The sequence below is a fragment of the Legionella busanensis genome (assembly GCF_900461525.1).
Classification (GTDB): Bacteria; Pseudomonadota; Gammaproteobacteria; order Legionellales; family Legionellaceae; genus Legionella_C; species Legionella_C busanensis.
Window position 1 is genome coordinate 2,714,186 of the sequence record NZ_UGOD01000001.1, and the last position, 57,671, is coordinate 2,771,856.

Below are 57,671 nucleotides of genomic sequence, written 5' to 3' on the forward strand. Positions count from 1 at the left end.
AATTACAGCCGCTCTTAATCTATTTACGCCTATCTATCATAAATATCTTCTGCCCCCTGAGCCAGTACGACTTAAATTAGACGCCAAAGTTAATTCAGCTAAAGCACAATTTGCTAAAATCACAGCCAAACTTGCTGAATTAGATTCATATAGTCAAAACTTGAATTTACAAAGTAAACCTAAGGAGGCTATTAAATTAAATAATTTAAGCCAACAAATTAAATTAAAACTAACTAAGTTACAAAAAAGTGATTACGATACTTTTGCTGATAAATTAGATAATTATTTAAAAGAAATTTTACATAAAATAACCCACTTGCAGATTCACTACGCTAATTATAAAGATATTGTTCAATCATTATCTAATCTTTTTACCATGCTAAACGAGGTACATGCTTATTTTGGCAAGCCTGTTCATACCAACCCTATGGCAAATAATAAAGCTTTGTTTTTTAATAGGCCACATGTAACTTCTAGCCGACTTAATGAAAAATATTCGCTTCCTGCGCAAATAAAAGTTACTAACTGTAAAGTACTTCATCAAATTGAACAGGTAGCTAATCCTAGTACTGAAGCATCAATACAGTTACCTGTTTGTTAAGAACCTGGTTTTAGAGTTAGCTAGTTTTTTTACTATCTGGCGCAAAATGAAATAAAGGATCGCCCTCATTAACTAAAGGCGCGGTTGATTTAGCAACAATAGTACCTGCACAAGGTGCTTTTACTTGCTGAGCTGAATCGAGATCGAAAGGATCTAATATCTCAGCAAGTACTTGATTTTTCTTAATATGACCATTAATTGGTTTATAATTTAATAATAAGCCGCCAGCAGGTGCTCTAATCCAAATTAACTCACGGTAATAAGTAGGCTTACTTCGCTTTTTAGACCACTTGCCGTTAATCATGTCAAGGCCAGCCAATACATTTAGAACACTTTGTAAACCTATTTCAATGCATTCATCATTTATTTTTTCTGCTTCACCTGCCTCAAACACTAATAAGGGAATACTAAGTTTCATAGTAAATCCCCGTAACGATTTCTTTCTAACAGGACTATCAATAATGCTAACACCAAACGCTTCTGCTAAATCGCATAACTTTTCCATAGAAGTATCAATACGGACTTGCGGCATGTTAAATAAATTTTTTCCTCCTGAATGTAGATCAAGCCCATAATCACATTTTTTAATAATGTCCTCACTAAGGAAATAAGCAAGTCGTGATGCTAATTGACCTTTTTTACTTCCGGGGAAAGCTCGGTTAATATCTTGGCCTGCGGCTTGGCGTGTTTTTAAAATTAAGCCAAAAGGATTTGCAACAGGCACCGTAATTAATGTTCCTTTTAATTTTTTTAATGCCTGATGCTTATGAAGACGGTTAATAATTTCTATACCATTAAGTTCATTGCCATGTAAGGTACTTAATATAAAAAACCTAGGCCCTGCCTCTTTACCATGGAAAATATGAATAGGCACTTTCATACGCCGGCTGGTATAAAAATTGGAAAAATCACAAAGAATTGTATGCATTTTCCCAGGAGCAATGATTTCACTGCAAAGAGTAAAAGGCTTATTTATCTTCCTGTTTGCCATGGGTTATCCCTAGAAATGCTCTTTATTAGGCTTCTTTAAGTATAGTGAAAAATTTGCATCAATATTACTTACATTGTTTATGTAACAGCCCATAAACTTCATCAAAGGGCAGAGGTTTACTAAACAGATAACCCTGATAATAATTACAGCCAAATTTTTTCAAAATTTTTAATTGCTCTTTGGTTTCAACACCTTCTGCTATAACTTTTACATTTAATGAATTAGCCATGGCAATAATTGCTTTCACAATTGCCTGACAATTCTCATCATTAGCTAATTGAGAAATAAAAAACTGATCAATTTTAATGACATCTATCATAAGATCTTTTAAATGAACAAAAGAGGAATAACCTATACCAAAATCATCAATTGATAGCTTAACCCCTAATTCCTTAAGTTTTTTAATAGTGGCAATATTTGAATCTTTAAGCCCCATTAGCGCTGTTTCAGTAATTTCAATTTCTAAATACGTAGGTTTGATATGTGTTGATTTTAAGATAGTTTTTAAACGTTCAATAAATTGGAAATCCAGTTGTTGAACTGAAATATTTACTGCAATATTAATATCTTTACACAATCCTTCATTTTTCCAACTTTTAATTTGATAGCATGCAGTGTGTAAAACCCATTCACCTATTGGAATCATCAAACTACTCTCTTCAGCTAACGAAATAAATTGCTTAGGATAAATCAATTGATTACTGCCATTATTCCAACGAATCAAGGCTTCTAAGCCACTTATTCTGCCGGTTTTAACTTCAACCTGTGGTTGATAATAAAGAATAAATTCTTGTTTTTTTAATGCCTTATGTAAGTTACTTTCTAAGGTTAACTTTTGCTGAGTAAAGGCTTCAATTGCATGTGCATAAAATTGATAGCGATTACGGCCATGTATTTTTGCATAATACATGGCCATATCTGCATTTTTAATAAGGGTAGTAAAATTTTCCCCGTCAGTTGGGCAAATTGCTATGCCAATACTAGCTGTTACATGAAATTTTTTCTTGCGTAAATTAAAAGGTTTTTCTAACACATTTAATAGATTTTGGGCAATAAGACCAATATCATTCTTCTGTTTTACTTCAGGTAAAATAATGACAAACTCATCACCACCGACGCGCGAAATAATATCTAAACTACGAACATTATGACGAATTCTATTTGCTACTTCTTTTAATAGCAAATCACCATAATCATGCCCCATCATGTCGTTTATTTTCTTAAAGTTATCTAAATCTATGTAGCATACTCCTAGCATATTCTGTTGAACTTTAGTATTTAAAATAGCTCGATTTAAGTCATTTTCTAATGAAGCACGATTTCTAAAACCTGTTAATACATCATGCTCTGCTAAATAAAGAAGCTCACTTTCAGCCCGTTTTCTTTTAATAAACATGCCTATATGACTACCAATATTAGTAAAAACGGATATTAAATTAATATTAGGAATATCTAAAAATTTACTAAAAAAAACAATGACTCCGATAACTTCACGGTTATAAATAATTGGTAGACCAAAAAAACTCCTTAACCCCTTTTTAATAAAGGGTTTAGCTTCTTCTGCAATAGCATGATTTTTTAAGTTAATAATCCAGTGTGGCTTCTTTAATTGCCAAATAAGACCAGGTAATCTTTTGCCTATAGTACATTTTTTACCATGATTTATTTTACTTAACTCATGGTAATTCTCATTGGCATACCAAAATGAAACGGAATAAAGCTCATCTTTTTGTTGATCAAGCGCCCATAGCTCCCCTACTTGCCAGTCAAATATCTCACAAATTGTTTTTAAAATATTATGAGCTGCATAATCTAAGTTAGGTGCTTCAGATAAGGCAGAAGTTACGCGATATTGGATCGCCAACTGCTGTTCATGCAGCTTTGCTTTAGTGATATTATGAATAATAATGGCTGCACTTGTTACTTTATTAAATTTTGCTTCTAACGGTGAAATAGTCAGAGTAACATTTAACAAATTACCCTTTTTACTTTTTAAAATAGTTTCATAATTGATAATCTTGGCTCCTGCCTCAATTTGCTGAACTATTTTTTTAAACTCGCTATAGCGCTCTTCTGGGAAAAGGAGTTGAAATGATTGGCCAATTATTTCTTCAGCAGAATAGTGGTATATTTGTTCTGCAGCGCTATTCCAATTAAGAATAATTCCTTGCGTGGTAACGCTTAAAATCGCATCAAATGTGTTCTCAACGATTGCTGCCAATTCGCAGGTAGATTGTTTAACCTTCTCACGCTCAATAGCATAATGAATAGCACGCGCTAATGAATTAGGCGTGACCTCAGTTTTAAGTAAGTAATCTTGTATACCTTCTTTAAAAGCACTTAAAGCAAGTTGCTCATTTTCTAAATCGCTGATGATAATAATAGGAATATCTGCTACTAACGGCGTTAACTTTTTAGAAGCTGCAATAATAGTCTTCTTATTAACACCTAAATCCATAATAATGATATCAAATTCATCCAAATTTTTTATTATTTGCTTAAGCTTAGAAAGAGTAATCACCCTAAATTCAAACTTTTTAATTGACGATAAAAATCCTTGAATTAAAGTTGAGTTCCCTTTTTTATCTTCAATAATTAATAATTTGATCTTCTTAATTATGGTCATTTATTTACTCATAAATTCATTACTCAATACGTGGTGGCAACGTTACAGTTTTAAACCAAAAATTTTCTATTGTTTTGATAGCCTCAATATATTGCTCGATGTCTAATGGCTTGGTAATGTAACAATTTGCATACATCTTATAGGCTTGCAAAATATCTTCTTCAGCGCTCAAGAGAGATAAAACAGCTATGGGAATTGCAGCAAGGGTAGGATCTTCTTTAATTTCTTTTAATACCTGTCTTCCGTCTTTTTTAGGTAAATTTAGGTCAAGAAGAATAAAATCGGGTCGCAGTGCATTAGTATATTCCCCTTCTTGCCTTAAAAAAGCCATTGCTTCTACACCATCCATGACGATACTTAAATTAATTTTTAAGTTACTTTCTTTAAATACTTCCTCAGTTAACCGAATATCGCCAATACTGTCTTCAATTAACAAAATCTGTATGGGTTGTAGTCTTTCTCTCATAAGCGCCTCGTTTAACAAGAAAAAAGAGGTAAACTTCTTATTAACCTTAAATTTATGTAAATTTTACATTTAACCTTCTAAGTAATTCCCAATATCCTTAATTGACTAAATTAATAATTTTATGCATAGTTCCATTTACTTAGTTTCATTCACCTTTAATTTAGTATAGACAGTTACTCAGGTGAATTTGTTATAAAAGAGGCTAAGTTTTTTGGTAATGCTAAACAAATCTTATGTTATAAACGGGAAATAACTTGAGCGGGACTCGCTCAACATGAGTTAAACCTATAGACAAATAACTAACAATTTTGGATTAAAAATGTCTTTTATTCTCAATGATCAAATTCGTTTGACTTGCTTTGAATTAGGTGATGGTCCTGTTTCTAAGATTTTACTTAAAAATAACGCAGATTATCCATGGTTGATTCTGGTTCCTAAAGTTGAAAATATTCAGGAAATTGATCAATTACCTACTAAATTAAGATATTTATTAACTGACGAAATTTGTCATCTTTCTCAGTTGGTACGTACTTATTTTAACATAGATAAAGTCAATATTGGCGCTTTAGGCAATATTGTTTCACAATTACATATTCATATCATTGGTCGCAAAAAAGGTGATAAATTGTGGCCCCATTCAGTTTGGCAGGAAACTGAAAGCACTTTCTATGAAGCCTCTACTTTACAAGTATTAAAAGATGATTTATGTAAAAAAATTAAGGTTATTTTTCAAGAAGATAAAGCATTTGAGTTAATTTAAAGTTACTTTATTTTAAAAATTTAACATGAATAATACCACCGCGTTTAAATAAATCAAAAAATAACATCCTTAAACGAATATAAAATGGAAAGGAGGATTTAAATTTTATTGGTTGAAAATAAGTCTTTTGTGAAATCAATCTTATATTGCTTGACCAATACTCAAGCTCATGACCATAATCAAGCCCCCATTGTAATTTCGCATCTCGCATATCGGCTTCGTTCAAAATTCCATTAACATGATTAAGACTTATGTTGGGAATAGCATCAAAAATCAATTCACTCTCAGGAAATTGCAAAGCCATATTGTTTAGGAGTGTTTGTACTTGCTCTTTTTGAAAATACATAAACAGCCCACCAGCAAGGAAAAAGACACGCTTACTTATTTCCTTAACTCTATTTATCCAATCCAAATCAAGAACTGATGCAGCAAGGTAATGAACGCGTTGATTTGGCGGGGGTAATAATTGTTCGCGAAGTTTAGTAACAGCTGGTAAATCGATATCAATCCATGTCAATTGATTATTATCAACTCGATACAATGTTGTATCTAAACCTGCCCCTAAATTTACGATAGTAGCCTTAGGCGTTTTTTCTAAATAAGCGTTAATTGCCTCATCAAATTGGTAAGCGCGAGCCAGCATCCAAATTGCAGTTGAATAACCAATATGTGCAAATAGTTTATCAAAATCATAATTAATTTCTTGAATAAATTTAATGGCTTGCGCATCATATATAGGTGGATTAGGTAATTGGCTAAATTTAGCCCGAGCAATTAAGGGTAGTAAAAGTGTTTGAGGTACGCCTGTTAAATCAAAATCCACCTTTTTATTTTGCATGTTAATTCCATGTTTCATCTAGCAGCATTTATAATCTTCTTAACTTAAGCTACAGTCCTTTTATTATAATAATTTTAGTTAAATTTTTACTATTTAGCTTAACATGCATTAATGATTTTAATGGTCAAGTTTATAGTAATTTATAAAATTGACTTTAATTGCTCTACTAAATACTATTTGGTGCTTTAAAATTGTTAAGTTAACTTAAGTAAATCTTTCTAAAGTGAATGACCCTATCATGTTATTGCCACAAACAAAGGTAGCTTATTTAGAACCTGGAGACACAATTGATATAATAGCGCCCTCTTCTAAGTGTCATCCAAGTGTCTTAGATAAATTTAGAGACATCATTCATTCTTGGGGCCTTCATTGTCATATTCCGAATGATTTATTTGGTGATAATCTGCTTTATGCAAATAGTGATGAGAAACGCTTTACTCACCTACAAAATGCACTTTTAAATCCTAATTCAAAAGCTGTTTGGTGCTTACTAGGTGGATATGGTTCGACTAAATTAATGCCAAGGTTAAACCAAATTAAACTACCACCTCATTCTAAACTACTCATGGGATTTAGTGATATTACGGCATTACATATTTTCTTGCAGAATCAGTGGGGCTGGCCTACTTTAGGTGCTCCCTCCGGCTATCAAGTATCGCTAAATCGAGTTGCTAAAACATCTGTTGAACTCTTACAAACCATCCTCTTTAGGAAAGAAGAGTCGCTTATCTATGATAATATTACGCCGCTAAACCAGTTAGCTAACAAACAACACACGATAACGGCGCCAATTATTGGAGGCAATTTACATTTAATTCAAGCAAGCCTTGGTACATTTTGGCAAATTAATGCAACTGAAAAAATATTATTTATTGAAGAGTTTAATGAGCGAGCTTATCGTATCGATAGAATATTAGCCCAATTGGAGCAAGCCGGTATATTTAAAGGCGCAATGGCAATCTTGTTTGGCGATATGATTGATAAAGGCGAACCTGATGGTCGTTTTCTTGTTAAAGACGTCATCCAAGAGTTTGCAACACAATGTGCTTTGCCCGTACTGCAGATAAGTAACATTGGACATGGCGCAATTAATAATCCTCTTTTACTGGGCCACCCTGCAACATTAGTTATGAAAGAATCTTGTTATTTAGAATTTCTACTTTAGATTAATTTAAAACAGAAGAATAAACAGTATCAATACCTCGTTAGTGTCTTCAATAATATTATCTCAGGCATTATCCACAGTATATTTATCATTACCAGCGCCACCATCAAGAACGTCATTGCCGGCCAAGCCACTTAGACTATCATTAGCTCCATATCCTTTTATTATATCGTCATAATCTGTCCCTACTAAATTATCCTCGCTCTACCCATCTTTAATAATCATTACAACCTCGGCACATAAGTATATATTTTGAACAATTGCTTATAAATATAGTAAGAAATATTAAATTTTGACGATATGATTGATAAAGGCAAACCTGATAGTCGTTTTCTTGTTAAAGAAGTCATTTAAGAATTTGCAACACAGTGCGCTCTACTGATCTTACAGAAAAGTAATATTAAGCATGGCACAATTAATAACTCTCTGTTGCTGGTTGGGCTAAACGAAGTGCAGCCCAACAAATTATAAAATGATACATGCCTCAGAGTTATAACTGTTGGGCTACGTATGCTTAGCCCAATTTACATATGCTATTCTTTATTTAATTTACTCAAATCAACTACCCTATCTGCCATAGCAATCGTTTCTTGGCGATGAGCAATAATAATTTGGGTTATTTCTAATGCTTTAAGAGATTGATTAATTGCTAATTCATTTCGCGCATCTAAATGACTAGTTGCTTCATCTAAAAATAATATTCTTGGCCTTTTATAAAGCGCTCGTGCTAATAAAATTCGCTGCTTTTGTCCCCCTGAAAATATAGAGCCCATCTCCCCTACTTGAGTTTCATATTGCATAGGAAGTTTTAAAATAGCTTCATGAATACAAGCAAGCTTTGCGACTTCATAAACATAATTGATATCAATTTCATCATTAAAGAAGGTAATGTTTTCTAGTATGGAGCCGGTTAGTAAGCAGTCTTCTTGCATGACTGAGGCAGTTAGCTGTCGATAGTTTTTCAAACCAAAATGCTTAAGGTTAATATCATCAAGATATATCTCTCCTCCTTCAGGTACTAATAAGCCCATCATGACTTTCAACAAAGTTGATTTACCACAGCCAGAAGGTCCTATAATTGCTATTTTTTCTCCGACATTAACTGTGAGGCTAATATTTTTTAAAATGTAAGGATCACTTATATGGTAGCGAAAATTAATATTTCGAATTTCTAATCTTCCTTGCATTAACTCATATCTTCCAGCCCCTTCTGCAACTACTTCAGGTTGTTGAAAAATTAAATCACCTAATCGATTTAATTGAATAGTAATAAGTTTATAATCGAAAGCATAACGAATAAAAGAAGACGCTTTGTTAATTAAAAGAAGACGATAAGCAAGAAAAGCGACTAACATACCAGTGGAAAATCGATTTTCTAAAGTCAGCATTATACCAGCACATATAATAACGATATGATCAATCTGAAATAGTAATTGATTAATTATGTTATAAAACGTATTTAACCTAGATATAATGATATCAGCGTTTAAAGCTTGAATATAATTATTATACCAAATATTAAAACGTACATGTTCTTTAGCAAACGTTTTAATTGGCATAATTCCTTGCAAGGTTTCTAAAAATATGGATGCTGCTTTTGCATGCTGCACAACTGAGTTTTCTGTTTGATTTTTTAGACTTTGATAAGATAAATAACGAATTATTAAATATAATAAAAGACTACAGCAGGTGATTAACGTTAACTTTAAACTATATATAACCATCACTACCAAATTAATAATAACCATTAAACCATCAAGTATAGTATTAATAAACTCAGTACTAATTTTTCTTTGTACTTGATCAATAGTTTGAAATTTTGCTTGAATGTCTCCTTTATAACGATGAAAGAAAAAATCCAATGGTAGTTTTAAAAGATGCTTAATTAAATTGGCTGAAAATTGTTCGGTAAGATAAGTTGTTAAATAATTAACAGAATAACTTCGACTATATTCTATAATACTTTGTAGCAATACAAAAATTAAAAAAGCGCAAACAATTATATAAAGATTATTTAAATTATTAGTATTAATAACATTGTCCATTACGTATTGAAGAAGTAATGGATTTATTAAGGCTAATACTTCAATTGTGAGTGATAGTAAAATTAAAAATATGATAAATTTATTAATCCCGGCAATCATTTTCATAAAATGAAGAAGGGTTAATTTGTTATTTGCAATAACCTTTTGAAAATTCACTCCCTTTTCAGCTTCTAAAACGATACCAGTAAAAAACTTAGATACTTCTGAAAACGTACAGTGTCTAATACCAATAGCTGGATCGTGAATAATAACATGATTTTTTTTCACCTCTTTTAAAACAACAAAGTGATTCATATTCCAATGTAAAATAGCAGGACAGCGAATAAATTTAAGATCTTCTAAATCAATACGTATTGCTCTGGTCTTAAAATTTAAACTTTGCAATACATGAGTGAGATCAAACATATTAATCCCTTTTATTGATGGCCTGCTTATGTTTCTGATTGATGATAAATTAAGATCATGTCCCCAATAATTACTAATCATAACAACACAAGCATGGCCACATTCTGCAATTTCATTTTGAAATATAATGGGCAGTTTATTGCTTTTCTTTAGGCTAAAATTTAATATATTTTTCACAATTTAAGCTCTCCATACATACTAAAGATAGGATCTAATATCCATTGCCATATTTTTCGCTTTGGTCCACTAATAATTGCAGTTATAGTCAAACCTTGTTGTAATTTTTTTGGTTGACCATATACCATGACATATTGGCTTTTTAACTTAGCGTTAACTTTATAATATGGATAGCCTACTTGAATGGGTTTTTCGTCTTCATTATCAGTTAAAATTGTTTCATCTATTGAATCAATAACTGCCTTGTAACTACCAAAACGCTTATAAGGAAACGCATCATAACGGACAATAATTTTACTCGCTTTATTAATAAAACCAATTTGATTAACAGGAATAAATAAATTAGCAATTAATTTAGATTTTATAGGTAAAATTTTTACTAAAGGCTTAGCTAAATTTACATATTGTCCTTCTTTAAATATATTAGATGCAATAACACCATCTATAGGAGAGTAAATTTTGTAAAATTGTTCTTGTTTATACTTAATAATATCTAACTCTACAGCATTAAGGTTACGATTAAGCTCAAATATTTCCTGTTTTTTAGTATTATAAAAATCTAAAGAAATGTATTTTTTAGTAAGTAATATTTTAATTTTTTTTAGCTGAATTGATTTATTAATAATGTCATTCTTAATTGATTGTTTTCTTTTTATTAAATTTTCTAAAATATTATTTTTATCTAGAAGCTGATTATCTACTAAAGAATTAATTAATAAAATAGCTTCGCCTTGCTTAACAAATTCCCCCTGTTTTTTATAGCTTTTAATAATTACACCACTTTTACTTGGATATAGGCTAAAAACCCCTTTTGAATCATTTAAATAACCGATTACTACAAATTTATCCGAAAATTCACCAAATACTATAAATAAAATAATTATTAATAAAATAACTAGGCTACTATAAGTAAAAAATTTAAATGACAAAGGAGTATTAATTGAGATTACACCTAAATGACTTATTTTTTTTTGATTAAATACTTCTTGTCTAAAGAATTCTTTTTTCATAATAATTAAATATCAGCTCTGTAGGTTAATAGATATAAACTACAGAGTTAGATTAAAAAATATTATGCTGCTTCATTTGATTTTAAAGCATTGCGCATAATGTGTTTTTGTAGGTTTTCTTTTAACAGGAGAGAGGCTTGTTTTTCAAAGTCTGCTAAGTTAATACTATTTTTATCACTCCATTTGTAATGGATATTTTTATTTAGAATAAATTTAACAAATTTATCTAACATTTTTATTGTTGGGCAGCGATCTTCAATCCAAAGAAATTGACCTTGTTGATTAACCTCTAGAAAAAAATATTCATTATCAGGTGTCACGATAAAATCAAAGCAACCAAATACAATACCTAAAGCTTCCATAAAATTGCGTATTTTCTTTTCTATAGTATAAGGCAGGCAATAGGGCTCAATTCTTAATTCCATTGGTGGAATTGAGCGCCAATCTGTGAGCCCCTTAGAATGTTCTTGGGAAAAAATTTTTGCAGCCACAATGTGGTCGCCAAAGCAAGTTACACGAAGCTCATACTTTTTCTTAATATGTTTTTGAAAAATGCCAGGTGTTAATTGCAGTACATGATCTGGAGGTAAGTGTTCATTATAGATTGTTTTTGTATAAAATAATTTTAAAACTCCTTTTTCATACCAGTAATGCGATGATAAGGGTTTGTAAATAACTTTATCATTTTTATAAACTTGCAAAAATTCTTTTATTTTTACTGGAGAATTTGTTATTAAAGTTGGTGGAATTTTAAATCCACATTGTAATGCGAGCTTTAATTGTAATAATTTAGAATTAGCCTGGTTAATAGACTCATATGGATTAATCCAGAAGGCGTCTTTAGCGAGTATAAAAGGAATACCATTATGAAATAACGTGTTTTCTTTTTTAATAAAGTCAATATCAGATTTAACAACGTTTTCATCAATAAAAGGACGTCTAGCTCGACGCCACCAAACTGCATCAATTTCTGTATGGTTTGTAACAGGACACTGCGATTCATTTTCTAAAAGCCACCATTGCTGTTCATTAGAAAAATAGATGCTATTAGTTTGCTTGGTGGGCATATCTGCAGTAAACCATAACAAACATTGATGTGATTTACTCTCTAAAGCTAATTTTACTATAATAGCATGTACATCATCTGGCTCTGTTGAGATTAGAATATTCACTACATTTTCCTTAATTTTCTACTTTTAAATCATAGGGTTTTAGTGTGCAATATTATTGTTTACCAAAACCCTTTGCAGATTAGTTATAGCGTTTCCTAGGAAGTTTCAGACAAAACAAGAGAGTAAGGCGAAGGAATGTACAAACAAGTACATAACTGAGCTAAACGAGCGTGTAGTATGAAACTTAGTGGAAGACGCTATATTTATTAATCCCAATCCATATCTAAATCTGTATCGGACACACCATGTCTGTTGGTATAATAATCTGTAGTCTGATAAGTAACTTTTGCTGAGCCCCCTGCTACTTTTTCTAGCTCATCCTTACTTATTTCTGTAGCCAGGCTATATGCTAAAACACGATTATTTTTTGAATTAATTTCCATTTTTTTATTCCTATAAATACTTATTTAATACTTTCCATTTTATTAAATAAGTGGGTTGGACTTCTGTAATCTTCCTGAAGCAGAAAAAAGTTTGTTATAAAGCAATTTTATTTTAAACTTTCACAGTATTTAACCAATTTTGCCATGATTGTATATCTTTATCACTGTAATTTTTTCCACTAATTTCCTTAAGAATTAAATAAGCAAACTCATGATTATTGGGTTGTTTCAATTGTAAAATAGCAACTAATTTTTTTCGCCCTTTCTCTAAAATAATTTTTTTATTGTTCTGAGATTTAGCAGCTGAAGAAAGTATAAATAAGGCTTTATTTCTATCTGTAGTATAAGGAGAATCTATTAAGGGAAGAACCTTGTTAGCGTCAATATCAAAAAGATGTGATTTTGCCATCGTCTGTCCCATTACTCGCATTACATTATTACGTACCGTTTCACTCCTATCATTAATACTAGAAGACAAAGTTGTAATAATTTCATTAGGATCTTTAAAATGACCAACTAAAAACGCAGCTGCAGCACGCCTTTCAGGGTTAGGATCGTCAGTTAATGTTTTTTTAATTAGCTTTTTTTGTTTAATTGCACCTTTATTAAATACATTTAAATAAGGTTGTAAAGAAGGATTATTAAAACCTGAAACACAATGATAGACTGGGCAAGTAGAATCACTTGGGCTAAGCTTATTTTCATTCAATAAACGCATTTCTAACTGATCAAACTTAATCCGTTTATTAATTAAATCATTTTGATTAGTTTTATTTTTACTAATATTAATTTTTGGTTGAACATAATGTAATCTATGCTTTTCATCATGACGCACTACTTCAATAGTAGTATAATAATTTTTTTCTGCTGGATAGTAGATTGTTTGAAAATCTACAAAGGCGTAATGTTCATTTTTTTTAATTCTTTCGACTAAATATTTTTTTTTCATTGCTAGATTAAGTAATTCTCTTTCTTGTTTTTTAGCATCATTCATCAAAATAATTTGATTAGTGTTATTAATTAATTTTTTTAGCTCAGATGAATATTTTTTTAATACCTGATTTGCATGATTAGAATTATCACCATATAAATCTATAAATGTATCAGCACTTATTTGTCCTGAAAGAAATAAACAAGAAGTAAATAAAGCCCTTTTTAACATGCCTCTCCCCTATTGATAGTTTTAAATTTATTTAGATTTACATGATTTAATAAATTTTTTGTAATTAAGCTTTGCATTCTGTTGCGATATTTATCAATAGAATGAGTTACACTTCTTTCATTCCACTGAAAGTTTACTGTACGCTCAATAAGAAAATTAACGAAAATATCAAGCATTTTAAAGTTTGGATTATATTCCTCTATCCATAAAAATTGGCCTTGCTCATTTACTTCAAGAAAAATATATTCATCATCAGGTGTAACAATAAAATCAAATGCACCAAAAATAATTCCAAGCTTACGCATGAATTTTCTTAGGCGCTGTTCAATAGCAAATGGTAAACGGTAAGGTTCAATATTCATTTTATCAGGATAGATAGCTCGCCAATCGACGCTACCTTTATTATGAGTTTGCGAATCTAATTTTGCAGCAACAATATAATCACCAAAACATGTTATTCGTAATTCATATTTCTTCTTAATATGTTTTTGAAAAATTCCTGGTGTTAACTGTAATACTTTATCTGGCGGGAGGTTTGATAAATTTAACTTAGCTGTATAGGAAACTTTAACATACTTTTCTTCAAACCAGAAACTAGAATATAAAGGCTTATAAATGACGCCATCTTTTTCATATTCTGCTAGAAAATTACGTATTTCTTGAGGATCGTTTGAGCACAAAGTTTTTGGGATAATAAATCCACATTGATCGGCTAATCTTAATTGCAACAGTTTCCAATTTGCTCTTATAGCAGCCTCTTTAGGATTTACCCACCAAGCATTGGGCGCAATATTTTGGGTTAGAGATTCGTAAAATACAATATTTTCTCTTTTTATAAAAGAAAAATCATCTGGGTGAACAGCCTGTTCAGGTAAAAAAGGTTTTCGCACTCTGCGCCACCAGACTACGTCATATTCTTGACTCATATAAGATTTAGATTTATCTGAACTTTTCCACAGATAAAAATCTTTATCAATTAAAACAGAGTTCTTTTGTTTTGTTGGATGATCTGCTGTGAATAATAATTTTACATAATGTCCTATTGATTCTAGAGCTAATTTAACTAATACAGCATGTGTATCATCGGGTTCAGTTAAAATTAAATACTTCATTATAAAATCCGATTTTATCCTATTAACTTCATAAAGTTGCTTCTGCCTACTTAAGCTTAGTGATTTTATTGCCCTTTATTCCTTAAATTTGCATTTCGCTAAACTTAAAGCTATGAGACAGAAGCATACTTAACATCATTTATTTTAAATTTTTATATGATTACCAATCTACTGAAACATCTATGACGGTATCCCACTGCCCAGTACTCCCTGTTGGAGTGCATGTTGCTCTTGATGTCATTTTATAACCACTACCTCCTGAAACCTGCTCTAAATCATCATGATTAATTTCCTTTGCTAATTGATAAGCTAAGGCTCTTTCTTTATTACTTTCCATATTTTCTCCTAATGCAAGGTTGGTTTGTTATGTGTTCCATCAAATTAGAGAAGAACATTTAATTATTTATTTATAAATATTCTTCTTTAATTAAACGTCTTTACCATGCTATTATAATTTATTCATTTTTTTAAAAATTCATTTATTTTTATTCGTTTTTATTCATTAAAACGTATTATGATTGTTTAGTCAAGAAAAAATGAATAATTTATTCTATTTTATAGGTGCTTATGAATAATTACTCTATTTGTGAAAATTTACGCAAGCTAATGAAATTACATAGCGAGCTGTCTTTAAGTGAGTTAGCAAGACAAACCAAAATTCCTCAGCCGACTTTGCATCACCTATTAAATGGCATTACTAAAAAACCCAGAAAGAAAGTTTTGGAGAGCTTAGCTAGTTATTTTAATATTTCAATTGCTCAGCTTATGGGAGAAGATAATTTATACGAGCCTATTTCAGAAGATATAAAGAGAAGCTTTAAAATTCATACTGTTCCTATTATAAATTGGGATATGTTAAAATATTGGCCTAATAATTATAAAGAAGCAGGCCAACTTGGCGAGATAGTACTCACTAGAGATATGAGTGAATATTCATTTGCTTTAATCATGAAACATGCTCTCACTGATCCCTTTTTCCCAGAAGGTTCTATTTTAATATTTGATTTTAAACAACAACCAAAGGACCGAGAATTCATAATTGTTAATTCCTTTAAATACAATAAAATCATTTTAAACCGTTTGTTTATTGAAAAATCCGACCACTTTATTAAGCAAGAACAACCTAACGGTGATGTTAAATTAATTAAGTTAGATCTTAATAAAGACAAAATATTAGGTTCACTTATTGAAGCAAGATTAATGCAATTTTAATTGCAACGTAACCCTATTAGGTGGTTAAATAAATTTAATTATACTTGTATGATGATCTTTGTTTCTAATATTAAAATGAAATTGTTTAACATTTTATTCATTTTTATTCATTAAATAAGGAATTTTGTCAGTATTAGCAGATCGAACTAACACTTGTTCCACCTACCATTAAGTAGTTTTCTTTTTCAAAGTACCAAATATAAGTAATTTTATTAGTTTTTCTTTTATTGCTATCTCCATATTTTTGCCAGGCAATAAACTATCGCAATAGGGTCAATAACTGCTATTGATTTCGCTTTATTGCAAACTCAATCGATAACTTGAACTTGTCTAGCAAACTCACCTTTTTCACCTCGAGCTAGAAGGAAGCTAACACGCTGCCCGGGTTTTAACTCTTTATAACCTTGCGTTTGTACTTCTGAAAAATGAATAAATATTTCTCTATTATCTCGATCAGAACTAATAAAACCATAGCCTTTGATTTTATTAAAGCGTACCACTGTACCAGTTTCTGTTTGCATTAATTTTCCTTTCTACCTTACCTCAATTATTATTTTAATTTTCTTACCCCTACTTTCCGACCTTTCAATTTACCTGTTTGTAAATAATGACAAACTTTATCTGCCTGCTCTTGCACAATTGCTACGTAGGAATTAAAGGTTGCAATATTAATTTTACCAATACTGTCATAAGCTAATCCTGCTCCTTTTGTTAAAGTACCTACGATATCGGATGGTCGGATTTTATCTTTTTTTCCAACAGTGAGACTTAAGGTTACCATCTGAGGCGGGTTAAAAGATTCACTCTTTTTGTTCAATTTATTAATATCGCCCCAAGGCAAAGGAAACCCTAATTGCTCTTCAATAAGTAAAAGTCGAGATGCATCGGCCGGCGTTGTGATACTAAATGCTTTTCCACTTTTTTCAGCTCGGCCCGTACGGCCAATACGATGAATGTGAACCTCGGGTTCAAATGCCAAGTCATAATTGATGACTGCAGCGAGTTCTTCAATATCTAAACCTCGAGCAGCCACATCAGTTGCCACTAAAATGGGGCAGCTATAATTAGCAAAGCGAATTAATGTTAAATCTCGCTCGGATTGATCCATATCACCATGAAGAGCCATAGCATAAAAACCCTCCTTAGCCAGCAATGATGTAAGTTCGGAAGTTTGCTCTTTAGTATTGCAAAAAATGAGCGTGGAGCTTGGTTGATGATGTAACAATAAGGTTTTTAACAATGAAAATTTATCAGCTTGGCGTGCAACCTCAAAAAAACATTGTTCAATAGTTGTGTCTGTTTTTTCTTCTTCAATGACAATTATTTGTGGGTTACATAGGAATTTGCTAGCAAGCTCTTTAATTTGTGGCGGGTAGGTTGCAGAAAACAATAAAGTTTGTCGTTTAAGAGGAGTATGTGAAATAATTTGTTGTATAGCATTAAAAAAACCCATATCTAGCATTCTGTCCGCTTCATCTAAAACCAATAATTTTAAATTCTGTAAAGATAATGATCCTTTAGTCAAATGCTTTTGTAATCGCCCCGGCGTGCCTACGACAATATGAGCCCCATATTTTAGCGACTCTGTTTGAGATGTCATAGGTATTCCACCTGATAAATTAAGAATTTTGATATTAGGTAAGGTTCTCGCTAATTTTCTTAAAGCCTGAGTTACTTGCTCGGCTAATTCACGAGTAGGACAGATAACTAATGATTGAATAGCATACCAGTTTATATTAAGCAAATTTAACAGCACCAAGCCAAAAGCCGCCGTTTTTCCACTACCAGTCTTTGCTTGCGTAATAACGTCAAGGCCTTGAAGCATGACAGGCAAACTTTGTTTTTGAACAGCTGTCATGTCCTTATAATTTAAAGAAACCAGATTAGTTAATAATTCTTTTCGTAGCGGTAGCAAGGAAAAAGAAAGCTCATCTGTCTTTTCTTTCTTATCTTGAGCTTTAATAGGAAGCATATTGATTACACCAGGATAATAGCAATAACAATTTTAACACTTATCAGTTTTAGATTGAATCAAATTAACAATTATAAATACATTTGTACTACATCTGAAATAACTAAAAATTTTCCTTTCGACATTTTTTGATATACAAGTGAATTAATAAACTTAAAAATTAGCTAGACTAATTTAAAAATTGGGAATGGCGGATTCATTACCCTAGTACAACTTTCCTATCTAATATAGAAAATTAGTATTAAACACGAGAAAATAAAATTGCTAAGCTAAAGCCATTTGAGCCTTAACTTAACAATATAAGAAAATAATTAAGATTTAACAAACAGACTATTTAAAATTTAATTTTTAAACATTCCTTTTAAGGCAAAATAACCAATAACCCCAAAAAACATAGATTGGATAGGGTGACTTTCAACATAAGCCCACCAGTCTTTACCAGACTCTTTTACTTCTTGTGCGCCTTGCTCTAATAATCTGCCCCCTTCTTCATGAAGGTAGTTTTTTCCTTTTTTAACCATTTCTGAAGTATTGTTGTAATCAGACATATTTATTTCCTAGTTAGTTTTTTATAGAAGCGTGTATCTAAATTAGCACACACAAATATTTGAGTCAATTTTATTGACATAAAATGTCACAAATACAAATAAAATAATATACTAATTTATTTTGACGAAATATCTGTTACCCTCTTAGTTATCTAATCAAGATAAATAACGGAGCACCTATGTTATCGTCAGAAGAAGCAAAAACCTTATGGGATTTAGTTAAACCCTTAGAAGTTGCCATGTTAGTTACGGATGTAGAAGGGGTATTACAAGCTCGACCCATGCATTTAGTGCAAAAAAACTATGATGGAAATTTTTATTTTTTCACAGAAAATCCTACGGAGAAGACAGACGAAATAGATAAGCATCACGACGTCTGTTTATCCTTTAGCTGCCCAAAAGCTCAAACGTATGTCTCTATCTCAGGAAAAGCTTCCTTAGCTAGAGATAAAGAGCTAATCGAACAAATGTGGAACCCTTTTGTAGCAGCTTGGTTTCCACAGGGAAAAGATGACCCTTCTGTCACATTAATTAAAGTAGAATCCTATCAAGCTGAATATTGGCAGGGAAAAGAAAGTAGAGCAACCCAACTCTTTAAATATGCTAGCGCTTATTTAACTGGAAAGCGCCCAAATATTGGCGAACATGAGCGCTTGTAATTGATTACAGTCTTTAATTATAGATTGGTTTGAAACATAGCCAATCTACCCTTAATACTTATGGCAAAACGAAAGAGGTTGTTTTTTACATAGTTTAATTAGCTACTTCTTGGTTCATGTAAACTTTTTAAGGTTTACCCTGATTTTTTATTTTTTTACAATCGATGGCAGGGTTAATAACCTTTCTATCTTGAGCAACAATGGCAAGTGTTTTTCTTTTTAACTTGTGCTTTGCGTTAAAGAGGGAATTAAATAAACTTTTCATAACAAGGCTCCTTTACTTAACACGATGAATAATATGAGTCACCACGCCTAACAATTTAAATTCCATATCAGCACTCAATTTAATAGGCTGATAATGAGGATTTTCAGGCAATAATTGAATTTCATGGTCTAAAATAGCTAAGCGTTTAACCGTTGCATCACCATGAATGACTGCAATAACAATATCCCCTGAGCAAGCTTCTACTTTGCTGTCAACAACAAGCATGTCACCCTCATAGATATCTGCATCTATCATGGAGTCACCAGAGGCTGTGACTAAAAATGTTGATTCGGGTTGAGCAGCAAGATGGGTATTTAGATCAATATATTCTTCTCTACTGTCATCAATCGGTGTAGGACACCCTGCACGAATAGTGGTTGAGAAAAAAGGAAGACCGACCTTTAATGGGCTTGTCGACAAAGAGGCTTTCACAGCATTTAAGCGCGAACGGGGGACACGAACCGTACAAGTACTTTCGCCATATCGTCCACTACCTTTAGGACGGCCAGCACCCACTCGTTTACCACCATGCGTCATAAAGACTCTCTTGATTTTTGTTTCAGTTTTCAAGATACTACCTTTACTTCGTTTTAAAGTAAATACCGAGCTGATTTTAAATCATCTAAAAAGTGTAACTTGTTAACGAAGAGTATTTTTAGTTTCTTATGATAAAAGCGTAATAGGATATTAATGTGAGTGGCTATTGTTACCATTATCTATTTAACTATCATAAATTTACTTTCATTCACCAGGAGTAAAATATTGCTTTCCCAATTAATCTATTCGAGTAGCGCCATAGCAAGCTTTAATATGGATGATTTAATTTATTTAACAGAGCAGGCACGAAAAAATAACACGCAATCTGATATCACTGGCCTACTGCTTTTTTATCAAACCTATTTTTTTCAAGTATTGGAGGGAGAAAGAGAAACTATTTCAAACTTGTATATAAATATTAAGCAGGATAAACGTCATACCAATATCATATTACTAGAGGAAAAGAATATTCAAACCCGGGCCTTCACAAAGTGGAGCGTAGGTTTGGCTAACTTTCCAAACCAACTACCATTACTTAAACTTAAGGATTTTTTTGTTAAAAATTGCCAGCTTTCTTTAACCAATAAAGTCGACCTAGAACCTTTAATCTATTCCTTCTCTAAAGGCATCAATCATTCTTATTTAAATTAATAAACCCTACAAATAACATGTTCAATTAAATATAGTAGGTCATCTGCTTATAAGAAAATTCAATACAATGAAATGTATTAAATTTACTTGTATGTAGACATCTATTCTTATTGATTTAAAATGACAGCAAATGTAGCCTGGGTGTAGATCCGCAGGAGCGAAACCCGGGTTTCACTTTGTTTCACCCAGGCTACACTTCTAATATATTTCCAATTAACTTAGTTATTGCATAAGAAGACTATAAGAGTGAATGATATAAAAGTGTCCCAAAAACACATGTTATTTACCTAAAAATAGAGTATTAATTTAGGTTAATTAAAAGATTAAGTTTAATTTAGAGATGATTACCACTCTAGCCATTTTTCAATAGTGGATGCAAGGGATGTAGGGGCTTGTAATGGCACATAATGAGCTGAATCCGAAATAATTGAGAGGTTAGTGCTTGGTATTTCCATTAGCATTTGCTCTTGCCTTATAATATTTATACTACTATCTTGATCACCACGAATTAATAAAGTAGGGCATCTTATTTCTTTTAAGTGGTCAAATTTAATTCCACAATGGATTAAAGCATTTAATTGTTTAATTGCAACTTGAGCTCCTTCCTTTCGCATCATCTTCTGGAATTGGCTTTAAATTATTATTTTTTTTGTTTTCAAAAGATACATCTTCTTCATAATCTTTCTGAATAAAACTTTCAAATTTCCCCTGTTTAATTTGTTGTATATAAGATGAAAACAACTCTTTTGTTGATTGTTTTAAATATCCAGGAGCTGAAGAGATTAAGATTAATCTATTACAATACTTTGTCATATAGTTATACATAGTTAGAGCAATCCCCGCGCCTAATGAAAAACCAATTAATATAAAGCCTTCATGGATATTTAAAGATTGTTTATAAGCAAATTCTTCGATATTTTCACAAGTACTCACATTTACTATCTGTACGTTATAATCATTTTTTAAACTCTGTAACATTGGTTGCCATAAAATTTCATTTCCAAGTAGTCCAGGTATAAGAACTAAGTTTTTCATGATAGGTATTAATTTAGTTGTAGATTATATATAATTTCCTTTAACCTCAGAAGGGAGATAGGTAACCTCTCTGTTAAGTCTGATTACTCCGCCAATCATACTTAAAGAGATAGCGAAGAAGGCGGATACCACCAGTAATGCAACCGCACTTTCTTCATTATTTATTTGCGTTAAAAATAACATAGTTGATGATGCTATTAACCAAATTCAAATCCCTTATTCGGCGAAGGATCTAAATCTGAATTATTTTGAGAATTTTTTCCTAAAAAACCAAATTTATTGATCGCTTTGATAAAACCAAAACGAGATTCTTTATCTTTTTCTAATTTTCTAAGTTGCTCTAATTCTATTTCATCAAAAATTACCTGATCTTCTTTCCTTAAGTCTGATTTAGTTAAGCGAAATTGTTCTTGCCATGCTTCTTTATTGAGAACCATATCTTCAATAAAGGCATGCTTTAAATCTTCATGCAAAGAAAATTTTAAAGCAGTATTATAAAATAAATCACCAAATGATTCCGCGCGGGCTGGTCGGTATTCAGGATCAAATATGGTATCAGTCTCTGGAGAATACGAATAAATTAATTCTCCATCCACTAAAATTTCACTTACCGGACGGCTTTGAGAATTCATCTTATTTTTTGGATGATTCTTAGCTATAAATGCTAAACGCATTCTAGCTTTAGCAACATTTTCTGACATAGCCATTTCGCGCATTCCATGATATACGTCGTGAATAGCGCCAGCAAAGGCAGTTTCCTGAGGATGACCATCGATATCGGTTCTAAATTTTCCTTGACTATTGTTATATCGTTTATAAATACTTTCTTCGGGTAAATACAAAGACATAGCAATTTTTCCAAAAGCTTTTAAATTAGTATAATGTTCTTCTTCAATATAACCATAGGTAGGGATTAGTTCTACAGGTTCCCGACCTAAGTTCTTTGCTTTAGCATTAATTGCTGCTTGAAACATGCTAAAACTTGGCACAAGCATGATCTTTTCTTCTATAAGTCCATTATCTTTGGATTCAACAAGCCAATCTAAGACACGCATACACTTTAGCAATTTTTGTATATTGGCAACAATACTGGACCAACATCCCTCTTCAGGAGCAATTAATATATAAAAAAAATTGTTCTGTTAATGAGATTTTAGTCATCTCTTCACAAAATTGGTCCCACTCAAGTTCATTAAAATTAAAAAAACGTTGCATTAATGGCTTTTGCATTCGCCAGGGCATATCAGATGCCGATATACCTTCTTTAGGTAGAACAAGCGCGTTATAAGGATATCTTTTAACAGAAGTTGGCATACCTTTTAACGTCGTTAAAGTAAACGCGTTAATTGTCCTTGCAAGATGACCATCACCATTTACATACTGGTAAATAAAATAGATCATTGGCGATACATTCAAAGTACGAATTGCTGAATCAAGAATATGTAGAGTCGCTAATTGATTTACAGATATTTTTTTGTCTCTTAAATTTCTTAAAGCTGCTAGAAATAAAGTTCGTGATTCCTCTAAATTTAGACCTACCATTGCATTTTCTGATAATTCTTTGCAGAGTAATTCAGCGCGTTGGACAATAAGTCTGGTATCTAATTCATTAATAATATCTTTTCGCAATTTTGCTGGAAGTGATTGTATTAATTCACTATAAGAGTCAATTTCTAACTTCATTATAGTTGCAATGTTTTGCAAGGGAGCTTTCTGTAAATTGGTCTCCTTTTCTTTTTTTTCTCTCATTAAGCATTCCTCAGTTCAATCACTACCTAAAGTAAGTTTCTTTTTTTTTCATTATGAATATTTAAAACTCGGCATAATTTATCATAAGCTATATGTAAGAACTATTAGAAATATTAATTCCTAATTAAATTAAGGCTTTAGCAACTATTTAAAATGGAGCTTTTAAAATAATGGCGAGGTTAAAAAATAACAAACTAGGAAGGTAAACTTGAACGAGCAACTCGATTATAAATAATATAACCCATAAGTTTGGTTTGTTTGTTAATTAAACTTATCATAGCTTTATAATAGGCAGATTCAAGGGTTGCCATAAATAATCTGATAAGTGTTATGTAGGTTATTCATAATTTCATTCCAAACGTGATGATCATCAAAATTGCTTGCTATTAATACAAGCAGCGTGTAACAACTTATAACTTTAAAAAATAGTGCTTTTTTACATTACATTTAATTTAGAGTTAACTATAACAACTGCTTTAGAAAAAAGGCCCTTAGGTGGGCCATATTAATGGGATTATTAAAATTATATACACTTAAGTGATTAATTATTTAGTAAAAATGAGTCATTTCTATTTATTGTTTGCTTAAACTCTTTCTTTTCTTGCTCAGGCGTAAAGAAAAGATTTTTATTATTTTGAATATTCATTTTTTCTTCTGGCTTGCTGACTGTTAGCAACTTTTCATTTATTAACGTTTTGATTGTCTCATCTGTTGTTAAATCTAAAGCATCTCGACCCTGTTTATTTTTTTGCATTAAAACAGAATAATCACATTTGGGATTAGCTAGAATAGCTTTTACAATACCAAGCTCACCTAGACGTGCTGCTTCTATTAAAGCCGTATTACCGTTCTTATCCTGTTGTATTAATAATTCTTGGCTACAATAAGGGCTTTTCAGAAGTACTTCGGCAATATCAGACCGTTGTATACTTACGGCTTCTATAAGGGCGTTATAGCCATAGCAAGTTTGTTGTGTTAAAACTTGGGCAGTACAATATGGGCTATTAAGTATGATTTTGACCATATCAAGCGAGTGGTTTTTAACTGCCTGAATTAATGCACTATACCCTGCTTCATTGCATTGTATTAAGACTTCTAACGTACATAAAGGATGATTAAGAATCGTTTGCATCACTTTAGGGTTTTTAATACAATTTGCTGCTATAATTAATGCGCTTTCGCCATACCTATTTTGATGCATTAACACTTGCTTGTTAAAGTTTATACTTGTCATAATTGCATTTACTATGATTTCATCGGCATCAACAGCTGCCATAATTAAAGCATTACTACCTTCTCTAGTAGATTGATTTAAGACCTCCGAACTACAATAAGGACTAGTAGTAATAAGACTAACTGCATTAATGCGACCATTTCGAATGGCTAAGTGTAGTGGCGTATAATTAGATTTATTTTTTTGCATTAAAATAAGATGGTCACAATGAGGACTTACTAAAATTGCTTGTATTATGTCATCAATACCTCTTTCCGCAGCAATCATTAAAGCACTACTACCCTCATTATTACATTGGTTTAATGCTATAGAATTAAAATGAGAACTTGAAAGAATTGTTGTAACAATACCTAGTCTATGTTTTTCTGTAGCCAACATAAGAGGTGTATACCCTGCTTGGTTTTTTTGGTTTAAAATTTGATAGTTAAAATAAGGGCTAGCCAAAATCGTTTTAGTAATATTTTCATTACCCTCGCCTGCTGCAAGAATTAACGCGCTAGCACTATCGTCATTTTGTTGGTTTAAAACTTCAAAAGTACAATGAGGGCTGTTAATAATAGTAGCAGCTAGATGGTGATTTCCTTTTTTCACAACTAAGCTTAATGGCGTATGACCCTCTCTACTCTTCTGTAGCAATAATTGAGAATTACATAAAGAGCTAGTTAGGATAGCTTGAACTATCTCTACACAACCTTTATTTATTGCACTTGTTAAGATATTTTCACCTTTATCATTTTGTTGGTTTAAAATCTCTAAAGTACAATAAGGGCTCGTAATAATTGCTGTAATTAAATTTAATTTACGCCCTTTCACTGCTAACGTTAATGGCGTATGGCCCTCTTTATTTTTTTGCATAAATAGTTGAGATGCACAATAAGGGCTTGCGAGAATTGCTTGCACTACCTCTAAGCCTGCTTTTTCTATCGCATAAAATAAAGCAGTATCACCATCTTTATTTTGTTGACTTAATACCTCAAAGGTACAATGAGGGCTAGCAATTATCTCTTTGATTATATCTGCGTTTAGAATACATCCTGTTAAGGCCGTTTTTCCAACATGATCAAACGCTTTTAGAGACTCAGGTGAACAATAAATTGTTTTTAGGTACATTTTAACTATATCTGCTAAATCTTGATGAGTATATTTTTTATTTTTTAATTTTGAATTTAGAGATACAAGCAATTTAATAATATTTTCTTCTTTAAATAAAAAAGTATTTTCAAATAGATTAGGCGTTAAAAGCTTAAGCTTATCACTACCAGATAGTTTTGCGCCGAGTATATTTTTATAGTGATGAAATTCAGTTTCCAGTGCTAAAATATAATTTTTAGAATTAGAGCTTATAGTATTATATAATTCAGGATGAGCATTTAAAATATCTTCTAACTTGCCTGCGTTTATTTCGACACACGTAATTGATGAACTTACACTTTGACCTGTGCCCTCTTGCAATATTTTTATTATTTGACCTAAAGTTTCTTTATTGGTGCATAAGCTACTAACGTTATCGCACTCTTCTTGACTAAGACTATTCCAGTAAAACATAAAATCAGCAATGCCTATATTCGCATCGGGACCTGCATTATATTCAGAGCCACCATGTCCACCCTTTTTACCACCTTGTTTTAGGGCTTGAATTAATTGAAATAGCTTCCCGCCTAAAGAGGGGCTTTGTAATTTAGCGTTAAGTATGGTGGTAAAAAGCTTAAAGAAATATTGCGTATCTTCATTGTGGCTTATAAGACGTTTTTGCTCATCTTCTGATAACAGCAATACCGTATCTTCCTCGCTTTTTACAAAAGGGTTATGTAATTCGGATAAGGTTGTTGAGCCAGGTATAATAAAACTTAATAATTGAACAGGAATAAGTGCATTCTGTGTTTCGGATAAGATGACCTCATCTAAACAATAATCATCAATTTGTTTATCAGGAAATAAATCCAATTGATCAATCAAATGTGTTAAAGTTGGCATTAGATATTGCATTTTTTTCTTTTCAGGCTTTATTTTATGCAAGATGGTGGCAAACGTAAGACAACATCGGTTAACATAGCCTTCAGGCATCCCTGTGTAACTTAGAAAACTACCCCTGATTCTCTCCCACCTGTTCATTAAAAAATCTTCAATCAATGCAATTGATATAGAAGCATTTTGTTCTAAAGCAATGGTTATTTGCTTTAATTCTTCAATAGTTTGTTTGGCTTCACTTAAAATTAAATCTTCTTTAAAATTTGTTATTTCTGTAGTTAAAAATATTGCATGCTCAGCAGTAGTTTCTTTTATGGCATTGAGTAAAACAGTTAAATCAGCTTGATTAAGAGTATATGCTTCTTCTGACATCATTTTTACATCCTTATCTTTAATTAGAAGCTCTAGTAGAGTGGTAGGTGTTTGTGAAAAAATAATTGGATTTAATCTGGCCAATAAAGGCGCGGTAAGTATAATGTATAACACGAATTACAATAAATAAATTGATTAAAGTCAATAGCTTAATTAAAAATAGATTCGTTTAATCAAATTTTATTTGGAATGAATTGGGTAAATCTTGGTAGTTAAACTGATGTGGATAATAATTGAAGTAGAAAGCCTTGAGGCAATAAATTTTAACTGTTAAATTAATTTAACGATAGAATAAAATATAACTCACTTTAAGAATTCTAAATTTTTCTAACTTAATCTTCTTGAGAATATAGCACTCTGCTAAATAGTTTATTGTGCTTAAAATTTCGGATATGTAAATTCACCAGCATTTAATTCTTTTTGCTCACTTTCTACAATACCTTGAAGATTGGTTTTCATTAATTTGTTAGCATCCATAATCTTTTGTTGAAGAACCTGGACGAAATTTGTATAAGCTTGTGCAATTCCTGGATTTTCGAAGGTAATTTCAGCTTGTGTACTTCCTTTAGGTGTTGTCAATGAAATGCCTTGTATTTTACCAGTCGCTGAACTAATTAAATTGCCTTGGCCATATTGTTGAAGATAAGTGGCAAAATCCTTTAAATGTGCAACAGCCTCTTTAGCATTAATTTTTAGCACTAATGATTGTTTAGAATTTGCATATGTCTGATAAGCTTGAAATACGGCTGGATCTTGAAACATTATTTGAGTTTGGGTGCTTCCCGGAGGTATCTTAAGTAAGACATCCTTTATTTTCCCACTAACTGAATCAATGAATTGCACTTGACCTGTTTGTTTAAGGTAAACAGCGAAATCTCTCAAATGCGCTATTGCTTTCTTATCTTCAATGTGAATAACTTGTGTTTTTACAGTATTTGCAAAAAGTGTATAAGCTTTAGCAACTTCCGGATCAGTTACTTTTATCTGTGCCTGACTCCCGCCAGAGAGTGTTTCAAGAGAAACGCCTTTTATTATCCCGCCTTGTAGCAAATGCTGTTGTCCATTTTGTTGTAGAAATTTTGAAAATTCTCGTAAATGTTCCATGGCCTGTTGTGAAGTCACTGGTATGATTTGCAGCGCTGGAGGCGATAAAAATTTTCTATAAGCTTGAGCAACGTCTGGATCGGTTATTATTATGTCGGATTTTGAGCTTTTGGGCGGTGTTCTTAAAGAAAGATCTTTTACTCTATTGTCTTGAACCAGGTTACCCTGTCCGTTTTGTTGAAGGTAATTCATAAATTCTGCTATATGTTTTGTAGCTTGTTTAGAATCATGTTGAAAAAGTTGAGCTGATGTATCTATTTTTGATTTGCTTGGGATAAAGTTAGGATTAAATGCTTTACTAATCGTATCTTGAAAAACATCGATAGTATTAGCCTGCCTTGTCTGTTTTTGATTTGTCTTATCCATCGCTATAAAAATTGGCTGATCAAGAGATTGAAGAGTTAAGGGATTAGACTGATTGATTTTTACATTATTAGCACTTACATTTGCATCACCTAAACAAATACCGTTAAAGTTATCTATAAACTGTATCGTTGCATCTTGTTGCTTAAAATGGCTATGAAGATTCGCTACAGGTATTTTATCCCCTGTTACCTTATGCGTTAATTCATAAGTTGCACCCCGGTTTCCTAAAACAGACTTAGCATTTTGCTATAGCGTAAAGATGTTAGGATTGTATAAAACTGACGTACCGAAAGCATGCGTACCTGTTTTAAGCCATTGCGATTTTAATGCATCAACGTCAATTAGGTTAGAATCACCTACTAAATATTTTAATTTATCCACCAAATATTTAAAATTCTGCGAATTAGGATCAGGAACTTCCTGTAATGCTAGGACACCTACGCAACTATTGAACATATCGTAAATACATTACGCTATTTGCTCCATCTGCTCTCTACCATCAGCAGGTAGCTTGTCAACGCCATCAACGTGTGCCGGTGGCGCAATTGCAGAACCAGGATGTAACATATTCATTGTAGCCATGGCTCCCCAAGCTGTATTTTGAATCATAGGAGGATGGTCGGTTATAGGCCTTGTCACTAAGCCAGCAGTGGCATGGTGAAAACTTATCTCTGGGACATCTAAATTAACCTGAGTAGGTGAAATATGGTGATTTGGCATAATATACTAAAAATAATTCAATTAGGATAATTATAGCATGACATGTATTTTAAATTGACATTATAAATTAATTTAGATTTTAGCCTTACACAACTGCTTTATCATATTGAGTTTTGAATATAATTGTGTATAGCACTTTTAGGCAGTTTCTATCTCTGGGGATGCCTTCCTAAAGCAATTTTTATATTGCCGTATATTGCAAAATTAATATAAAACCACCCTTAACCAATTTTCACCTTTAACAAGGTGCACAAAAAGTGCTTTGTAGAGTGCTTTTAACCAAGCTCTATGAAAATCATGGTAAAGCTTAGTTATTTAGCCTCAGGCCTAAATCAAATTACTATATCGTTTATGCAGCTTATAGCCATATTAAGATAAGGATTCAAAATGCATTTTTAAGGAGTGCGAAGCGAGTTTAATATGATAATGCTTTCTCAAAGATCCTATTGCAAAAGTTAAGGTAACATTGTAAGAATTGTATTTAGAGCAGCTATAACGAGCTTAAACAGTTTAGTTGATTTCAAATGGCGTCATTTTCATGGCTAGGTGATCCTACAGGGTGAATTAACATTGCAAATATTAATCAGCATTATCTTTAATATATTTGAATTATCTCGATGAGGAGCATCAGCATATTTTTGAGCATAGTTAACTAGCTTCAATAGCCTAAGCGAATGCAGGCAAAGGTTAGTTTCCGATTCAATTATCTACAAATCGTCCATTCATGTACGTTTTTTTCATCTACTATTGGTCGCTGTGTTTAACCCACATACACCAAAGCTTGTATCTTACATCTCTTTAGATCGTCCCAAGACTTAGAGAACAACAATTACCATAGTCAATCGGCAGAAGTTTTACTCGCTCCTACAGATACTTTTAAGTATAAAGGTTGTACTAATGTAGTAAATCTAAGAATAGTAAAAATACACTTTTATTCTATAATAAGGCAAAACGATTTTGCTCAATTTCCCAGCTTTCTAGCTGGATTAAGTTATACATGGCTTATAAGTTATTTAAGATGTCTTGTATGTCTCTAACCCGTATTGCCCCTAATTCTTCAAATTTTTGAGGCCAGGTTAACTGTTGGTTTTCAAAATTATTATTCAAAATAAATAATTTTCGCCCCTGTTTAAGCGTGGCTTTTGCTTGTGTTAAAGATCCTGACGTATTACTTGCTTCCACAATAACAGTCGCTTCACTAATTGCTGACATGGTTTTATTTCGCTCAGGAAAATTAAAGCGATTTGAGTTTGGGTTTCCCTTTTCATAGCGAATAATCGGTACTTGAGAAATAAGTAAATGATGTTTAGCAATCTCTTCTTGTAAAGCACGATTTTGTGGCGGGTAAAAATGGGTGATGGGAGTACCAATCACCGCAATTGTTCTTCCATCTAATTGAATAGCGGCTGTATGAGCCGCTGTATCAATGCCTGCAGCAAGACCAGAAATAATTGTAAAATCATGTTCAACAAGCGTTTTAACTAATTTTTTAGTTCTTATCTTTCCTTCTTCAGTGGCAGCTCTTGCACCAACAATAGCCAGTCCCCGTGTATGCAAGAGATCAAGATTGCCGCGATAATATAAAAGTGGCAAGGGATATTCCGCATCATTAAGCTTAGTTAAATAATCTGCAGTTCCTCGCATAAAAACATTAAAATCAGCGACCTTGCTTCTTTTAATTTCTGTATATACGCGATTAAAATAACCTTCTGCAGTGGTTTTATCTACTAAATCAATTAAATGTTCTGCATTACTTACTTTCATTAAATCAACAAGCTGCTTATAAGAGGATACTTTTTCATCAAGTAAGTATTCGTAAGAGCCGATTTCTAATGAAGGAGAGATAGCAAACATTTTTATTCTCTAAAATTATGGAAATAATTACTATAATTCTGATTCTATTTTAATCACCAGCGAATGTCATTAATCAATACTGTTAATTAAGCTCATTCTAAAGAATAAATGATAATATAGGTAGAAACCTAATTTACTTAATGTAAAATTTAATTAAAAAGATAATATTAAGTCTATTAAATAATCTCATTAGCTTTTTTATAAGCCATAATCATCTTATTAAATAAACTTACGTTAAATGCTGTGGTGATACCGCTTTAATCTAAACTGGCATTCACAATTTCATATATGAGATTGAGCTTGCGAGCAGATTCACCCTCAATCAATATGGGAGTTCCTAATTTATCCCTAACATATTCTTTTAATCTAATTCGCCATAACTTATAACAACGTATTGTTTAAATGTTGATATAGCCTGCTGATAAGCTTTACTTACTCTCATTAATTCGTCAAGCTGCCTTTTTAAAAGCACAGAAATTCAAAATACTTTTGAGTTAATTGCATAAGTCTATCATTTTAATGAATATCAAATTTAAGAGTTTATATTTTTTAATGAAAAAAACATTTTCAAATTGACTTAACAAGGCCTTGTTACAATTAATTATCATTATGATTTATTTATGATATAATTGATTATTATTCTATCTATATTTATTATTTATTAATTATATTTGCTTAAAAAGTGAATTTAATATGAAGATGAAATTTGTTATGAAAGGTGAGCAAGGAAGTGGTAAAACAACTTTCATTGACCTTTTATTGGGACGTAAATTTGAAAAAAAATATCAGGCAACTCTAGGTCTTAGTTTGGAAACAGTTAAGGTTAATAATGAAGGAAAAGTAGAGTTTTGGGATATGTCTGGTGATCCATCCGACTCACAACTTACAACATGGTATGATAAACACCATGAGAAAACCGATGTGTTTTTTTATTGTGTCGATCTTTCTCAACATTTAAACACGACCGATATTAATAAAAAATTAAGCCAATTAAAAGAAAGCTACCCTGACGCTATCATTATATTAGTTGGTACAAAAGTGGATAAACTTAAAGAAACTACAACTATTAAAGCAGAATTTAAAGCTGCTGTGCAAAAAAAGTTAGAACCGTTTAAGGAAAATGTGCATGAAACGCTAATTACCTCTGCTAAGGATGGATACATTTCATGTAAAACTCTTCCAAATTTATTAACGATTATCGAAAATTCTAAACCAAAATTAGATGAGCAAAAAGCAGAAAGACAAAGGCAAGAAGAAGAAAAACAAAGGCGAGATGAAATACACAATGATTCAAAGTATCCTAATAGTTACAAAAGCATCTGGAAGAAGACAGAAAATCAACATTCAGAATTAACTCAATCAAAGCAAGATTACCATTGTACTGTACAACTTTTAAGAGATTACTGTAAAACAAATCCATCTGATTCAATTCTCTTTTCTAAAGTTAAGTTAATGTTTTCTTTTAAACTGCGAAACCATACAACAACGATACGCCAATTTTTGCAAGAGTATGAAAGGAGTTCAGGTAGAGAGGAAAACGTAGATGCTCTGCTTAAAGCCTTAAGTAAAAAACTTAAAGGTCAGCCGATCGATGTAGAAGGTAGCTTATACAGACGGCTAGATTATATCCAAAAATTAACTCAGAGTACTTCAGTAGCTTTTGGTGAAAAGTTTGCAGAAAATGTAGGTAGAACTATTAACCCACCTTATTAATGATTTCATGACAAAGTAAATTATATAATCGATGTGGATCAATTACATCACTAACCTAAGAATATAAATGAACTTTATCAACAACAATACTATAAACACCCCCGTTTTGATGAGGAAATTTTTCTAGTTGGCAATAAAAATATTGTTTAATAGTAGAGGTGGTTTTAGATCCTTTTAATTCTGAAATTTTTTTTAAGTTTAGTTTTTCACCTAGTGCTCTTTATTCGCTGTTTAAATACAAAGAAAGTATTTTAATCTCAATAAGTAATTTTAACAAATTACCTATCACCTTACACTAAAAAATGATGGCTATAGACATTAATTTATATCGTTAATATAAATCAATCACAAACGCGCAATTGATTTGCGCTATAAATTTTAAATTAATTTAGCCTAAAAAAACGAGCAAAAAACCGAGAGGATTATTAAGTTAGCTATTGCATAGCCAGCACACCTTTCGCATTATTCACATATGCCCTTCTCTTCCTTTATCCATCAATAGTTTAAGGGTTTGCTGCTAATTTATTTGCATAAAATGACGGTGAATACGTGATGAAGGTTGTGGTGAAGAGAAAATAATGAAGAGCCCTTATTCTTCTTAGGTTAAAGTAATGACGTCTTATTCTATTCATCACGCACTTCATCACCCCTTCACCACTCTTGTTAAGATTTAGGATTCTTTATTAAGCGAAGTCGTTTAAAGTTCGCTATATTTACTAGCCGCTGCAAGCTGTAATTTCTCAAAATCTTCTCGATTTAACTTTAACAATTCAGTAGATAATTTTTTGATAAGCGCGCTCATCTGAATCGTGAGTTGATGACAATATTTTTCAACCGCTTGATTTTCTCTAATTTCATTAATTTCATTAGACCTATGATAGAGCCCAATTTGAATTAATTGATTAATAAGATTAGACAGGGAAACATTATTTTTGCTTGCAAGCGTTGCGAGGCACTGATGTAAATTGTCAGGTAGCGAAATCGTTAAGCGTGGCATGAAAAACTCCTAATTTATAGTTCTAATTCTTTGAATAGTTCTTTATTAATTTCTACTCTTTCTCTTTTAATTTCTTGCTCTTCTGTCTTCATTTTTGAATTCATTATTTTTGATAAATTATGCGATTCCATTTGAAGCTTTTTATCAATGGTTGATTGAAGTGATAGTTGATTTTGGTGATTAAATCGGTTTTCGTGTTGCACTAATTGGCTACTAGACGTTATATCAAGCGAGGCGGGCTAAAGAGATGCGTTTTTTTCAATCGCTTCAATCAATTTTTCTTTATTATCTGTAACCAAAATCATGCCATGAATGGCTCTTGAAATTTGGACATAGAAATTATTAAGTGTGGTCCCAAACCGATGAAAGGACTCCATTAAGCCAACACCAAACGGTGCATCTTTTCCTTGAACTTTGTAGTTAGTCAAAACATAGCTGTAATCGAGATGGTTTAAAGCAGGATGTGTTTTTTCAAGAGTTAAAGAGCGCCCTTCTTTCGTGACAAAATGAAGCGCGTCTTTATTGATTGCTACCAGTGTTGCGCACTGCCCGTTACGGATTTCATGTGCTTTAAAATTACGGGTCCACATGACTTTATCGCCCTCGAAAAGCTCTAACAATTTTGCTTCATACACTTCAATCAGCCTCTCAAAAGGTGCGGTATGCGTTTTATAGCTCGGTAGATTTTTCAAATTAAATTTAATTAACTTACCCTGTTTGTCTATTAGGGGTAATACATTCTCTTCTCGATGGCTTTTAGTGATTTCTCCCACCGTATAATAATGACCTGATGTAATTTTATGTCGTTTAAAATCTTGGTTAAAGCGGACCTTATCACCCTTTTGATGGTAGGCCACAAATCGCTGCTGTATGGGTTCAATTGTTTTTGCTTTAAGAGTTAAATGACAGAAAGGCTTGCTACTCAAGGTGCCCTCTTCTTTTAAGCCCTCCCGAAGCAACTTTATAATGGATTCACGATTGGCGTGCGTGGGTGCAAAAAGCAAGGTCTTCTCTCGAGTATCCGGTGTTAAAGAAAGCCAATGATTGGCAATCCAAGCCACGCGCTCTTCATGGGTTGATAGTGTCTTAACATCAAGCTTATCTAATGCGCTCTTCACCTCTCCCCTTGTTGCTGCCATACCGCCTCTTTAAGTACCTCATTTTTTTGTCGCACTATTTCATCCATGATAGTCGTCTCAATACCGTATTCTTGAGTTAGCCCAAAAAGGCGTCCTGCATTCACACTGGGTAGTTGTGCCTTATCCCCGACTAATACAAGTCTTGCACCGGTGCGTTCAATGTGTTTAATAAGTTCATGACCTTGCTGCGAGGACAACATGGAAGCTTCATCGACAATAAAAATTGTCTTTGCTAAAGAAGCGGCTCGTGCATTCTTTAATTCTTAATGCACCAAGGGAAAGACATCTGTTTGAATGCCTGCTTTCTCTTGCAACTCAAAAGCTGCTGAGCTTGCAACAGTAATACCCCGAAGCGCATAACCTCGTGCTTTAATCAATAAGCTCACTTCCGCAAGCATGGACGTCTTCGCAACTCCTGCATATCCTTGTATTGCTAGATAACGGTCTTTGCTGGTTAGCAAGCGTAGCCTGGGTGCAGGCCTGCAGGGCCGAAACCCGGGTTTCACTTTGTTTCACCCAGGCTACATTGCTAATATTAATTTGTATATTGCAAATTAAACTTAGTTATTGCACAAGACGACTACAAGAGTGAATGATATAAAAGCGTCCTAAAAACCTATAATTATATACATTAAGACTGGTTAAAAAGGATTAAACAGGTCTGACACAAATAAAAAAATATGGATATCATTTAATAAAGGGAAACTTAGCTATGCATTGCTTCACCAAGTCTATTCTGACTAAAAATGTGTTAAATAAAAACTATATATTGTTCAAGATTATTTACTCTTAATGCTAAATATTTTAATTCAGACTATTTTGATAACCTAAAGTAGAATTCTAATGTATTAATATATTAGGGATACAGCAGTGACAGTAGAAAAAATTAGAATGAAATTTAATAAGTCTGATTGCTAGCATAATCAGACATAAAAAAGAGCAATAAAATGGGATTTCACCTGATAAATTAAAATCCTTTAAATTATGATTATAGGACTATTAATAATCAAATGGTTTATAAATATATCTATTTTTCTAAAGAAATTAATAATATTATTAGTAGTACAATATTTAAAATTTAAGTTTTTAATTGCATTCATTAACTTAAAAGACATTAATCCATGAATTTGATTTTAATTTGATCGTTTTTTCATTTCTATATAATACCGAATTTTTTTACTGTTCTATTTATATACTTTGATTTTATTGCTAAGGAAAATTTAAATTCCATGCATAGCCATTTTCTTATCAAATATTAATAAGAAATGGATAAATTTAAGTATTTTAATGGATAAATAGATAATCACTTCAGGCAAAAAAATCATAAGGTGAATTTTACTGTGAAAAACCACTCAATATTTAGTTAATCCACAAATTTGTTACCATCCTATCCATCTAGAACGAAATTAACCACTTTAATTTATACGCGAGGAAGAAATGACTAATTTTTATTCTGAAATCAAAGAACTGTTAAACCAGCAGGTAAATCTTCTAAAGAAAGAGGATTTAATTAAGGAAGTAGCACAAATTGAAGAAGCACAAGGTAAAGATACGCTGACAATTGGTAAGTTACAAAGTTTCATTTTAAAACTTTATGAAATAGCCGAGCAGCAAGATTATCTTAATCGTAAAAATGCTATTACTCCTATTCAAAGAATCAATGAAATCCCCCAAATTTACCAAGCAATTAAATTATTAATAGATACGGCTGTTGATTTAAAAATTTCAGAATTAGAAAATATCACTAATCAAGAAGAGCTTAGTAAATGGATGGCGTTTCTGCCAAAAAGTTCATATGCCAATATAACCTCATTAGATGAACTAAAAAAACAATGAGAAATTATTTTCGTTTTTCATTGATTAGTGGCGAAGAACAGAATTTAGAACAGTTTGATTGGTGGTTAGACAAAACGCACTTTCACGCATATCCTAAAACTTTATTTAACCAAAAAAAAGAGACTTGTGATCGTTTTGATATTGACGCCATTCTATCTGGTAAACATTTTAGTGTACGCTCACTTAAACAAGCTATTATCCGTCAAAACTCTCAATTTCAACTCCAGCCTGGATTTATTTCTATTCGTACAGATGAAGCTGTACAATATGACCCACAAACAAATATAACAACTAAATTGCTTGACCCTCATTTCAAAAAATATGAAAAAAGAATAGGACATGTAGTTGAAATTGATGAGGAAGAAAAAAATAATTACCCCATCCGATTACTGTCAACAGGAATTACAAATTGCCATACAGTAGTCATTCATGATGATCGCAATCAGTTTTTGATGCTTCATGTTTCGCCTGCTGCTGTTAAGAAAATGAACGATAACCCCTTTTTTTCTAGCATACCTAAAAAAGCTTATCTTGATATACAGTCTCAATACAATGATCCAAATTTAGGAGTCCAAAAAAATTCAACTATCGATGTTGTGGTAGTAGATAATGGCGGGTACTTCAATAAAGCTAAATTTGTTCGGATGCTACCTGAAAATGTAATAATTAACTCTTTACAAATTATCAAGCCAGAGTTAGCACAACGACAATCATATAGCGTTTGTTTTTTACCAAATGAGAATAAACTAATTACTTCAGCTTATAATCATTTTATTGAATATGAAAATATTTTTAAGCCAATAGATAAAGCTATAACAATGGATCTAAGTGCCCAGGACCAAGACATGCAAATTGGCAATTATCTATAGATGGTAAAGTCGCTGTTCCTGCCGAACTGCATCTGTATGCGTAAGAATGACCGCTGATTAAAGTATAATGCTCTGGTGAAAATTGTCTGATATAAATTTTTGCATCAGAGCCGGATACGGTAGTTCGGCAAGTCTAGTTCTGAAGAGGGGTAGAGTGATTTATCCAATCTACTCCCCCAAACATCAGCTATTTTTGTTACTTAAAAAATCAAAAATAGAAGTTTACTACCGATTCAGTGTTTTCTAATTGAATGGGTGCATCTTCAATGTCTCTCTTATCCATCAGTTCTTTTAGTTGTTTGGATAGTTGACTATTTGCTAAAATTTTCTCCTCAGTTATTTCAAAATCCCAATCAGAATTCCTATAGATTTTAACTGCCATAAAGGAACCGTCATATAACTCAAAGACATTTCCCAGATATTTATCATTTCCATAGCATACACCTTGAGTCATGCGCTTTACTTTAGGTAATGACAATGGCTCATCTAATAGACCTTTGTTCAAACCAGCAAAAAACACTTTTCCAGAATTATCAAGTAGAACTTGAACATAAGGAGCGTGACCATGATAGGAATCAATATAATGAATACCAATATCACGAATGTCTGTATGAGGTAATGTTAAAAAATCAGCCGAAGTATGAGAGGAGCTAGTAAATTGATTGTCAAACTGGACATGAACTTTCCCTGTAGAATCTAAAAACATAGTAAAATCAGTTGTTGTATCCATTTTAGTTATTGCAGATAATTTATTATGCACCCTTGGTTTTTTTGGATAAAACATAGCATTACTATCGAAGGTACCACTGTAGTAAACCGTACCATCTTTACTTAGAAAAAAAGCCGCTGATGCCCAGTAGCAGATTTTGGTAATATTACACCCTTTTAAAGCTGTTATTTCCTGAGGTACTAAAACGTTGTTTTCATGGCCCAATCCTAATTGGCCATGTTTATTATCGCCAAAACTATATACGTTATTGTTTTCATCAATTAGAAATGCAGAGCGATGTCCAATGGTGAAATCTTTAATTGGAGGTAACCCTTCAATTTTTTGGGGTTTATTTAGATTTTCTTGATTACTCAGCCCAAACTGGCCTTCATTGTATCCAATAACGTAAACCGAACCATCTTCAGTCAAGGCGATTGAATGAAGATCCCAGCGAGCATTCGCCTGTTTCTTTACATTTGGTATATTTGAAAAATCATCTCTGATTTTAAGTGACACTGAATCAGCATTCTGAAAGTCTTTTTGTTTATAAATTATTTTGGCCATTGTAATTGCTCTGAAATTAACTTAGGCAATTATCTTAATCTGTTAATTAAAGTCAATAGCAAGTATAGCCTGGTGCAGGCCTGCAGGGTCGAAACCCGGGTTTCAATATGTTTCACCCAGGCTACATTTTCAACAGTAATTTGTATATTGCAAATTAAACTTAGTTATTGCAGAAGACAACTATAAGGGTGAATGATATAAAAATGTTCCAAAAACACATATTTATGTCCTCGTTAAAAGAAATAACGTCTTAATAGATAATTTAAAAAATTTTTCTGCTCAAGGCCCCATCATAATTAGTAAGGGAAGATAAGTCTTTGGATACTTTTTTTAAGCATGAACGAGAAATTTAGGCTTAAAGAAAAAAACTAAGTCTGAAAAAAGAGCTGAGAGAAAGCAAAAAGATAAAGCAGTGATTGAAATGCTTAAGAAAGAGTTGGCACAAAACAGATCAAGCCAAGATGAACAAAACAATTCAAACCTAAATGAGCAAACCAGTACAATTTTGCCTGATAAAACACCATAAGCGTAATTTAAATTTTTAAGCGAAATTAACTTATCGCAAGGCGGATTCAAATCGCTAACGCAACTAGCTTTTTTGGGCAACCCAAACGGTTGCTTCTCCACATTCTGGATCTCTTATTTTATGTATTAATATTTTAAAATTATTATTAATAAGGGTCTGTTTATATTCTTCGGTAGAAAGTGACGCATGATATAGCTCGTGTCCTCCATTATCACTCCAAACCTCACCAAATTCTGGTCCTGATGTAAAAATGAATAAACCATGTTGATTTACATAAGACGCTAGTAATTTTAATGTGCTGCGTTGATCTTCGTGGGATAGGTGAAAAAAACTATGCCAAGCAATTACTGCATGAAATTTTTCTTTCAAATTCAAGGTACGCATATCGGCTATAAGCCATTTTTCCTTTGGAAATCGTTGTCTACACCGATCAATCATTTTTTTACTGGCATCTATCCCAGTCACAATATAACCTGCATTAATTAAAAACTTTGCTATAGGCTCTCCCGTACCACAACCAACATCTAATATTTTACTTTTAAGCGGTAGATATTTTTGAATAAAATTTAAATAAAATTTCTCCATTTTCAGATCTTTAGTGCGAGCATCATCAAACCAATCAATAATTTCATCATAGACCTGATAAACATTATCTTTATTTTTCTCTGTCATTTAAATTCCAGCTGCAAACCGTTCATTAGGTGTGGTATACCCTAAAGTTTTTCGTGGTCTGTTATTAAATTTATCCATTATCTTAGCAAATTGGTCTCTATTATTAATAACAGCTGGGCGCTCGTCAATAAATCGAGGATTTTTAATCAAGACCCCTACTTAAAAACGCTACATACCAGCCTAAATCATTTAACACATCAGGTAGAAGTAAACTCAATACAATTTAATTTAAGAAATTATTAACTATAACTTTTTGTATACCGTTTGTGACCGGCTCCAGATTGACTCCAGTCTTTTTCATCAGCATAATTTGGATCAAGAGTGTATTTTTGTTGCCAATTGGATTTAACTACTGATTTTTGTGAGAGTAACTTTTGAAAGAAATAATTAGAGGACTGATTTGCTGTTTTTTCAAGCTTAGATTCTTCAGATATATATTTTTTAAACTTATTCTTAAACGCGTTTATTCTATTCTCTAAGTAATCTAAAATTTCTTTTTTCCTATCCTGAGCCATCCAATCCTCTGGTATTTTTCCTAGTAACAATTCTAGGTCATTTCGACTAATGTTTTGTAGTTTGTTTAAAGCTTGAATTCTTTGATCTTTGGTAATGCTATCAAATAAATGCTTATAGTGCTGGTTATATTTTGTTATATTTTCTACTAAGAATATTTTTAAATACGTATGATTTAAATTATCATCATCTGATAATGTTGAAATTCCTTCTGGGAATTGATCTATTTGGTCACTTATTCTAAAAAACTCTTTATAGAAGTTAACCTTATTTTGGTTTAATACATGAGTGCCACCATCAAGTTTTGTGAGAAGGAATTTTTTATCTTTGTCCTTTTTGCCGATATTGTCAAAAATCCAACCACTCGCGTCGATATCAGATAATACAGCTGAGGCAAGTTCAAATTCCGCAAGACCTGTTAAGGAACTTGGCAAACACGGCGTTTCCTCAAAGTTTTCTTTTAGGCGTAAACTAGTCCAATTTTTCATTAACTTACTTATTAGCACGTAACCTTGTTCATTCTCACCTAGATAGGTTTTGGGGGTAGGTATTCCCATTAATCGATAAAATCCAAGGATAATAAACTCACCAATAACTTTATCTTTTGACAAACAAATTTGTTCATTGGCCTCTGCTTTTCCAAGCCAATATAATTCTTCTACTCTTTTGTAAGTAGATTTGATGAAAAAAAATTTCATGGCTATGTAACCTTTTAGGAAATTGATTAAGATTAATGGTGGGAGACATTTATATTTAATGCCCAGTGTCATGGGTGTACAATATATCAACACAAATTGGTATAGTAAACTCAAAGTTATTAGCCTTCTGGATAACATTAATAGAAAGTAAGCACCTTTTCCGAAATCCCTTTTACTTGTTTATTAAAAAGAATTAATGACACTATATAAGTATTAATAATGCTAAGTATTGGCCATGAATAAAATTGAAAAAATTTTAAAAGAATTAAAGCAACGTGAACCAATCTTTCACCATCCAGATAAATTTGGGAAAACTAGAGAAGACCTCGAATTAATGACAGTTGATGACTTTTGGGAAGTTGGTGCTTCAGGCGCAATATACGATAGAGAATTTGTAATAAAAACGCTACTTGAAAGATATGCTGATCCCAACTACAAAGACAATTGGCAAACATGTAACTTTAAATGCCGAGAAATTTCGCAAGATAATTATTTATTGACTTATACTTTAGTTCAGGATCAAACAAGAATAACCCGTCGCTCTACACTATGGCGAAAAGAAAATAATAGATGGCTCATTGTTTATCACCAAGGGACGATAGTTTCTTCTGATGCATAGTTTTATTCAGCTTTCTCCCAAAACACATGTTCTTTTCCAAAACGAGAAATATCAAACAGTTTCTTCATCACTTCTGTAAAAATCTGTAAACTATAAATTATTGTAAGAAAGAAGTTATGAAAAAATCCAAAGTTCAAAATTTTATAAATGGATATGCAGATGCTGTACTGAAAACAGATATAGAAAATATTGCATCACATTTCCATAATCAATTTGTATTGTCTACGCAAAAAGATTCTTGGTATATTGAAAATGATTATAAATTCCAAATTAATTTGGCAAAGTCCTTTGAAGGCTATAAAAAATTAGGGGCGGATGTCTGTAAATTAATAAGATTTGAATTAGTTACTTTTAATTCAAATCATTGCTTAGCAAATCTTAAATGGAGTCTTATAGATTGTTATACAAATCCTTTAGTGGACTTTGATATTTCCTATTTTATAAAAGAAATGGATGGCCATTTAAAGTTTGTCTTTGTTATTGATCATAATGAAATAGAACGCATAACAACATTTCAGAGAAATCAAAGATAGCAAAAATTTTATTTTAGTAAAAAATCTTTATCCTATTACTAAACTTAATCAAGCTTGGTTGTAGCACGCCGGAGCAAGACCTAAATTCTACTTAGCTTCAATAAGGCTAAATTTCTAATGTATATTTCAAATTAAACTTAATTAAGATAAAGAATAAGTATTAAAAATTGTCCTAAAAACCAATAATTATAAAATATTAGACCTTATAAACCGCGAGAATTAATTATACAAGTACAGATATCGGAGCAAAATTTAAATAACTAAAATGACAAAAAGATCTTAATATGGCTACTTAGAACAGCCACTTAGAATATGGCTGCTCTAAGTAATAGAAATTAATTTAGTATTTAGTTTCTACCAGCCATAACTCCACCGTCAACGTTAAGGATCTCTCCCGTTATCCAACTTGATTTGTCTGATAAAAGAAACTCAATAGCATTGGCAACATCAGACACTTTGCCTATTCGGCCAAGGGGATGAAAGCTATTAAAATTTTGTAATGACGCTTCTATTTGCTCTTCTTCAATAAAGCTCTTATAGATAGATGTTAATACTATTGCTGGGGCTACAGCATTTACTCTTATATTGTAATCTGCCAGTTCCATAGCTAAATGTTGAGTTAATGAATGAAGGCCTGATTTCTGCATTGAATAAGCTGAGGAAGGTGTATCCTTTATAGCTTGATTTGCCCACATAGAACCAACGTTAACTATTGCACCTCCTCCATTTTTTTTCATATTTTTTGCTACAGCCTGAGTAATAAAGAAAAAAGCTCTATTGAAACTTAACTGAAGATCATAATCTTCCTCATTATGTTCCATAAAGCTTATAGGCCTAAAATAACCCGCAGCATTGATAAGATATTTTATCCTGCGTAGTTCCTTGTTAATCTTATCTATAAGCAGCGTAATTTGCTGTTTGTCATAGAGATCAATAAGCAAGAATTCTACTTTTGAACCTTTATTTTCAAGTTCATTAATAATGCTCTTAAGTTTTTTTTCATCTCTGCCAATTAGTAACAAATCCATACCTTCTTTTACAATTATTCTGGCTGTTTCAAGCCCTATTCCACTTGTACCACCGACAATAATTGCTAAATCACTAGCTAACATATATTTACCTTAAATTAAAATTTAATCTCAGATAGTATGCGTGCGATATAATTTAAAAAAAGTAAGTACCTTTTGGTACTATAAGAACTTTATGGTGCTATTTATTGAAATATTATGAAAAAAAAGATGATTCAAAAAATTCCTCCTCTTAAAGCTGCTACTATGGTTGAAACTATTTTCGGTTGTAAATGGTCACTTACGGTATATTCTCTATTAAGAGAGGGAATTAAAAGACCCGGTGAAATGGTACGAAGTGTCGATGGTCTCTCAACCAAAGTCTTAAACCAATGCTTAAGAAAAAATGTGGAGTTTGGTCTTTTAAAAAAGATAGTTTTTAATGAAACACCGCCCAGGGTTGAGTATATAGTTACCCCCTTAGGAGAAAATTTTTTGAAAATTTTAGATAACATTGAAGAATTAAATAAACAACTCACGCTTGATATTTAGTAGAATTTTTACTAGTGACTCAAAACCTATGATATTTACTACACGCAAAATTTTAGTTTGATGAATTTTATTATCAAACTATCCTGGCTTGAAAGTACACTTATTTAGGTGCGTTATTTAAAATAAAACGAGTTAGTTGTGATTACCGAAGTTCTAATAACAAAGCAGGCGCTTAAAGATTTAAAACATACACCTAAACATTTACAAGAAAAATTTCGAGCATGGCTAGTAGCGATTTACGGAAATAAAAAGAGCCCTGCCAATATGTTCAACATGCATCAACTCAATATTGCTTTTAATGCGATTGACCTCAGACCTATAAATTTGCCACCAGCTGGGATTAAAAGGAACTAAGTGACTTTTTCATCTATGTTACCTAAATTGTTCATTTTTGTTTTGTTCACCTATTAAGTAATTTATTTAAGCATTGCCTTAGAAATAAAAACACTGATTATATAGAAGCTATTATCTACTTCCATTAACTTTGCTTTCGCTGCTTGAAAGGTAGTTTTTGTTGTTAAAACATCATCAAAAATAACAATTCTGGCTAACATACATAATTTTTAATAACAACTGTTTTTTAATTATATATTTGATAAGTTTACTACTCAGATTTATTAGCTAGCTTGGGGACACCGCTTCAATTTGTAAATGTAATTGCTAGCTTTCAATAAATCGCGCTGATATCAATTAAAATTTTATAATTAATATCTCTTTGATACCTTAATCAATTAATGTGGTTTAAATAAATATCAGGATATTTATCGCTAACTATACCTTCTCTATTTATGCAAACAAAGTTTGACAGCGTCTTGTGATTATCTAAAGTTTAATTCTTTCCTTATGGCGCAATTTTTTTAAATTGTGCAAGCGTACAATAATCGTTTTCACAGCCTGGAACGCTAACTAATTTATCATTGTAACTAACTCTTACATAATACTTATCTTTATTCTGAAAAAGAGAAAAATTAAGATTAGCAGCATAAGGTGGAATATCATTTAAGGGAACACCTAAGGTAGTCATAACACTCATAATTGAGCTATCGTGAGCAGAATACAAAACGTATTTTAGGGGCGATTTAGTTTGAATAGTTTGATAAAAATAATTGTTAGCTGTTTTAATAAATTCATGCCCAGTCGGATAAGTGACTTCTTTTAATTTAAAATAATTAATGAGTGCCCATTTTGATAATGAGATAATTTCTTTAGCATCTGTATTATTTATTCCTGGAGGTAGAGGAATATGGTGTAGCTGTCGAATATAAAGATTATCCCCTAACGACGCTAGTTGTTTAAAATTATTAAGTTTAATCCCCGTTTGTTTACTCCAATTGGTCAGCTTATCTTTAATCTTATAAGTTTTTAATATCCAACTTTTTTGTGTTATATAAAAAAGCTTTCCTAAAGAAAAAATATTTTTGCTTGGTTTTACCATAAGCAAGTTATCTTGACTTGCCGGAATAATTTCAGGTGTTATCTTTTGGTTTAATAAAGTTCTTTTATTAGACGGATATAATCCAAAAAGGCATGAGTCAGCACTCATTATTGCCCGTTTAATATGGGTAGAGCGAATATAAATACTAGCTGGATTATACTGATCTGGTAGCAGATGTAATTGGTCTACATATTTTTGGCGTAATTTTTTACCTAATTGAATTTCTTGATTTATTCCTGTTTTAGTTAATTCTCCTAACCCTTCTTGCCATTGGTGAGGATAATTTGGGATTTCAGTAATAGGCGTTCGATCACCATGACGAATTAAATCTATTGAAAATAGGATCTTTTCCTCTGAAAAAGCATAGGTGCAAGGTAAGGTTAAATAAATTAGTAAGATAGATAAAATTTTATTTTTCATTAAGAGTCTACTTTAAAAAACAATCTAAATTATAAATGAAAGTTTTGACCAAATTTAAAACTTTATGTCTTTATAACATATAATAAAGCACTATATTTTATCATATATGAAAATAAAAATACGCAATTAAATTAAAACTATTCTCGAATGAACTAGAAAAATTCGGTATCATCTTTAAACTAGCATAGGTCGTGCCCCTGGCCTGACGATAGAAAGTTGGGCCAAAGCCCAATCTACACTTGCTGCGTTTGCTAATTTAAACAGTAACTTATTTACCTCCTTTACCTATTTTATTTAATAAGACATAAGACATGTATAAATTCCTTGATTTTTTTAAAGACAAACATAACCGAATTGTATTATTTCAGTTCCCTAATTGGCCGCTGATCTTTTGGTTTATATTCGCGCTATTGGATTTCCTTTGGAGTAGTAATCAACCAAGAATTCATTATTTTTTACATATGCTAAGTTTTGGTTTTATCTTTACATGGGCATGGCTAGAGATAACAAGTGGTGTGAATTATTTTCGCCGCACACTTGGTTTGTTAGTGTTGATTATCGCAGTTTGCTTTTAATTTTATGCTAAGAGAAATTTCCTTATATAACTTAAGCCCAGCTACGCTGGCTTTAAGAAAAGGAAAATAAGGAAAGCAAAACTAACAACGATCACTGCAATCTTCGGATTGAATTTAACCGCTATGATAACCTTGCATTTTTATTTCTGTTTGCTCAGGTTTATATCTTTCGCTTAAAGCCTTTTTATATGAATCAGTGAAATTTTGTTTTACATCCTTATTCAATTGAACAAGTTCTTGGCGTAACTCTGGTGAAATATTTTTTAAAAGAAGCGTGGAAATGAGAGAATGAATAGATTGCAATTTATCATGATCAGTTAATTCAGATTCCATAATACTTATGAATTGCTTACTAAATTGGCGTAAAGCTAAATCCAAATTAAGGCGCATCTTTTGTGTTTGATTATCAGAGAATCCCATATAAATATGTACTCTTTTGTCATATTCTCTTTCCAGAGCCAGGTCCAGACTTGCATTTATCCTTACAAAAATATCAGTAGATTCTTTTTGAATCTCAAGCTTTTTTTTCAATTCATCTAGTTTATCGTAAGCATTATCATGAAAGTTTAAATAATAAGAATTACTCCTTTCATTACCTTTACTGAGATAAACAGACGCATTGTAGAGAGAAAGATGGCCTATGGGATAATCCGCAAGTAATGATGCCAATTCAATAAAAGCAAATGCCGATTTTTTTGATGCTGCTTGAACAAACAAATTAAATGCTGATTCTACATCACCTTGTTGTAAAAGATGCTTGCCTAATTCCAACATGGCAGGAATATATTCCAAGTTAACTGCCATTTGCATATTCTCTAAATAGGTTTTTTCGTCATACTTCGCAAGTTTATTGACCATACCCGTTACAAAGTGGCGCACGCCTTTGTCATAAAAATTACCTGAATAGGTATCCATTTCTTTTTTGGATGTCTCAATCATTTCAGGGGTAATTTTAAAAAAAGAGTTAGCAAATTTTTCAGGAGCATACATTACACTTGCTTCAAGCATATCTAAATAAATAGCCCCGCTCTCTTGATAAAATTCTTGGAAATACTTATTTTTAGCCTCGGAACTTTCACATATTGCATGAAACTTATCTAATAACTCTTTTCGTCGTTGTTCACAATTTAACTTTTCATTCTCGCTCATCTTGCCGTTTTTAAGAGCATTGTCATATGCCCACATATAACATAATAACACCAGTTCAGGATTGGTTCTGGCCATACCTGGATGAATTAGAGACTCAAAAACAGTAGATTTTTTTGCATTAAAGGGAAAACTATCATAAAATTCATATAAAAAATTATCTTCATAGGAATAGGGGCTAACATGAATGCTTCCTGAGATATCTATTAGAGAAGCATAGTCATTTCTGTTTATATCTAACTTGGCTATTTCAAAAAAAGATTCATCAATTATTTTTGTCAATAACTCATCATTTTCATCTAATAGCTTTATAGCTATATCTATATTGGCTCCATGCTCGATAAGCAGTTGGATAATTTCTGGTTGATTAGTTTTAAGAGCAAGCGCCAGCGGGGACAGTTCACTAACAAAACTATCTGGATTAGCGCCGTAATCAAGTAATATTTTAACTAGATTTGAATTCCTATTTCCAATAGCAATGGTGAGTGGATTATGTGACCCCATTTTTTTATTTGGGTTTGCTCCTTTAAATAAAAATTCTTCTACGATGTCTACTTTATTATGTTGAATAGCCAGTTCAAATGGCGTACTTCCGGCGGAATTTAACCTGTTGTAGTTTGCACCAGAATTTAATAAAGACTGAACTACTTGTAAGTCTCTATTTATAACAGCATCGGATAACTTATCACTTAACTCTCTCTCTTTTTCATCGAATAAATTTTGTTTTTGCTTCGCTTTATCTTTTTTTATATACATCCCTCTTAAAAATTTTTTAACAGATTCTCTGTGTAAATTGTATGCTCGTATCAAAGGCTTGAAACGCTCTTTGGGCTCTGTTATGTGATCTACATTCGTGATACAGGGTGCAAGTTTAATTGATTGATGTAGTGCTAAAGTAGATGAAGCACCATACACATAAACAGAAGACATAGAGCAATCACCTACCGTCACCACGTGACTTCCACCTGGTAACCTTCTGACGGGACTATCGACATAATCCATTGTCATTGAAAATGTCGTGGCGTTTAACCTATTTTTAGCACTTTCCCCTTTGGGATCGAATTCAAAATATTTCTGGGGAATTTTGTATTTAATAGCCGCAAGCTGTTTTGCCCATTTTATTATTTTTTGACGCTTAGTTAATTCATTATCAATATTATAGATTGACTCTGGAATTTCACTGGCTACAAAAAATCGAGGAATTTTATCGACATCGTCTGATTCATATAAATCACTATTCGAATCAACAACTGAATCAGGAATCAAGCGAGTATTGCCAAATTCCCACCCCATCTCACCTAAATGTTTAATTGAATCGACAGTGATTGTTTCAAGTGAAAACTGTTTATCTTCAAAAAAATCACCATAGGTTGCATACTTGCCATTCTCAATGTCTTTTAAATCTTTTAATTTTAGTCTAACTGCGCAATGAAATGGGGAAGGTTGAATTGCAAATAGATTATATGTAAAAGGCTTAATCGTGCTTTCCTTATTTTCATTATACGTTTGGATTGCTGCATTAACGAGCTTGGTTGTTTCCCGTTGACTACCCTCACAAATGACTAAGGTATCAAATTGAATAAAAGGATCTTCGGCTTTTTGACTAAATTCTTTTGGGCTCTCTAAATTGAACGTAACGGGTTTTATATCAACTTTTTGATTATATTCTGTTGTGTGTACAATATTTTTTTGAATATCAATTTCATCAATTTTAGTATTAGGCCGCCATACTATTTTAATATTATCCGGTAACTGTAATTGGGTAAGCTGTTCTAAAAAAGCCGCTTGTAAATCTTTAATCGAAAAATTTTTATATACATGCTGGCTAAGAATTTCTGGTTGCCTCGCCAGCTTATCAATAAATCTTTTTCTTTTGGAACTTTGATCTAGTTTATTTTCAGGATCAAATACTTGCCTACAAAAATCGTCCCATCTTACATCGCTATCCAAACCAGATGCTTTATCTGCTGCAAAAACGATTAATTTTTGTCTACGAGTCAAATATTCTTTTTCTAAACCGCGGACATCAATGATGTCAATATAAAATTCTTTGTGAGGATTTTTTTTAGCTTCTTCTACTAAATTGATTAACGTTGTAAGTCCCGCGGGGCCACTACCAACAATGCAGACTCTCTCTAAAGCCATACACTAATCACTCTTACAATATTATATATTGAGTATAATGTATGTTAGCTATTTTATTATTTTGGTTCTAAATTATTGATCATCTGACAAGCAGCATAATTGATTTTATTAAGTAATTTCTTCATGTGTAGACCAGGAAAACCTAACAGCGTAGGTTAGACCTCCGGCCCAACGTTTCAGTATTAGAAAGAAAGTCGAGCCAAGGCCCAACCTACAATTCTACGGTTGCTTTAATTATTTTATTAACTTAAGGCAGAGATTTGCTGCAAACTTAAATATAATCCTGTATAATATGTGACTATTTTTTTAATCTATTTTATTTAACATTATAAGAGTGCTATGGCTGATTTAAACCTTTATAGAAACATCGGTATTTTCGCTCACGTAGATGCAGGTAAAACCACCACTACTGAACGGATTCTCAAACTTACTGGTAAAATTCATAAGATGGGTGAGGTTCACGAAGGTGAATCAACAACCGACTTTATGGAACAAGAAGCAGAACGTGGTATTACTATTCAGTCAGCAGCAGTAAGCTGTTTCTGGAAAGGTACTCGTTTCAACGTCATTGATACCCCAGGACACGTCGACTTCACCGTAGAAGTATATCGTTCACTAAAAGTACTCGATGGCGGCATCGGTGTATTTTGTGGTTCTGGCGGTGTTGAGCCCCAATCAGAAACTAACTGGCGCTATGCGAACAATTCAAAAGTTTCTCGTTTGATTTTTGTAAACAAACTCGACCGTGTTGGCGCAGACTTTTTAAGAGTTACAGAACAAATTAAAAAAATATTAGGCGCAAATCCATTAATTATGACGTTGCCCATTGGTATTGAAGATAACTTTGTCGGCGTTGTCGATTTATTAAGTCGTAAAGCTTACGTTTGGGATGAAACTGGCCAGCCTGAAAATTATGTTGTTAAAGATGTGCCAGCTGATATGGTTGATGACGTTGAAATGTACCGTAGTCAACTTATTGAAACAGCTCTTGAAATGGATGATGAGCTGCTCATGGCTTACTTAGAAGGCGAAGAACCTTCTATCGAAGACATTAAGCGTTGTATCCGCAAAGGTACACTTGAATTAGCTTTCTTCCCAACTTATTGCGGTTCAGCCTTTAAAAACAAAGGAATGCAACTACTATTAGACGCAGTGGTTGACTACTTACCTGCGCCCCATGAAGTGAATCCACAACCTTTGACAAATGCTGAAGGTGAACCAAACGGCCAATTTGCTATTGTTTCTCCTGATGAGCCATTCCGTGCCTTAGCATTTAAGATTATGGATGACCGTTTTGGTGCTCTGACGTTCGTACGTATCTACTCAGGTAAACTAAATAAGGGTGATACCATTCTTAATTCTTTTACTGGTAAAACTGAACGTGTCGGTCGTATGGTTGAAATGCAAGCGAACGAGCGTAATGAATTGCAAAGTGCTGAAGCAGGCGACATTATCGCTATCGTAGGTATGAAAAACGTAAGAACTGGTCATACGCTTTGTGATCCTGATCACGAATGTACACTTGAGGCGATGGTTTTCCCTGAACCAGTTATCTCTATTGCTGTTGCGCCTAAAGATAAAAGCTCAACTGAAAAAATGGGTATCGCTATTGGTAAAATGGTTGCAGAAGATCCAACGTTTAGAGTTGAAACCGATCCAGACTCAGGTGAAACAATTCTTCGTGGTATGGGTGAATTACATCTTGATATTAAAGTTGACATCTTAAAGCGTACTTACGATGTTGAATTAATCGTTGGTCAACCACAGGTCGCTTATCGAGAAACGATAACTAGAGAAGTTCAAGACAGTTATACGCATAAGAAACAATCAGGTGGTTCTGGTCAGTACGGTAAAATTGACTATACGATTTCACCAGGTGAGCCAAACAGTGGATTTACTTTCACATCAACTGTTGTAGGTGGTAACGTTCCTAAAGAATTCTTCCCAGCAATCGAGAAAGGTTTTCGTTCGATGATGGATAGCGGAACTTTGGCAGGTTTCCCTGTATTAGATGTGGCAATTAACCTCACTGACGGTGGTTACCACCCTGTTGACTCTTCGGCAATTGCCTTTGAAATAGCTGCAAAAGGTGCTTTTCGTCAATCTATACCAAAAGCTGCCCCACAATTACTTGAACCTATCATGAAGGTGGATGTTTACAGTACAGAAGAAGATGTAGGTAACGTAATTGGGGATCTAAACCGTCGTCGCGGTATGATCTCTGCTCAAGAACCTAGTGCAGCTGGCGTTCGTATTAAAGCTGATGTCCCTCTTTCAGAAATGTTTGGTTATATTAGTACTTTACGTACACTTACCTCTGGTCGTGGTCAATTCTCAATGGAATTCTCCCATTATGCGCCATGCCCAACCAATGTAGCTGAAGCAGTCATTGCTAAAGAGAAAGAAAAGAAAGCTGCAGCCAAGTAAATTAATTATCAAATATTCAAAGCTCTGTCAGTTTGTTCTGATAGAGCTTTTATTTCTAATTAAATTCACTGCGCCTTATGTATTTATATTTTATGTAATTACCAAACTTGGCACTTTTTGTTCAATTACTCTAGCTCGTGGATAATCATTAACTTTCCAAATGCCGCTAAAATTTTTATTATCCTTAGCACTATATATTCGATCAGGTTTTCCTGAATCACCACCATTATGCTGTTCATAAGCATGATATAAATGAAGGGTTTGAGTAAAGCCATTTTTGTCTATCATAGAAAATCTTTTAGTTTTGGTTCTATCTATACCTTTTTGTAAATCTGCAAACCGATAGCCATGGTATTCACTACAATAGGCATCAAGAACGATAAGACCAGATTGGTCAGGTGGATTCCATAATACGATAGCATGATCATGTGCAGCATTAAGCTCACTTAAAACGCCCTTAGAATCAACTTTAGCACGTTGTACTTGTACATAGCTCTATTTAACATCGAAATCAACATGTTTTAATGCGATAGCAAATAGTAGATTAGTTGCCCGACAATCCGCAGTTTTTGCTAAGAGATATTCACTAATAGGTGCTGCCTTGTCTTCTATTGCCCAGAAAAAGGTACAATGTTGTTGACTTAATGCGTATTCCCTATTGATCATTTCTCTAGTTGGATTGCTATAATCGCGGCCCATCACATTTTTATCCGTTGGAAATAAATTTAGCGTTTGTGATACTAGTAATTGGATTTTACTAATAACTGTGAGGTCAGAATGATATTCTTCTCGCAGTGCTTTACATGTATCTAAAAAAATTTTCATTATTGGCGCATCACTGTCTATTCGACAAATTGGAAATCCAGTTTGACCGATAGGAACATATTTTGTACTGCCTTCAATAATCGTATTATGAATGGGAGAAACGGCGCCCTCCCATACATTGCTTGCTTTTAAAGATTGTTGACTATATTCAATCATTGTCTTTGGTAATGTCATACCTTTACCTGAATTTTACTATAACCTCAATAGTCATTTAGTATATTAAATAAACATTAAGGATATATTAAGGACAAAAATTGGGTATGATTACTTTGAACCTAAACGTCTATTTTTACTAAAAAGACGTACTGGTATTCATTGAGAAAGAAATACTAAATGATTTAATTTAAACATGTGTAATAGGCTTAACAGGTCAAAATCATAAAAATTTTAACTAATTAATTGAAGAAAATAATTAAAGTGCTGATACTCACTACAATATGATTGTAATTTTTTTTCACCGGTAGCGTTTACTAAACATTTCACATTTGGGATAAAATCGAACAAGGTAGTTATAATGAGATGGTCTGGCGTTTGTTTTTCAATCAATTGTTCAACCTGAATGTCAATTAAACGAATCAATTCTTTGTCATCATCAGAAAGTGGGATTTGCATGATTATTTTTACTTTACCATTTTAATATGTTGTATGGCCAATTCTTCATAAATAAGCTTATGAACTAATCTTGGATATTCCCAGGGCTAGTAATAACCAGCCAATGATAAAGCAAGATCCACCGAAAGGTGTAACTATTCCAATTGATTTTACTTGGATTAAGCTTATTAAATACAAGCTCCCTGAAAAAAGCATGATACCAATAAAAAACAACCAACCTGCTATTTGCAAAATTCTTGTATTAAATTGCCAAAGAATCATTCCAATACACAACAAAGAGAAACTATGGATAAATTGATACAAAATACCCGTTTGGAAAATTTGCATTTGGTAATCGCTAAAGTGAGTCCTCAAAGCATGAGCTGCAAAAGCACCTAAAATTGTGGCAGTCATTGCTGAAAATGTACCTAATAACATAAAACATTTAAAAATTTTTGATTGAGAAGTAGAACGGAGCATTTATTATCCCTACATAATTTTTACTGTAAAATATCAACTGATTTATATAAAAAATAATTATATCAATAATTTGTATATATTATTCATCTTGCATGTCATTTGGTTGATTATCTTGAAAAAATATTATTTAAATTGCTTTAAAAATCTTAATAAATTTAAAGATATTAATGTATATTTACTGCCCAAAAAGCAATGTTGAATTGTGATTAATTTAATTGAGAGATGTATTGATGATAACAAAACTCGAGAAGATTTGGACTAATACAGAAGGAGATGAAATTAACAAATCGCATACTATTTTAAAAGAGTACTTTCATGAGCGTTGTCCTGGTAATAAGTTTTCATCTTTTCTCACCGTAAATCATTATAAAAGACAAGCTATTGCGTTACAGAATAGAAAATCCTACGATGGAAAGCAATTAGATAGTATGAAAAATTGCTAAAAGCTGCTGCAGCTATTTCCTATGGGCCAGCTTTTATACAACATGCGAATTTCATTATGGTTAAAACTGAACATGAAAACATAAATAAGAGTCTTTCAGATAATAACAATTTAAGACAGTTATATTGAGTGGTATATAATAAATGTGACTTTGTCGTTTAAATTTCTCAGATAGCCATAATTTTCATATTAACTACCCTATTCAGACCGCTCGAACTTCAGCAAGTCGCTGGACTGCGAATTCGTCGTCCCAACATACTGCAGCTTCCCATGCAGCTGATGCTTGTGCGGCAATATCATATCGGCTTTCGTCGAGACCAGCAGCGTTATAGGGTAACACTAGGTCTAGATCAGGAACGTCAACATGTGACTCGTCCCAGTCGATCAGTGCGACTCGATTTTCAGTGATAAGGATATTGCGTGGATTGGGGTCGCCGTGCACAACGCAAGTCTGCCGCCCGACGAGTCGCGCCCATGCTGCTCGGCAGCGCGCAACACCTTCAGGCGGCATTGCGCCAAGGTCAATTCTTGTCCCGGCCTCAGTGTACAGAAGGTCGATCGATGAGCACCAACCGGGTCGTTGTGGCCATCCTTGCGTTAATCGATGCAATTGACTAAGCGTGTGGGCTACACAGCGCCAGTCAGATTCCGTCTCGGGCGCTTTACCCTCCATATAGGTCATGACAACCAGACCATTTGCGAACAATCGTCCATCAGTCGTGGGGATTGGCACCGGTACAGCCATACCATTACGATCGAGGTATTGAAGAAGCTCCGTTTCCCACTTAAGATCAGCATCACTTCGAGTGCCGAAACGAGCAACTGCTAGGCACCCATGAAGACGCACACGCCATACGTCATTGGCAACTCCGCCAGAAAGTGGTTCGATACGAACCACATCTTCGCCCCACTGCTTGAGCACTTCCCATCCCGCTCGAACTGCTTCAGATTTTTGATTAACCATAGTCTTTATAAGAGGCTCCAATTGAATAATGGATAGAAAATTTTCATAAGACAAAGGTATATACTATTATATATTTAAAATCAAAAGCACTATAAAGTTTAGCTATTTACTTTCGAGCAAATTCTAAGGAGATTTATATGAAAACTGTACTTATTACTGGTGCCAATAAAGGACTGGGTTTGGAGTTTGCTCGTCAACTTAAAGAAAAAGGATATTATGTTATAGGATGTTGCCGTAATCCATCAGAAGCAAATGAACTAAAGCCGTTGGCTGATGAAGTAATTCAATTAGATGTAACCAGCGACCAAGATATAGCTTCTTTAAAACAAAATTTAAATAACAGACCTATTGATTTGCTTGTAAATAATGCAGGTACAAGTGGTGAGCAAGGTGTCACAATAGGTAATATCGATAGAGAAAACTTTCTTGCAGTGATCAATGTAAATTGTGTGAGTGTTGTGAAATTAAGTGATGCCTTGTTACCAAACATAGAGGCAAGTCAGGAAAAAAATATTTTAGTAATTAGCTCAGTTATGGGAAGCATTACTGAAAATAAGAGCGGTAAATCTTATGCTTATCGTACCAGTAAAGCAGCTGTTAATTGCGTCATGCGTAGTTTCGCTATAGATGTGCAAAATAAAGGTATACATGTCATGCTAATTCATCCAGGCTGGGTAAAAACAGCAATGGGTGGACCAAATGCGTCAATTGATGCAAAAACCAGTGTAGCAAAAATTCTTAAACAAGCAGAGCAAGAATTTGCTCATAGTCATGCAGACAAACTCCTTACCTATGAGGGAGATGTAATCGCTTGGTAACTAGCTCTTAAGCTGTTAGAGTTAGTTTTAGTGAAAAAGCATCATGTGTGCCTTTATTTATACCCGTTATAATATTTTGCGTTGTCTTGATATCAATATTTTGTTTTTTGAAAAAGGCATGACCATAACTGCAATCTAATGCAAGGTTTTTCATCAGCTGATACCCAATAGAAGAACCAACAACTAAACTATCACCGGTGCTTATTTGAAACTTTCCGTTAGAGGGTGATTGATTATAAGTGGTCGCCACCCTGACTGTCCATTTAGTTGAGACATTATAAATAGTTCCTAAAGTTAGAAGCCAACTGTTATGAAAGTTATAATTAATACGAGCTTTTGGATTAATAAAGATTTGCGAGCCTGATTGAGTGGCAAAATTATAAATATAAGCCTTTTTAAAAATGTCCCACTGCAGATATTGAATGGTTCCTATGAAACCTAATTTATCGTTTAGAAAATGACTAAGTGAAAATACATTTCTGGCTGGCGTCCAGTACTTAAAATGATAATTATTTGAAGAAATACTTGGTAAACTGGTAATTGTACTTGTACCACGTAAATGATAAGTAATAGCACTACGATAATTAAACCCCAAGGCTGTTTTTTTGCCGGGTTTAATTAAAATCCCCAAGTCCCTACCGACACTTCGTCCTGTACTATCGTTTAGACTACGGCTTTCAGGAATATTTAAGCGGGTTAAACCTGCTGAAAGAGGCTGTTGAATAAAATGTGCATAAGAGAAATTAAGGTTGCCTCCTATAGCAAGGTATTCATTTATTTTAATGCCAATTGCTGGTACTAAATCTAAATCATCAGTTTGATTACGAGCTTGAAAATAGCGAAGAATAGAATGACCATCTAAGTCACGATTAAAATCATTAGCAACAATAGCAATACCGGTAGCAAATTTTTTACTTACAGGGATGCTAACGTACATAGAGGGTAAATAAAAATTTGATTTCGTTGTGGTTTCCCCTGCTTCACTCATCCCAACAGGTAGTTTTTGTGCACTTCCTGTAAAATGAAACTGCGATCTTGCCAATGTGCCTAAAGCAATAAATTGCGGCTTAGGTATAATAGTTAAGGCAGCTGGGTTAAAATAAACAGCTGTAGCATCTTTAACGACAGCTGTGCCAAGTGTTTGCTCGATGAAAGAAGCATACAATGGCTTAGATAAGACTAAAAATCCTATAGTCACGTAATATATAAAACTAATTGGTCTTGCCATTAACGTCCAGGTAAATTAATTATTATTCTACTTTTAATACTCTTTCGACTAATTAAGGTTAAATGAAAA

Annotated in this window: 58 protein-coding genes and 2 pseudogenes (1 of these 60 cut by a window edge); 16 read left to right on the forward strand and 44 right to left on the reverse strand. The window is 32.7% G+C overall.

The window, feature by feature from the left end:
* Positions 1-601, forward strand: the 3' end of a protein-coding gene (locus tag DYH30_RS12010) for a protein kinase domain-containing protein (protein WP_115331882.1). Its footprint begins 980 nt before the window's first position; the window shows 601 of its 1,581 coding nt (coding positions 981-1,581); its start codon lies beyond the left edge, outside the window; its stop codon occupies positions 599-601.
* Positions 602-617: 16 nt separating this feature from the next.
* On the opposite strand, the gene DYH30_RS12015 is transcribed toward DYH30_RS12010, so the two are convergent.
* From DYH30_RS12015 to DYH30_RS12025, 3 genes are all read right to left on the reverse strand, one after another.
* Positions 618-1,592, reverse strand: a complete 975-nt coding sequence (locus tag DYH30_RS12015; protein WP_115331883.1) for a succinylglutamate desuccinylase/aspartoacylase family protein — start codon at positions 1,590-1,592, stop codon at positions 618-620.
* Positions 1,593-1,656: 64 nt separating this feature from the next.
* Complete coding sequence (locus DYH30_RS12020; protein WP_115331884.1) at positions 1,657-4,218, reverse strand: EAL domain-containing protein; 2,562 nt, start codon at positions 4,216-4,218, stop codon at positions 1,657-1,659.
* A gap of 19 nt (positions 4,219-4,237) precedes the next feature.
* Positions 4,238-4,684: a response regulator gene (locus tag DYH30_RS12025; protein WP_115331885.1), complete on the reverse strand. Its 447-nt coding sequence runs from the start codon at positions 4,682-4,684 to the stop codon at positions 4,238-4,240.
* A 319-nt stretch (positions 4,685-5,003) separates the two neighbouring features.
* Here DYH30_RS12025 and DYH30_RS12030 point away from each other — a divergent pair, with 319 nt between their 5' ends.
* Positions 5,004-5,444 carry an HIT domain-containing protein gene (locus DYH30_RS12030; protein ID WP_115331886.1) on the forward strand — a complete coding sequence of 147 codons (441 nt, stop codon included), beginning with the start codon at positions 5,004-5,006 and terminating at the stop codon, positions 5,442-5,444.
* Positions 5,445-5,451: 7 nt separating this feature from the next.
* Here DYH30_RS12030 and DYH30_RS12035 read toward each other — a convergent pair whose 3' ends face one another.
* Complete coding sequence (locus tag DYH30_RS12035) at positions 5,452-6,282, reverse strand: class I SAM-dependent methyltransferase (RefSeq protein ID WP_160116206.1); 831 nt, start codon at positions 6,280-6,282, stop codon at positions 5,452-5,454.
* 238 nt (positions 6,283-6,520) lie between these two features.
* Between DYH30_RS12035 and DYH30_RS12040 the strand changes: the two genes are divergently transcribed.
* Positions 6,521-7,447, forward strand: a complete 927-nt coding sequence (locus tag DYH30_RS12040) for a S66 peptidase family protein (protein ID WP_115331888.1) — start codon at positions 6,521-6,523, stop codon at positions 7,445-7,447.
* Positions 7,448-7,510: 63 nt separating this feature from the next.
* Here DYH30_RS12040 and DYH30_RS18710 read toward each other — a convergent pair.
* From DYH30_RS18710 to DYH30_RS17995, 8 genes and pseudogenes are all read right to left on the reverse strand, one after another.
* Positions 7,511-7,621 (reverse strand): annotated as a pseudogene (locus DYH30_RS18710) (hypothetical protein); the annotation flags it as partial.
* 359 nt (positions 7,622-7,980) lie between these two features.
* On the reverse strand, positions 7,981-10,074 hold the full coding sequence (locus DYH30_RS12050; RefSeq protein WP_115331889.1) for a peptidase domain-containing ABC transporter: 2,094 nt from the start codon (positions 10,072-10,074) through the stop codon (positions 7,981-7,983).
* Positions 10,071-11,084, reverse strand: a complete 1,014-nt coding sequence (locus DYH30_RS12055) for an HlyD family secretion protein (RefSeq protein WP_115331890.1) — start codon at positions 11,082-11,084, stop codon at positions 10,071-10,073. The genes DYH30_RS12050 and DYH30_RS12055 overlap by 4 nt, the downstream gene beginning before the upstream one ends.
* Before the next feature lie 62 nt (positions 11,085-11,146).
* Positions 11,147-12,256, reverse strand: coding sequence for an MvdC/MvdD family ATP grasp protein (locus DYH30_RS12060; RefSeq protein ID WP_115331891.1), 1,110 nt, complete (start codon positions 12,254-12,256; stop codon positions 11,147-11,149).
* 206 nt (positions 12,257-12,462) lie between these two features.
* Positions 12,463-12,639, reverse strand: coding sequence for a hypothetical protein (locus DYH30_RS17990; RefSeq protein WP_160116207.1), 177 nt, complete (start codon positions 12,637-12,639; stop codon positions 12,463-12,465).
* 112 nt (positions 12,640-12,751) lie between these two features.
* Positions 12,752-13,801, reverse strand: a complete 1,050-nt coding sequence (locus tag DYH30_RS12065; RefSeq protein ID WP_115331892.1) for a HEAT repeat domain-containing protein — start codon at positions 13,799-13,801, stop codon at positions 12,752-12,754.
* Complete coding sequence (locus DYH30_RS12070) at positions 13,795-14,913, reverse strand: MvdC/MvdD family ATP grasp protein (protein ID WP_115331893.1); 1,119 nt, start codon at positions 14,911-14,913, stop codon at positions 13,795-13,797. Before DYH30_RS12070 ends, DYH30_RS12065 begins: the two co-directional genes overlap by 7 nt.
* 160 nt (positions 14,914-15,073) lie before the next feature.
* On the reverse strand, positions 15,074-15,250 hold the full coding sequence (locus DYH30_RS17995; RefSeq protein ID WP_160116208.1) for a hypothetical protein: 177 nt from the start codon (positions 15,248-15,250) through the stop codon (positions 15,074-15,076).
* Positions 15,251-15,480: 230 nt separating this feature from the next.
* Here DYH30_RS17995 and DYH30_RS12075 point away from each other — a divergent pair, with 230 nt between their 5' ends.
* Positions 15,481-16,125 (forward strand): helix-turn-helix domain-containing protein, encoded by a 645-nt coding sequence (locus DYH30_RS12075; RefSeq protein WP_115331894.1) that lies wholly within the window; start codon positions 15,481-15,483, stop codon positions 16,123-16,125.
* Between the two features lie 308 nt (positions 16,126-16,433).
* On the opposite strand, the gene DYH30_RS12080 is transcribed toward DYH30_RS12075, so the two are convergent.
* From DYH30_RS12080 to DYH30_RS12090, 3 genes are all read right to left on the reverse strand, one after another.
* Positions 16,434-16,646, reverse strand: a complete 213-nt coding sequence (locus DYH30_RS12080; protein ID WP_115331895.1) for a cold-shock protein — start codon at positions 16,644-16,646, stop codon at positions 16,434-16,436.
* A gap of 29 nt (positions 16,647-16,675) precedes the next feature.
* A complete protein-coding gene (dbpA, locus tag DYH30_RS12085) occupies positions 16,676-18,097 on the reverse strand; it encodes an ATP-dependent RNA helicase DbpA (protein ID WP_115331896.1) in 1,422 nt (473 codons plus the stop codon).
* A 341-nt stretch (positions 18,098-18,438) separates the two neighbouring features.
* Positions 18,439-18,645 carry a hypothetical protein gene (locus tag DYH30_RS12090; RefSeq protein ID WP_115331897.1) on the reverse strand — a complete coding sequence of 69 codons (207 nt, stop codon included), beginning with the start codon at positions 18,643-18,645 and terminating at the stop codon, positions 18,439-18,441.
* 179 nt (positions 18,646-18,824) lie between these two features.
* Here DYH30_RS12090 and DYH30_RS12095 point away from each other — a divergent pair, with 179 nt between their 5' ends.
* Positions 18,825-19,304, forward strand: coding sequence for a pyridoxamine 5'-phosphate oxidase family protein (locus DYH30_RS12095; RefSeq protein WP_115331898.1), 480 nt, complete (start codon positions 18,825-18,827; stop codon positions 19,302-19,304).
* A gap of 127 nt (positions 19,305-19,431) precedes the next feature.
* Here DYH30_RS12095 and DYH30_RS18000 read toward each other — a convergent pair whose 3' ends face one another.
* On the reverse strand, positions 19,432-19,569 hold the full coding sequence (locus tag DYH30_RS18000; protein WP_160116200.1) for a hypothetical protein: 138 nt from the start codon (positions 19,567-19,569) through the stop codon (positions 19,432-19,434).
* 12 nt (positions 19,570-19,581) lie between these two features.
* Positions 19,582-20,139 carry a LexA family protein gene (locus DYH30_RS12100; RefSeq protein ID WP_242604727.1) on the reverse strand — a complete coding sequence of 186 codons (558 nt, stop codon included), beginning with the start codon at positions 20,137-20,139 and terminating at the stop codon, positions 19,582-19,584.
* 192 nt (positions 20,140-20,331) lie between these two features.
* On the opposite strand from DYH30_RS12100, the gene DYH30_RS12105 reads away from it, so the two are divergent.
* Positions 20,332-20,757 (forward strand): BLUF domain-containing protein, encoded by a 426-nt coding sequence (locus DYH30_RS12105; RefSeq protein ID WP_131740676.1) that lies wholly within the window; start codon positions 20,332-20,334, stop codon positions 20,755-20,757.
* 344 nt (positions 20,758-21,101) lie between these two features.
* Here DYH30_RS12105 and DYH30_RS12110 read toward each other — a convergent pair whose 3' ends face one another.
* The 9 genes from DYH30_RS12110 to DYH30_RS12150 form a co-directional block, all read right to left on the reverse strand.
* On the reverse strand, positions 21,102-21,371 hold the full coding sequence (locus DYH30_RS12110; protein WP_131740677.1) for an alpha/beta fold hydrolase: 270 nt from the start codon (positions 21,369-21,371) through the stop codon (positions 21,102-21,104).
* Positions 21,340-21,792: an alpha/beta hydrolase family protein gene (locus tag DYH30_RS12115; protein WP_115331901.1), complete on the reverse strand. Its 453-nt coding sequence runs from the start codon at positions 21,790-21,792 to the stop codon at positions 21,340-21,342. Before DYH30_RS12115 ends, DYH30_RS12110 begins: the two co-directional genes overlap by 32 nt.
* A 197-nt stretch (positions 21,793-21,989) precedes the next feature.
* Positions 21,990-22,847: a hypothetical protein gene (locus DYH30_RS12120; RefSeq protein WP_115331902.1), complete on the reverse strand. Its 858-nt coding sequence runs from the start codon at positions 22,845-22,847 to the stop codon at positions 21,990-21,992.
* A gap of 52 nt (positions 22,848-22,899) precedes the next feature.
* On the reverse strand, positions 22,900-23,541 hold the full coding sequence (locus DYH30_RS12125; RefSeq protein ID WP_115331903.1) for a hypothetical protein: 642 nt from the start codon (positions 23,539-23,541) through the stop codon (positions 22,900-22,902).
* A gap of 541 nt (positions 23,542-24,082) precedes the next feature.
* Positions 24,083-27,118 (reverse strand): ankyrin repeat domain-containing protein, encoded by a 3,036-nt coding sequence (locus tag DYH30_RS12130; protein WP_115331904.1) that lies wholly within the window; start codon positions 27,116-27,118, stop codon positions 24,083-24,085.
* A 375-nt stretch (positions 27,119-27,493) separates the two neighbouring features.
* The gene (locus DYH30_RS12135) at positions 27,494-28,585 is read right to left on the reverse strand and encodes a hypothetical protein (protein WP_115331905.1); all 1,092 of its coding nucleotides are present in this window, start codon (positions 28,583-28,585) and stop codon (positions 27,494-27,496) included.
* 246 nt (positions 28,586-28,831) lie between these two features.
* Positions 28,832-29,041: a hypothetical protein gene (locus DYH30_RS12140; protein ID WP_115331906.1), complete on the reverse strand. Its 210-nt coding sequence runs from the start codon at positions 29,039-29,041 to the stop codon at positions 28,832-28,834.
* Positions 29,042-29,053: 12 nt separating this feature from the next.
* Entirely contained in the window at positions 29,054-29,305 is a 252-nt protein-coding gene (locus tag DYH30_RS12145) for a hypothetical protein (protein ID WP_115331907.1), read from the reverse strand.
* 1,002 nt (positions 29,306-30,307) lie between these two features.
* On the reverse strand, positions 30,308-31,159 hold the full coding sequence (locus tag DYH30_RS12150; RefSeq protein ID WP_115331908.1) for a DNA-processing protein DprA: 852 nt from the start codon (positions 31,157-31,159) through the stop codon (positions 30,308-30,310).
* 693 nt (positions 31,160-31,852) lie between these two features.
* On the opposite strand from DYH30_RS12150, the gene DYH30_RS12155 reads away from it, so the two are divergent.
* Positions 31,853-32,872, forward strand: a complete 1,020-nt coding sequence (locus tag DYH30_RS12155) for a GTP-binding protein (protein ID WP_115331909.1) — start codon at positions 31,853-31,855, stop codon at positions 32,870-32,872.
* 697 nt (positions 32,873-33,569) lie between these two features.
* Here DYH30_RS12155 and DYH30_RS12160 read toward each other — a convergent pair.
* The 4 genes and pseudogenes from DYH30_RS12160 to DYH30_RS18355 form a co-directional block, all read right to left on the reverse strand.
* Positions 33,570-33,869, reverse strand: coding sequence for a ribbon-helix-helix domain-containing protein (locus tag DYH30_RS12160; RefSeq protein WP_115331910.1), 300 nt, complete (start codon positions 33,867-33,869; stop codon positions 33,570-33,572).
* A 14-nt stretch (positions 33,870-33,883) separates the two neighbouring features.
* Positions 33,884-34,072, reverse strand: coding sequence for a hypothetical protein (locus tag DYH30_RS18345; RefSeq protein WP_242604728.1), 189 nt, complete (start codon positions 34,070-34,072; stop codon positions 33,884-33,886).
* Positions 34,073-34,108: 36 nt separating this feature from the next.
* The gene (locus DYH30_RS18350) at positions 34,109-35,008 is read right to left on the reverse strand and encodes a hypothetical protein (RefSeq protein ID WP_244917900.1); all 900 of its coding nucleotides are present in this window, start codon (positions 35,006-35,008) and stop codon (positions 34,109-34,111) included.
* Positions 34,984-35,514 (reverse strand): annotated as a pseudogene (locus DYH30_RS18355) (AAA family ATPase). The gene DYH30_RS18350 and the pseudogene DYH30_RS18355 overlap by 25 nt, the downstream one beginning before the upstream one ends.
* 931 nt (positions 35,515-36,445) lie before the next feature.
* On the opposite strand from DYH30_RS18355, the gene DYH30_RS12170 reads away from it, so the two are divergent.
* Positions 36,446-36,844, forward strand: coding sequence for a hypothetical protein (locus tag DYH30_RS12170; protein ID WP_115331911.1), 399 nt, complete (start codon positions 36,446-36,448; stop codon positions 36,842-36,844).
* A complete protein-coding gene (locus tag DYH30_RS12175; protein WP_115331912.1) occupies positions 36,841-37,713 on the forward strand; it encodes a hypothetical protein in 873 nt (290 codons plus the stop codon). The genes DYH30_RS12170 and DYH30_RS12175 overlap by 4 nt, the downstream gene beginning before the upstream one ends.
* A 208-nt stretch (positions 37,714-37,921) precedes the next feature.
* Here DYH30_RS12175 and DYH30_RS12180 read toward each other — a convergent pair whose 3' ends face one another.
* The 4 genes from DYH30_RS12180 to DYH30_RS12190 form a co-directional block, all read right to left on the reverse strand.
* On the reverse strand, positions 37,922-38,986 hold the full coding sequence (locus DYH30_RS12180; RefSeq protein ID WP_115331913.1) for an RCC1 domain-containing protein: 1,065 nt from the start codon (positions 38,984-38,986) through the stop codon (positions 37,922-37,924).
* Positions 38,987-39,575: 589 nt separating this feature from the next.
* A complete protein-coding gene (locus DYH30_RS12185) occupies positions 39,576-40,184 on the reverse strand; it encodes a class I SAM-dependent DNA methyltransferase (RefSeq protein ID WP_115331914.1) in 609 nt (202 codons plus the stop codon).
* Positions 40,185-40,334: a hypothetical protein gene (locus DYH30_RS18005; protein WP_160116209.1), complete on the reverse strand. Its 150-nt coding sequence runs from the start codon at positions 40,332-40,334 to the stop codon at positions 40,185-40,187.
* 89 nt (positions 40,335-40,423) lie between these two features.
* The gene (locus tag DYH30_RS12190; RefSeq protein ID WP_115331915.1) at positions 40,424-41,395 is read right to left on the reverse strand and encodes a hypothetical protein; all 972 of its coding nucleotides are present in this window, start codon (positions 41,393-41,395) and stop codon (positions 40,424-40,426) included.
* A gap of 235 nt (positions 41,396-41,630) precedes the next feature.
* Here DYH30_RS12190 and DYH30_RS12195 point away from each other — a divergent pair, with 235 nt between their 5' ends.
* The gene (locus DYH30_RS12195) at positions 41,631-42,014 is read left to right on the forward strand and encodes a nuclear transport factor 2 family protein (protein ID WP_115331916.1); all 384 of its coding nucleotides are present in this window, start codon (positions 41,631-41,633) and stop codon (positions 42,012-42,014) included.
* Between the two features lie 116 nt (positions 42,015-42,130).
* A complete protein-coding gene (locus DYH30_RS12200; RefSeq protein WP_115331917.1) occupies positions 42,131-42,547 on the forward strand; it encodes a hypothetical protein in 417 nt (138 codons plus the stop codon).
* Between the two features lie 347 nt (positions 42,548-42,894).
* Here the strand turns inward: DYH30_RS12200 and DYH30_RS12205 are convergent, their stop codons facing one another.
* The gene (locus tag DYH30_RS12205; RefSeq protein ID WP_115331918.1) at positions 42,895-43,659 is read right to left on the reverse strand and encodes an SDR family NAD(P)-dependent oxidoreductase; all 765 of its coding nucleotides are present in this window, start codon (positions 43,657-43,659) and stop codon (positions 42,895-42,897) included.
* Between the two features lie 114 nt (positions 43,660-43,773).
* Between DYH30_RS12205 and DYH30_RS12210 the strand changes: the two genes are divergently transcribed.
* Positions 43,774-44,106 (forward strand): winged helix-turn-helix transcriptional regulator, encoded by a 333-nt coding sequence (locus DYH30_RS12210; RefSeq protein ID WP_115331919.1) that lies wholly within the window; start codon positions 43,774-43,776, stop codon positions 44,104-44,106.
* Between the two features lie 138 nt (positions 44,107-44,244).
* Positions 44,245-44,460: a type II toxin-antitoxin system RelE family toxin gene (locus DYH30_RS12215; protein WP_115331920.1), complete on the forward strand. Its 216-nt coding sequence runs from the start codon at positions 44,245-44,247 to the stop codon at positions 44,458-44,460.
* Positions 44,461-44,522: 62 nt separating this feature from the next.
* Here the strand turns inward: DYH30_RS12215 and DYH30_RS18010 are convergent, their stop codons facing one another.
* The 3 genes from DYH30_RS18010 to DYH30_RS12230 all read right to left on the reverse strand — a co-directional run bounded on the left by DYH30_RS18010 (position 44,523) and on the right by DYH30_RS12230 (position 49,827).
* Positions 44,523-44,660, reverse strand: a complete 138-nt coding sequence (locus DYH30_RS18010) for a hypothetical protein (protein ID WP_160116210.1) — start codon at positions 44,658-44,660, stop codon at positions 44,523-44,525.
* 287 nt (positions 44,661-44,947) lie between these two features.
* Entirely contained in the window at positions 44,948-45,961 is a 1,014-nt protein-coding gene (locus DYH30_RS12220; RefSeq protein WP_115331921.1) for a histidine phosphatase family protein, read from the reverse strand.
* 689 nt (positions 45,962-46,650) lie between these two features.
* Positions 46,651-49,827, reverse strand: a complete 3,177-nt coding sequence (locus DYH30_RS12230) for an ankyrin repeat domain-containing protein (RefSeq protein ID WP_115331923.1) — start codon at positions 49,825-49,827, stop codon at positions 46,651-46,653.
* A 339-nt stretch (positions 49,828-50,166) separates the two neighbouring features.
* On the opposite strand from DYH30_RS12230, the gene fusA reads away from it, so the two are divergent.
* Positions 50,167-52,254 carry an elongation factor G gene (gene fusA / locus DYH30_RS12235; protein WP_115331924.1) on the forward strand — a complete coding sequence of 696 codons (2,088 nt, stop codon included), beginning with the start codon at positions 50,167-50,169 and terminating at the stop codon, positions 52,252-52,254.
* Between the two features lie 90 nt (positions 52,255-52,344).
* On the opposite strand, the gene DYH30_RS12240 is transcribed toward fusA, so the two are convergent.
* From DYH30_RS12240 to DYH30_RS12255, 4 genes are all read right to left on the reverse strand, one after another.
* Positions 52,345-52,542 (reverse strand): hypothetical protein, encoded by a 198-nt coding sequence (locus DYH30_RS12240; RefSeq protein WP_115331925.1) that lies wholly within the window; start codon positions 52,540-52,542, stop codon positions 52,345-52,347.
* A gap of 207 nt (positions 52,543-52,749) precedes the next feature.
* Entirely contained in the window at positions 52,750-53,253 is a 504-nt protein-coding gene (locus DYH30_RS12245) for a hypothetical protein (protein ID WP_115331926.1), read from the reverse strand.
* A 213-nt stretch (positions 53,254-53,466) separates the two neighbouring features.
* Entirely contained in the window at positions 53,467-53,691 is a 225-nt protein-coding gene (locus tag DYH30_RS12250) for a hypothetical protein (RefSeq protein ID WP_115331927.1), read from the reverse strand.
* A gap of 57 nt (positions 53,692-53,748) precedes the next feature.
* Positions 53,749-54,150, reverse strand: a complete 402-nt coding sequence (locus DYH30_RS12255) for a DUF423 domain-containing protein (RefSeq protein ID WP_115331928.1) — start codon at positions 54,148-54,150, stop codon at positions 53,749-53,751.
* Positions 54,151-54,380: 230 nt separating this feature from the next.
* On the opposite strand from DYH30_RS12255, the gene DYH30_RS12260 reads away from it, so the two are divergent.
* Complete coding sequence (locus DYH30_RS12260) at positions 54,381-54,593, forward strand: hypothetical protein (RefSeq protein ID WP_115331929.1); 213 nt, start codon at positions 54,381-54,383, stop codon at positions 54,591-54,593.
* 201 nt (positions 54,594-54,794) lie between these two features.
* Here DYH30_RS12260 and DYH30_RS12265 read toward each other — a convergent pair whose 3' ends face one another.
* A complete protein-coding gene (locus DYH30_RS12265; RefSeq protein WP_242604738.1) occupies positions 54,795-55,610 on the reverse strand; it encodes a phosphotransferase enzyme family protein in 816 nt (271 codons plus the stop codon).
* A gap of 83 nt (positions 55,611-55,693) precedes the next feature.
* On the opposite strand from DYH30_RS12265, the gene DYH30_RS12270 reads away from it, so the two are divergent.
* The gene (locus tag DYH30_RS12270; RefSeq protein ID WP_115331931.1) at positions 55,694-56,374 is read left to right on the forward strand and encodes an SDR family oxidoreductase; all 681 of its coding nucleotides are present in this window, start codon (positions 55,694-55,696) and stop codon (positions 56,372-56,374) included.
* 7 nt (positions 56,375-56,381) lie between these two features.
* Here DYH30_RS12270 and DYH30_RS12275 read toward each other — a convergent pair whose 3' ends face one another.
* A complete protein-coding gene (locus tag DYH30_RS12275; protein ID WP_242604739.1) occupies positions 56,382-57,602 on the reverse strand; it encodes an OmpP1/FadL family transporter in 1,221 nt (406 codons plus the stop codon).
* Positions 57,603-57,671 lie beyond the last annotated feature (69 nt).

Coding starts and splice junctions, on each gene's coding strand:
- DYH30_RS12015 (WP_115331883.1), bottom strand. CDS start 1,592: ATGGCAAACAGGAAGATAAATAAGCCTTTTACTCTTTGCAGTGAAATC.
- DYH30_RS12020 (WP_115331884.1), bottom strand. CDS start 4,218: ATGACCATAATTAAGAAGATCAAATTATTAATTATTGAAGATAAAAAA.
- DYH30_RS12025 (WP_115331885.1), bottom strand. CDS start 4,684: ATGAGAGAAAGACTACAACCCATACAGATTTTGTTAATTGAAGACAGT.
- DYH30_RS12030 (WP_115331886.1), top strand. CDS start 5,004: ATGTCTTTTATTCTCAATGATCAAATTCGTTTGACTTGCTTTGAATTA.
- DYH30_RS12035 (WP_160116206.1), bottom strand. CDS start 6,282: ATGCAAAATAAAAAGGTGGATTTTGATTTAACAGGCGTACCTCAAACA.
- DYH30_RS12040 (WP_115331888.1), top strand. CDS start 6,521: ATGTTATTGCCACAAACAAAGGTAGCTTATTTAGAACCTGGAGACACA.
- DYH30_RS12055 (WP_115331890.1), bottom strand. CDS start 11,084: ATGAAAAAAGAATTCTTTAGACAAGAAGTATTTAATCAAAAAAAAATA.
- DYH30_RS17990 (WP_160116207.1), bottom strand. CDS start 12,639: ATGGAAATTAATTCAAAAAATAATCGTGTTTTAGCATATAGCCTGGCT.
- DYH30_RS12065 (WP_115331892.1), bottom strand. CDS start 13,801: ATGTTAAAAAGGGCTTTATTTACTTCTTGTTTATTTCTTTCAGGACAA.
- DYH30_RS12070 (WP_115331893.1), bottom strand. CDS start 14,913: ATGAAGTATTTAATTTTAACTGAACCCGATGATACACATGCTGTATTA.
- DYH30_RS17995 (WP_160116208.1), bottom strand. CDS start 15,250: ATGGAAAGTAATAAAGAAAGAGCCTTAGCTTATCAATTAGCAAAGGAA.
- DYH30_RS12075 (WP_115331894.1), top strand. CDS start 15,481: ATGAATAATTACTCTATTTGTGAAAATTTACGCAAGCTAATGAAATTA.
- DYH30_RS12080 (WP_115331895.1), bottom strand. CDS start 16,646: ATGCAAACAGAAACTGGTACAGTGGTACGCTTTAATAAAATCAAAGGC.
- dbpA (WP_115331896.1), bottom strand. CDS start 18,097: ATGCTTCCTATTAAAGCTCAAGATAAGAAAGAAAAGACAGATGAGCTT.
- DYH30_RS12090 (WP_115331897.1), bottom strand. CDS start 18,645: ATGTCTGATTACAACAATACTTCAGAAATGGTTAAAAAAGGAAAAAAC.
- DYH30_RS12095 (WP_115331898.1), top strand. CDS start 18,825: ATGTTATCGTCAGAAGAAGCAAAAACCTTATGGGATTTAGTTAAACCC.
- DYH30_RS18000 (WP_160116200.1), bottom strand. CDS start 19,569: ATGAAAAGTTTATTTAATTCCCTCTTTAACGCAAAGCACAAGTTAAAA.
- DYH30_RS12110 (WP_131740677.1), bottom strand. CDS start 21,371: ATGCGAAAGGAAGGAGCTCAAGTTGCAATTAAACAATTAAATGCTTTA.
- DYH30_RS12115 (WP_115331901.1), bottom strand. CDS start 21,792: ATGAAAAACTTAGTTCTTATACCTGGACTACTTGGAAATGAAATTTTA.
- DYH30_RS12120 (WP_115331902.1), bottom strand. CDS start 22,847: ATGCGTGTCTTAGATTGGCTTGTTGAATCCAAAGATAATGGACTTATA.
- DYH30_RS12125 (WP_115331903.1), bottom strand. CDS start 23,541: ATGAGAGAAAAAAAAGAAAAGGAGACCAATTTACAGAAAGCTCCCTTG.
- DYH30_RS12130 (WP_115331904.1), bottom strand. CDS start 27,118: ATGATGTCAGAAGAAGCATATACTCTTAATCAAGCTGATTTAACTGTT.
- DYH30_RS12135 (WP_115331905.1), bottom strand. CDS start 28,585: ATGGATAAGACAAATCAAAAACAGACAAGGCAGGCTAATACTATCGAT.
- DYH30_RS12140 (WP_115331906.1), bottom strand. CDS start 29,041: ATGTTCAATAGTTGCGTAGGTGTCCTAGCATTACAGGAAGTTCCTGAT.
- DYH30_RS12145 (WP_115331907.1), bottom strand. CDS start 29,305: ATGCCAAATCACCATATTTCACCTACTCAGGTTAATTTAGATGTCCCA.
- DYH30_RS12150 (WP_115331908.1), bottom strand. CDS start 31,159: ATGTTTGCTATCTCTCCTTCATTAGAAATCGGCTCTTACGAATACTTA.
- DYH30_RS12155 (WP_115331909.1), top strand. CDS start 31,853: ATGAAGATGAAATTTGTTATGAAAGGTGAGCAAGGAAGTGGTAAAACA.
- DYH30_RS12160 (WP_115331910.1), bottom strand. CDS start 33,869: ATGCCACGCTTAACGATTTCGCTACCTGACAATTTACATCAGTGCCTC.
- DYH30_RS18350 (WP_244917900.1), bottom strand. CDS start 35,008: ATGGCAGCAACAAGGGGAGAGGTGAAGAGCGCATTAGATAAGCTTGAT.
- DYH30_RS12170 (WP_115331911.1), top strand. CDS start 36,446: ATGACTAATTTTTATTCTGAAATCAAAGAACTGTTAAACCAGCAGGTA.
- DYH30_RS12175 (WP_115331912.1), top strand. CDS start 36,841: ATGAGAAATTATTTTCGTTTTTCATTGATTAGTGGCGAAGAACAGAAT.
- DYH30_RS12180 (WP_115331913.1), bottom strand. CDS start 38,986: ATGGCCAAAATAATTTATAAACAAAAAGACTTTCAGAATGCTGATTCA.
- DYH30_RS12185 (WP_115331914.1), bottom strand. CDS start 40,184: ATGACAGAGAAAAATAAAGATAATGTTTATCAGGTCTATGATGAAATT.
- DYH30_RS12190 (WP_115331915.1), bottom strand. CDS start 41,395: ATGAAATTTTTTTTCATCAAATCTACTTACAAAAGAGTAGAAGAATTA.
- DYH30_RS12195 (WP_115331916.1), top strand. CDS start 41,631: ATGAATAAAATTGAAAAAATTTTAAAAGAATTAAAGCAACGTGAACCA.
- DYH30_RS12200 (WP_115331917.1), top strand. CDS start 42,131: ATGAAAAAATCCAAAGTTCAAAATTTTATAAATGGATATGCAGATGCT.
- DYH30_RS12205 (WP_115331918.1), bottom strand. CDS start 43,659: ATGTTAGCTAGTGATTTAGCAATTATTGTCGGTGGTACAAGTGGAATA.
- DYH30_RS12210 (WP_115331919.1), top strand. CDS start 43,774: ATGAAAAAAAAGATGATTCAAAAAATTCCTCCTCTTAAAGCTGCTACT.
- DYH30_RS18010 (WP_160116210.1), bottom strand. CDS start 44,660: ATGTTAGCCAGAATTGTTATTTTTGATGATGTTTTAACAACAAAAACT.
- DYH30_RS12220 (WP_115331921.1), bottom strand. CDS start 45,961: ATGAAAAATAAAATTTTATCTATCTTACTAATTTATTTAACCTTACCT.
- DYH30_RS12230 (WP_115331923.1), bottom strand. CDS start 49,827: ATGGCTTTAGAGAGAGTCTGCATTGTTGGTAGTGGCCCCGCGGGACTT.
- fusA (WP_115331924.1), top strand. CDS start 50,167: ATGGCTGATTTAAACCTTTATAGAAACATCGGTATTTTCGCTCACGTA.
- DYH30_RS12240 (WP_115331925.1), bottom strand. CDS start 52,542: ATGATAGACAAAAATGGCTTTACTCAAACCCTTCATTTATATCATGCT.
- DYH30_RS12245 (WP_115331926.1), bottom strand. CDS start 53,253: ATGACATTACCAAAGACAATGATTGAATATAGTCAACAATCTTTAAAA.
- DYH30_RS12250 (WP_115331927.1), bottom strand. CDS start 53,691: ATGCAAATCCCACTTTCTGATGATGACAAAGAATTGATTCGTTTAATT.
- DYH30_RS12255 (WP_115331928.1), bottom strand. CDS start 54,150: ATGCTCCGTTCTACTTCTCAATCAAAAATTTTTAAATGTTTTATGTTA.
- DYH30_RS12260 (WP_115331929.1), top strand. CDS start 54,381: ATGATAACAAAACTCGAGAAGATTTGGACTAATACAGAAGGAGATGAA.
- DYH30_RS12270 (WP_115331931.1), top strand. CDS start 55,694: ATGAAAACTGTACTTATTACTGGTGCCAATAAAGGACTGGGTTTGGAG.
- DYH30_RS12275 (WP_242604739.1), bottom strand. CDS start 57,602: ATGGCAAGACCAATTAGTTTTATATATTACGTGACTATAGGATTTTTA.